The organism is Vreelandella arctica (assembly GCF_037070215.1).
Taxonomy (GTDB): domain Bacteria; phylum Pseudomonadota; class Gammaproteobacteria; order Pseudomonadales; family Halomonadaceae; genus Vreelandella; species Vreelandella arctica.
Genome location: NZ_JBANSN010000033.1, coordinates 1 through 43,782, shown reverse-complemented (window position 1 = coordinate 43,782; position 43,782 = coordinate 1). Strand labels below are relative to the sequence as shown.

The window sequence follows — 43,782 nt, the reverse complement described above, 5'->3', positions numbered from 1 at the left end:
CGGCGTGGCTGGTGAGGGTGCGGCGACTGGCGCGGAACTTTATGTTGGGCATGGCACTGTCTGGGTGAATGGCGATAATGGCTATATTGCCATGCAGGTCAGTGGGTTAGAAGTGCTTCCGAGGGCCGGTCTCACGGATTCAGGTATTCCTTACTGGATTTAAGCGGCTCCCAAAAAACTCAGAGCTGATACGAATTGGTTCTTTTAGCATTAGGGTAAAAAAGCTATTCCAAAAAGATATATATGTATCGCTTAAATTTTCTGGACATCCAGAAAGCTTTGTCTCTATTAATTTACTTCCAATGTTGGTGGAAGGGAGCTTTTATAACGATGCCAGACGTATTGGCACTCATTTCAATAATAACAAAGAGTTCTACATTAGCGATAATATCGAAAATATTGTTTATGCAGATAGAAAGTGGTTAAAGGTAATCAATGGAGATGAAACTATTATTATCTCCAAAATGGAGCTTGCTCGTGTTCTTTATTTTCATAATAAACATCTTGTAAGGGCAGCATTTAGACCTAATGGTTTACTCAGTATTGCTCGAATAGAAGAAACAGACGAGACTACCATTATTAATGTTGACTGGGTTGCTAAATATCCCGTTTCTCAACTTGAGAGCAAAAACAAAAGAGCACACTTTTCCTGGCTGTTGCTCGACGAAGACGTGAAAAGAAGCTTTGGGTCTATATATGAAGCCTGGATAAGTAAAAACACCCTTCAATGGATGTTTGATTTTTCACCACCAAATATGAAAAATTGGAAATTAAAAGTTCTAGGGGAAATTGAACATGTTCCTAACTTAGGGCAGGTTTTTGTTGTAAGGGAAGCAGTGGGTGTTCAGAATCCTAAAAAATTCCATGATAAAGAAATTAAAGTTTTTCATCCGGATTTTAAAAACAAGAGTAGCAAGGGTTTGCATGACAATTTTTTAAGGCAGTTTTCTGAGCGTATGGATAATAACCCGGAAATGGCTTTAAATATCCCACCTTCAAAAACAAAAAGAGCATATACTATTAATGATAATACTTTTAGTTTTAGCTTAAACCCTGGTGTTTCGATTAGTAAAAGTACCGATAAGACGTCTAAGAAACCATCGGCTAAGCCAGCTGAAGATGCTGAGGTCATTAATGATAAAGTGAGTGCCGGCAACAGCCTTGATCACGGTGATGCTCGTGAGCTAGAAAATAATACCAACGTTAATGACTTTCAAGGAAAGCCCGAGCCGGATGAGAAGAGTAAACTTGTTGAGATAAAGCCGACAGAAAAGTTTTTCATCTTTGAAGAAGTTATTAAAGACCTTAAGAAAAAATATTCTTACACAGTAGAAACTATGAAATGTTACAATTTAAATAACTCTTCAAACAATGAAAAAAAATTAGATACAATAAATGATGAACCTATCAGATGCCATATAGCAGTGGTGAAATATAAAGGTATTTATTTTACTATTGTAGATGTCGACACTGAAATAATAATTAAAAAACACTTTTTAAGTAATTTGTTAATTTCTTTTAGTGGAGACAGTGATGCCAGTTTGACGGATATATTAGAAGGTTGCTTCAAAAATGGTGTCAAGTGGGATAAGGCTATAATTAAACAGCATGCGGCTACATTTAGACTGAATCGACATCCAAATAAATATTATGGCGGTGACCCTGTTCCAGCAAAAGTTTACCACGCTTCCTGGGTAGCTAGTCTCGACCGTCGAATTCAGGATATGATGCCGCAGTTACAGACCTATGAAGATCAAGTTCAACAGGGTGAACAGACTGAGCTTTGATTAGGCCATCTTCTTATTGGAGATGGCGAGGAAGTGTAGTGTTGAGAGCTGTTGCAACATGATATGCGGATCCATTTATGGGCATAGTTAATAAAATTATCAAACTTTATTATCTTCTATTTTCACGTCTATGTCCTGGTGGGCTTAAAAAAATATCAAACTTTACGGCCAGGCTGATCAATTTTTGAGCGAAATTAGCCCTTTTTTTATCAAACTTTATTCGCTTCCGACACTTAGTTAAACTAATAAAAACGCTTTACAAGATGCGGCAATACGCCGCATCTTATGCGCAACCGTTGCGTTGCAGCATGTCGTTAGGGTGCTTATTATCGTGGCGGTCTTTCCCCCCTCCTGATTGGATAATATCGCCATGAAACCACCAAACGTCCTCGCAACTCGGCATTATGCTAGCCGGGTCGCTTGGTTGTTGCTCGCCTGCTCGCTTTTTATCTTTCCTTCTCTCTCTTATGCCGCCGCTGGGCCTCTTGATCTTACCCTTACGCTAACCGGTATCTCTTCTGTCGTGATCTTCGTGCTCGCCTATGCGTTGGTGATGAGTGAAGAGTTACTGCATATGCGCAAGTCCAAGCCGGTACTGGTCGCGGCTGGCCTTATTTGGGCGCTGGTCGCCTGGGTTTACGTACAAGCGGGGATGCCGGAAGAGGCAGAAGCCGCTTTCCGTGAAACGCTGCTTGAATACGCTGAGCTGCTGCTGTTCCTGCTGGTGGCGATGACTTATATCAACGCTATGGAAGAGCGCCGCGTGTTTGACGCGCTACGTTCCTGGCTGGTGCGCAAAGGTTTCAGCTATCGCAGCCTGTTCTGGATTACCGGGGTCATGGCATTCGGTATTTCGGCGATCGCCAACAATATGACTACCGCCATGCTGATGTGCGCTGTAGTTCTTAAAGTAGCCGAAGGCGATAAGAAGTTTATCGGCCTTTGCTGCGTCAACGTGGTGGTCGCTTCCAATGCGGGCGGCGCCTTCAGCCCGTTTGGCGATATCACTACGCTGATGGTATGGCAGGCGGGCCAAGTGCCGTTTGCCGGCTTCTTTGCGCTGCTGGTTCCGGCGATCATTAATTTCATGGTGCCTGCGGTGATCATGAATTTCTTCATCGTCAATCGTCAGCCTGCCTCGCTGAAAGAGAACGTGTGGCTTAAGCGCGGCGCACGGCGGATTATCGTGTTGTTTTTGATCACCGTGGCAATCTCGGTGCTGTGCCATTCGATCCTCTACTTACCGCCTGCGATGGGCATGATGTTTGGTTTAGGCCTTCTGCAGTTCTTCGGTTATTACCTGCGCCGCAGCCTGCCGCGCTCGCTTGAACGCAAGCGGGAGCGTTACTCGCGCCGGGGCGATTGGAAGAAGCTGGAACAGCTGGGTAGTGTGGTGCCGTTTGATATTTTCAGCCGTATTGCGCGTTCCGAGTGGGACACGCTGCTGTTCTTCTACGGGGTGGTGATGTGCGTGGGTGGCCTAGGCTTTATGGGTTACCTCAGCCTGCTTTCCGAAACGCTTTACGGTAGTTGGAACCCGGTGTGGGCTAACGTGGTGCTGGGGCTTATTTCGGCCGTTGTGGATAACATTCCGGTCATGTTCGCGGTGCTTTCCATGGCCCCGGATATGTCTGAGGGCAACTGGTTGTTGATTACGCTAACCGCTGGCGTGGGCGGCAGCTTGCTTTCGATGGGCTCTGCTGCGGGCGTTGCTTTGATGGGTCAGGCACGCGGTATTTATACCTTTGCCGTTCACCTACGCTGGGTGCCAGCCATTTTGTTAGGCTATGTTGCCAGCATCGCGGCGCATTTATGGATTAACGCCGCGTTGTTTTAAGCGCTATATAGCAAACTAAAACGCCCCGCATTGTTTATTCAATGCGGGGCGTTTCGTTAGCGGGCGTCAATAATGTCGTTAAACGCCAATCCTTATAAGTCGTGGCCCGTAATGACATGGCAAATGTCGGCAAAGCTTTTGGCCATTGGCACCGGGTTGATATCTTTACCCACCGCGCTCTGTATATCGCTTGCGGAGATAATGCCGCGAATTCTGAGTTCTTGGCTATCGTTGTACTCAGTGATCAAGAGATGTTGGTCGGTAAAGCTTTCCATCGATAGCACAAGGTCTTCAATCGTCAGTGACCCCAGCTGAGAAATAGGCATGGCGCTTAGCTTGTGCCACGGGGTCATAATCATTTCAGCGGTGACTTCTTCGCGGCTGAGGTTACGCTGTTGCATCGCAATATTAATACGGCGTGTACCAATCACCTCTTTGGAAGTAATAACGCCAATACAGTGTGCCTGCTGATCCATGACGAACAGCAACCGCACGCCGCCGTGACGCATCTTAAGGTGAGCGTCGTCTATCGGCGTATCGGCTTTAACGGATTGAGGCACTACCTGAGAAAAATCGGTAAGCACGGTCATCGCTGGGCTGGTGGGTGATAAACGCTTCGCCGCTGGCATGGCCAGTAGGGGAGCCGAGCTTAATTGGGTTAAGGGTTTAGGTGAAAAGGTTACTTGGTTCATCGGGGGGCCTTCTTGTGGAGTAAAAGTGAGCCGTGGCTATCTGGCTCACCGTGTTACACCACAGTTGCACGCAATTCTTACCACAACCTTAAGAGATGCATAAAACTCAGCTTAGGAAGCAAAGAAAATATTACGTCTCTTGTGGGCGCTGTAGAGCAATACGTACGCGCAACCCCCCGCTGGGCGCATCCTCAAGCTGAAGGGTACCGCCATGTCGTTTGACTAGCCGTTCGACGATAGAAAGGCCTAACCCAGACCCTGCGCTGGGACCTGCACGTTGAAAACGCTCCACCACTTTTTTGCGTTCATTGATCGGTATGCCGGGGCCCTCATCATCCACCATTAATTGAAAACCTCGTGGCGTTGCCGCCAGCGTGATAGTGATCGTACTTTGAATAGGCGAATGCTGAATCGCATTACCCACCAGGTTCTGTACCAGGGTTTCAATCGCGCCCGGCTCTTCCAAGGTTAACCACTCCGCCTGCTCATCGGCATTGAGCAGCAGCTGCTGTTCGCGTTCTGCGGCCAGCGGCGAAAGCTTGGCCAGGGTCTCCCGCGCTTCACTGAGTAGGTTGGCCGGGCGATATTCAGGCTGCGACTCCTCCTCGGGCTCCAGGCGCGCCAACGTCAATAGCTGGGTAACCAGGCGCGTGGCTCGGGCAACCCCACCGCGCAGGTGGTTGAGCGCTTCCTGGCGATCTTCGAGGTTATCCGCAGCCAGGGCATTTTGGGCGTGCAAATCAAGTACCGCCAAAGGGGTGCGCAGCTCGTGAGCGGCATCGGCAATAAAACGTTTCTCGCGCACGCGCATGAGCCGAAGGCGTTCCAAAAGTCGGTTCAGCGCCCCCGAGATGGTGTCTAACTCCTGGGGCAGCGGGCTAAGCGTTAAGGACTGCAAATTATGCGGATCGCGATTGCGTATCTGCTCCGCCATACGCGATAGCGGCGCCAGCCCCCAGCCAATCGACCACCATAGCAGCGCGGTAAGTAGTGGCAGGCCAATCAGGTCGGGCAACAGCGTTCTAAGCGCCACCGCCCTGATCAGTTCGCCGCGCACGTCTTCGCGCTCGCTGACCACCACACGGCTTGCGGAGTCCGGCACATCCAGTACATACACCCGCCAATCGTGCTCGCCCACGGTTAGCGTTGAGTAGCCGATGGGCTGTTGGGCAAGGGGCGCTTCAGGGGCCGTGGCGGAGCGCAGCAGCAGTTGCTCATTTTCCCACAGCTGAAAGGCCAGTTTGCTTTCGTAGCGGTGGCCCGCAAAGCGCTTGTCGGACTGACGGGCGCGCTGCAAGGCGCTTTCCAGACTGTTTAGTAGCACATTGCGGTCAGCATCCGGCAGTGGTGCCTGTAACAACCCTTCCAGCAAGCGTGCATTCTGCGCCAGGCTGGCATCGTAAAGTTCTTCTATTTCATGGGCGGCATAACGGTAGCTGACAAAGCCGATTACCAGCATGCTTAGGCCAAATACCAGTAGCGCCAGTCCTAGGGTGCGTTGGCGAATAGACGTCATACGTCATCCTTTGGCTTATCCATCACATAGCCAATGCCGCGCACCGTGCGAATGACGTCGGTAAACAGCTTGCGGCGTAAATGGTGGATATGCACCTCAATGGCGTTACTCTCAACATCCTCGTCCCAGCCGTAGACCAGGCGGGTCAAGGTATCGCGGGTAAACACCCGGCCAGGGTGGCTCATAAACTCTTGCAGCAGCGTCAACTCACGCCTCGATAGGCTGACGTCTTGGCCTTGATAACTGACGTTCAAGGTGTGCGGATCCAGGCGGATGCCTCGACAGTTCAATATGCTGCTGATCTGGCCCTGGCTGCGGCGCAGCAAGGCGCGGAGTCGGGCTTTCAGCTCCGCCACTTCGAAAGGTTTCGTTAAATAGTCATCGGCGCCTGCATCCAGCCCCGCGATGCGGTCGTCTACTGCATCGCGGGCTGTCAGGACCAAAATAGGAACTTGGCTACCGTGGCGCCTGACAGCGTTCAGCACCGCCATTCCATCCATACGCGGCAGGCCCAAATCCAGTATCACCGCGTCAAACGGTTCTCCCTCTGTTAGCGCATTCAGCGCGGTAGCTCCGTCGCTAAGGTGATCCACCGTGTAGTGCTCGGGTTTTAACGCTAAACGGATACCCGAGGCTAAACTGGGGTCGTCCTCAACCAGCAAAATGCGCATAGGGATCCTTATTATTCGAGTTCTGACATTAACTGGCGAATGTCGTCACGGCGGCCATTATCCGCCAATTCACGCCCCGCCCGGGGTGGCGCTACTAGTGCATTTTCCAATGCCTGACGCGCTTCTGTATCACGACCCTGCTCATGTAAATAGTCGCCCCAGAAATAGAGACTGTCGATCCCTTCGGGGTTAATCGCAAGGGCTCTTTGCAAATGCCATTCGGCTTTTTGTTCATCGCCAAAGCCGAGTGGCCAGCCGGGAACCTGATAATAGAGCGCACCCAGGCTGGTATAGGCCGAACCATCCAGCGCCAGCGGGTTCAGTTCCAGCGCGGTTTCAAGCTCCTTTTTAGCCTGTTTTACCAGCCCCAACGCGCCCAGCCCACCACTGGCACTTGCTTCTGTCGAGCGGATAATACCGGCCCAGATATGCAGTTCGGCGGCGTCCGGGTAGCGTTTGACGAGCTGTTCAGCCTGGTCGCCCAAGCGGCTGAAGGCTGCCGCCTGTTCACCCGGCGGCAGCGTATAGTTAATTTCCGCCCAACGCTGCTGTAGTTCGGTAAGCGATGCGGCGACAGTCGCGCTGTCGACCTCGCTGGCAAACCCCTGAAGGCTTATCAAGCCAATGGCGCTAGCCAGTAGCGTGGTACGCAGCGTTTTGAAAGCTAGCATAATCATGAGGAAGACTCCTTGGTGGCAACGAACCGGCGAATGACGGGCAGTTGGCGTAACAGGGCCCGGTCAACAGCGCCTGGCCATAGCATATTCAAGCGGGTAAAGAAGCGTTCTGGCAGGCCAATTTGTAGTTCCTCACGCTGCTGTTCCACGGCATTGATAATGGCCAGGGCAACGGCGTCAGGAGAGTCGATGGTATTGCCCAGCGCCTCATTGAGTGCCTCGGTTTGTGGCGAGTTCATCGCGGTGCGGGTGGCCCGTGGGGCGATATACATCACCCGCACACGGGTATCGGCCAGCTCTCGGCGCAGCGCTTGGCTAAAACCGCGCAGGGCGAATTTGGTGGCGCAGTAAGTGACTTGGCCTGGGTAGCCCAGCCGCCCGAGCGTCGAACCAATGGTGATAATCGTCGCTCGGGGGCCAGCCATTAGCTGGGGAAGCAGCGCGCGGGTCAGTTGCAGGGTGGCGGTCAGATTAATCGCCACCAGCTGTTCGATATCGCTGTCACTGGCAGTATCAAAAAATCCCTGCTGATTACTGCCAGCGGCATTAATCAACATATTGCAGCTTGCCTCTTGCGCAGCGCTGACTAAGCGGCTGCGATCACTCGCGTTGGTTAGATCAGCGCTAACGGCGGTGATGTGCTTGGGAAAACGGTCGACTAACGAAGCCAGCGCGTTTTGTTGGCGACCACTTACCAGTAGGTGCGCGCCCCGCTGCGCCAGCGCTTCGGCCAGGGCCATACCAATACCGCCGCTGGCGCCGGTGATTAAAATTCGCTGGCCCGGCCATCCGCCGGGCAGCCTGTTTTTTCTAGGCCAAGCCAGGCTAGGCAAGCGCATGACTAAGTTCCTCCACCGCGCGACCACCCTGACAGCGGGCTTCGATGCCTCTAAACATCGCCCCGTACAGGCGGTAGAACATATTGGCGCTATCAATCACCACGGCCAGATCGTCGGCACCTAGCTGATTGATCTGCTCTTCAAAAAAGGCCAAGTGACCAATATCCAGGCTGCCGTGGGAGGTGAGATAGCGCACGGCATTGTTGGGAAGCGAAAGGCTATCCTGTAAGCGTTCGGCGGCCTGGGTGGCAAGCGCGGTACTGGTACCTTCCAGCACCTGCACCATGCCGAAAAACGCCACCGGGTTGCCGTGTTCTACAGCGTCACGAATCCAGGCCACCATTAACCGAGTGGCGGGGTCTGGCAGGGCGGCAGCGGCGGCATCTGCATCCCCGCCCGCGGCGCGGATATCGTCCAGAATCCATTTTTCATGACCGTGCTCCTCTTCGATGTACTCCACCAGCGCCGTGCGTAACCAGTCGAGCCGGTCGGGCAGACGTGCGCCGCAGGCCATCATTAGTGGCACGGTGAAACGAACGTGATGATACGCCTGACCTAAAAAGGCGAGATACTCCTCTAGGGAAACATTGCCCGCCAGAGCGCGGGTCACGATGGGGGTGGTCAGCAACCAGTGACGAGCGTCTTGGGTAGCGTCTTGCAGCTGTTGGTAAGCGGTCATGGTGTTACTCCTTTGGGTGTATCGGTCACGACGGCCCTTAGCCAGTGGCCATAGGCGGCTAGCAGGGTGTCGCGGCGTAGGCGGCCGTTGGCCGTGAGTTGTTGGTTGTGGGGCGTAAAGGGGGCGGCGCGCTGCCACTCATGCACCTGGGCGTAATCGGGTAGCGTGCGATTGACTGCTTTGAGGGCAGCGTCTATTTGGGCATTGGTGGTATGGAGCGTAGCGGGCACGATCAGCGCGCGGTTAGCGGTCAGGGCCTCGCCATACACCATGGCTTGGGCAATGGCAGGCTGTGTGCAGAGCTCGCCCTCTACCCATTGCGGGTTGACGTTACGGCCATAGGCGGTAATAAAGACTTCCCGCTGGCGGCCATTGAGCACGATGGTGTCATCCTGCCATTGACCGGTATCCCCCGTGGCGTACCAGTCGCCGCAAGGCGCTTCGCCGATATAACCCAGCATCAAGGCGCCGCGAATATGCAGCTGGCCTTCGCGATCAATGCGGATCTGGGCGTGGCGCAGTGGGCTACCAACGCCGCAGCTTGGTTCTCCTGGGCGATTAAGACAGACCACCGAGGTGCCTTCGGATAAACCATAGCCTTCATAGACCGGCCATCCGCCACGCCGGGCCTGAGAGAGCAGTGTGTTGGCAACCTGCGCGCCGCCCACCGCCACAAAGCGCAGGCTATCGGGCGCCGTTGTGGACTCGCTGACCAACGCTTGAAGCAGTTGAGGCACCAAAATCATGCTGTTGGGTTGGTAGCGCTCAATGGCATCAAGGGCGAGCTGAGCGTTAAAACCGCTAGCCCCCTGCCAACCTAACGTGGCCATCCCCGGTAAAATGCTGCAGGCACCCAGCCATAGCGGTAAATAAAGCCCACCGATATTTTCGAGCAGCGTGGAGAGGGGCAACATGGCTAAGTGGCAGCGTATATCAAGCGGTGCCACAACTTCCGCCAGGCTTTCGGTAACGGTCAGCAGCGCCGCATTATCCAAACACACGCCCTTGGGGGTGCCGCTGGTGCCCGAGGTAAAGGTGATGCGCGTGGTGCCTGCGTGTAACGCAGGGAAATGATCAACCCGGCGCTGGGCAATGGCTGCGTCGTGGGTGGCTTGAAAACCGGAGGGCTCCCCGCCATGCCCAATCCAGCTATCCAGGCCCGCTTGCTGAACCACGTGGCGGCGCTGCTGTTCGCTGAAAAAACCGGGAATAGGCACGGCCACACACGCTTCGGCCATCAGGGCTAAATCCCATAGCGCCCACTCCAGCCCGTTATCCAGCGCTAGCGCAACACGTCGTGCGTTAACATCGCGTAAGCGCTGGCGTCGTTGGGCGACGTGGTGAATGACATCTGCATACGACAAAGTCTGTTCACCATCGCTAAGTGCGGTACGCTGTGGGGTTTGCTGGGCATGGTGGGCAAGCCGCGCCATTAGCGCATTAGGCAAGGCGAGCATGCAGTACCTCTTCACTATCTGTTTCTGTGGAGGCTGACTGAGCCTGGAGCGTGTGCATGGCGCTGCGAAGATCACCGGCCATCACCCAGGGGCGATGCTGGTAATAGCGCCCCCAGAGATGCGACTCTTCGCCTAGTCGATTAGGGTCGGCAGGGGTAATCGGTTGTGGTTCAAGCCCTAGGCGGCGCAGGCCGTTGGCGACTTCAGGCGTGGCCGTAAATAGCAGCCAAGCGATGCCTTCCGCCGCCAGTTGATGAGCGAGGTAGATAAACAGCTGCCGCTGTAAGCCAGGGCGCAGGCTGGCCAGATTGCCAATTTCGGCAATATCTCGACGGGCAAGTGACTGCTGAAACCCATGGTTAATAACCTGTTCGGCCTTGCCATCCAGGTAGCGCTCCAGAAAGAGTGGCCCGCTGCTGGCAAGGCGCAGCCCTACCGCCGCTTGCGGTTGCCCCGCCTGCCACAGCCCAAACAGGCGGGGCAGAAAATGCTGGATATAAGCACTGTGTTGCTGGGCGAAGCGTTGCTGAATCAGTTGCTGAAGCATCGCTTTTTCCTGCCAATTGAGGGCTTCGTGCCAATCCAGTGTTGCCAGCGCAGTGGGGAGTGAACGTAGGCGAGCCATCGGGTGATCTCCATCGTGTTTTCCGACACTCTGGGCGGGTTTACTTAACGAAAACTTAAGCAGGGATAAATATTTATCTCTGTGTTGACCGAGCAATGGAGAGGTAACGCATAGATGACCTCCTCGCAGGTAACGCCCCTTGAGACCGTGCAGTGTCCTCCCTCGCTACGTCGCGAGGCGCTGCTGCAGTTGGCGGCCGCTCATGATCCTGAGCAGCAAACCGCTCTGAGCGGGGCGGTAAAGACAACGTACGATCAGCCAGACGAACAGTGGGGCGGGTTATGGATAAGCCTTGACGCGGGACAGCTAAGGGGCGCTATCTGGGTGCAACCCTTGCCGATGAACATGGCCCAGCTGTGGTTACCCAAGGCCGAAGGCGCACATGCCCGCGCGCTGCTACATGCCGCCTATAGGTGGGTAAATAATCAGCCTATTCGCCTCTGCCATCTGACGCTTTCACCCCAGGCCGCTGAAACAGAAGCGCTGTTGCTAGAGCATGGCATGCAGCGCTTGGCCAACCTGGCGCATTTAACCGGTAGCAGTCACCGCCGTTTAGTAATGAAGGAAGCAAGGCCATTGTCACTGCAGCCATTTGGCGAGTTTTCGCAAACGCAACAGCTGGCCCTGTTGGCCGCCGTGGGGCACGATTCGCTGGATAGTCGCCCCTTGCGCGACGTACTCTCGGTGCAAGAGTTGTTGACCGGGTTCCATCAACAGGATCCCCAGGCGCCACAGCACTGGTACACCGTCAATTATCAAGATGCCGTGGCTGGTGTTTTGCTGCTGGCGCCACGCCCGTCGTTAGGCCGTTGGGAGCTTATGTTGATGGGGCTAGCGCCTGAATGGCGTGGGATTGGCTTGGGCCGCGCGCTATTGAATAGCGCTCTTGAGCTTGCCCAGCAGGCGGGTGTGCAAGAGGTGATGCTAGTGGTGGATGGCGTCAACCTGCCGGCCAAGCGGCTCTATCAAGAGGCTGGTTTTGTGCATTATGCACAGCAGCGTTTATTAGCGTGGAAAGGGGGTGGCGGAAGGAGTGAAGCACCTCAATAAGGCCTAAATAGCAGTCGTTGGTGGCATAGGCGCGCTTAGTAGCATTTTCTTGCGCTTTGCGTTGCCGTTATACTAGCCCCATACGCACGTCTTGGCGTCTCGTCGGTGCATCGTCGATTGTGGCGCTGCCGCGCACAGGGGTTAAGAACAAACGTTTGATGACAATACTCAAGAGGTGGTGAGAGTGAAAGCTAAGCTGATCATGAGCGGGCTGGTGGCCCTCGGCTTCATGGCGGGCACATCCAGTGTTTATGCCCAAGATGATGCCGCACGTGATGCGATTGCCGAGCGTTTAGCGCCGGTGGGTCAACTCTGTTTGCAAGGTCAAGACTGTGGAACCGCAGCCGCACCTGCAGGCGATAGCGCCAGCAGTGGCGGTGATATCGACGGTGAAGGTATTTACGGCAACGTGTGTAGCGCCTGCCACGAATCCGGCGCTGCGGGTGCACCCATCCGCGGTGATGAAGAGGCTTGGGCTGAACGTACCGAACAAGGTTTCGCCACGCTGTTAGATCACGCGATTAACGGTATTGGTGCCATGCCAGCGAAAGGCGGCAACGCTAGCCTCTCCGACGAAGAAGTCGAAGCAGCGGTTGCCTATATGGTTGAACCGGTAATGGAAGTACCAGAATTAGGCGGTGGTGATGACGCTGCTTCTGAAGAGGCAGCAACAGACGAGGGAGCGGCTGAAGAGACCGCCGCTGCTGAAGGTGATGCTGCGGCTGAAGAAGAGATGGCTGCTAACGACGACGCGGCGAGTGAAGAAGACGCTGCCGCATCCGAAGAAGCCAGTGGCGGTAGCGATTTAGACGGTGAAGCCCTCTACGCAAGCTCTGGCTGTGTGGCGTGCCACGATAATGGCGTTGCGGGTGCTCCCACCAAAGGCGACTCCGAAGCTTGGGCGGCGCGTTTAGAGAAAGGGGCTGATGAGCTTTACGCCAGCGCCATTAACGGCATTGGCGCTATGCCAGCCAAAGGCGGCAATCCCAACCTATCGGATGAAGAAGTGATGGCCGTTGTCGATTACTTAATGGCGGAAGCCCAGTAACGTTAAGCAGTAACGACAAACAGCAGCTTTATTCAGCTTGGTAACTTTATCCACAGGGCGTTTTAGTCACCGCCCTGTGGATTACTTTTATCTGCCTATCTTATCAATCACCCCAGCAGCGAGCGCAGCCCGGCAATGGCATCTTTACCCCGGGCCTGTTTTTTCTCTGGGTCTTCTTTATCTGCTCGGCCTTCCCACTCCAGGTCCTCGGCGGGCAGCTCTTCTAAAAAGCGGCTCGGCTGGCAGTCCATGAGTTCACCGTAGGCTTTACGCTGGCGGGCAAGCGTCAACGTCAGCGTACGCCGCGCCCGGGTAATACCCACATAGGCCAAACGACGCTCTTCCTCCACGGTGCCTACTTCAATGGCGTTGCGGTGGGGCAGCAGGTCTTCCTCTAGCCCCATCAAATAGACATGCGGGAACTCCAGCCCTTTGGAGGCGTGCATGGTAAGTAGCTGCACTCTATCCGAGTCATCCTCTTCCGCCTGCTGCTCCAGAATATCGCGCAGTACCAAGCGTGAAATAGCCGCTTGAACGCCGTCGGTTTCGGTATCGGTGGAATCGGTATTCTCTTCCGGGTCCCGGTTAAGCGACTTCTCTAGCTGGTCGATCAAAATCCACACGTTGGCCATGCGGCGCTCGGCCACGGTGGGCGCGCTGGCGTTTTGGTACAGCCAGGCTTCGTAATCCATATCCCGCAGCATGTCACGAATCGCGGCAATGGCATCGCCTTGATCCATGCGCTTACGCACGCCATCAATAAAGTGGGTAAAGCGGCTTAAGCGCTCTGTCGCTCGGGTCGGCAGTACTTGCTCCAACCCAAGCTCGTGGCAGGCGGCAAACAGCGATATCGAGCGCTCAGTGGCATAGTTGGCGAGTTTCTCTACCGTACCAGGGCCCACTTCACGGCGCGGTACGTTCACAATGCGCAAAAAGGCGTTGTCGTCCGCGGGGTTAATTAGCAGGCGCAGGTAAGCCATGGTGTCTTTGATCTCATTACGCGAGAAGAACGACGTACCACCGGAGAGCTTGTAAGGAATTTGGTAGTGCTGCAGCTTAAGCTCTAATAATCGTGCCTGGAAATTACCGCGATAAAGCACCGCAAAGTCCCGCCACTCGGCTTTTTCTTTAATGCGCCGGGTGAGCATTTCGCTGGCGACCCGCTCAGACTCCGCCTCTTCATGGCGATTCACGATCACCCGAATGGGCGCGCCGTCGCCCATATCAGACCACAGCGTCTTCTCATAAACGTGGGGGTTATTGGCGATCAGCGTATTGGCGGCGCGCAGTATCGTGGCGGTAGAGCGGTAGTTCTGCTCCAGCTTGATGACTTTCAGGCGCGGGAAATCCTCACCCAGGGTAATCAAGTTTTCAGGCCGTGCACCGCGCCAGGCGTAAATCGACTGATCATCGTCACCCACCACGGTAAAGGTGGAGCGCTCGGCCATGAGCAGTTTCACCAGCAGGTACTGGGAGACGTTGGTGTCCTGATACTCATCCACCAACATGTAGTGGATTTTGCGCCGCCAGCGCTCCAGCGCTTCAGGATCACGTTGCAGTAGTACCACCGGCAGCAGAATCAGGTCGTCAAAATCCACCGCGTTGTAAGCTTTCAGGTGGCGTACATAGGCTTCATACACCCGGGCGGCAAAGTGCTCATCGTCGTCGGCAGCAAACGAGAGGGCATCGCTGGGCAGTACCAAGTCGTTCTTCCAAGTGGAAATTTTGCTCTGCACGGCGTTGATCTGCTCGGCGTCCACTTGGGCATCTTTGTTCATCAAATCGCGTAGCAGCGCCTTGGCATCTTCCGGGTCAAACAACGAAAAACCGGGCTTGTAGCCGAGGGTTTTAAGCTCGCCGCGGATAATATTCAGCCCCAGGGTGTGAAAGGTGGAGACCGTGAGCCCATGGCCCTCTTTGCCGTGCAACATCTGGCCGACGCGCTCTTTCATCTCCCGGGCGGCTTTATTGGTGAAGGTCACCGCCGCGATTTTGCGCGCACTCATCCCGCACTCTTGCACCAAATAGGCAATTTTAGTGGTGATAACGCTGGTTTTACCGGACCCTGCGCCCGCCAACACCAAACAGGGGCCATCGATGTAGCGCACGGCTTCCTGCTGGCGCGGGTTGAGCCCTTTAATGCGACTTAGAATGCTCTTGGGCGTGGCAGGCGTCATGGCGTCGGTCATCCTCTACGAGAGTTGCTAGTCGGTTTCAAGTACGGTTTCAAGTACAATCAGCCGCTTGGCGAAGGCATAATAAACAGGCAGGTGGAGATGTTTGAAGTAGCGCTTTTTGAACCGCGCATGGCGCCCAATACGGGCAATATCATGCGCTTGGTTGCCAACAATGGCTGCCGGTTACACCTGATTGAGCCGCTTGGCTTCGACCTGGAAGAGAAAAAGCTGCGTCGCGCCGGGCTGGATTACCGTGATCTCGACAACGTCACTCGCCATGCGGATTTTAACGCCTTTCAGCAGGCCATGCAGGGGCGGCGCATCTGGGCGATTACCACCAAAGGCACGCGCACCTACAGCGATGCCGACTTTGCCCCGGGCGATGTGCTGCTATTTGGTTCTGAAACCGCTGGGCTTTCGGCCCAGGTACACGAAGCGCTAACCGCTGAGCACAAACTGCGCCTGCCTATGCAGCCCAACAACCGTAGCCTGAACCTCTCCAACGCCGTGGCTATTGTGAGCTACGAAGCGTGGCGCCAGCAAGGTTTCACTGGCGCGCTACCGGTCTAATCAGCGCGTAATCCCATAGCGGTCACGATAGGCCCTGATCGCTTCGGCGTAGGCGAGCATTTCGCCTCCAGCATGCTCTTCCAAGTAAGTGAGCACTTGCTCAAGAGTAACGATGCTGACCACCGGCATACCGTATTGAGCCTGTACTTCCTGAATCGCACTCTGTTCGCCCTGGCCGCGTTCCTGACGATCAAGCGCAATGATCACTCCAGCGGCGTGGGCATCGCTCTGCTCAATCAACGTCATCACTTCGCGAATCGCGGTGCCCGCGGTAATCACGTCATCAATAATTAAAATATCGCCGGAAAGCTCGGCACCCACGATATTGCCACCTTCACCGTGGGTTTTAGCCTCTTTGCGGTTGAAGGCGTAGGGCATATCAATATCATGATGGTCGGCCAGTGCCGCCGCTGTAACCGCTGCCAGCGGAATGCCCTTGTAAGCGGGGCCAAACAGCACATCGGCATTGATGCCGCTATCGACAATTGCTTGAGCGTAAAAACGCCCCAGCTTGGCCAACGCGCGCCCGGTCTGAAAAAGCCCGGCGTTAAAAAAGTAAGGACTGACACGGCCAGATTTAAGCGTAAACTCGCCAAACTTAAGCACGCCTTGCTCAATGGCAAAGGCAATGAAATCGCGCTGGTAGGGTTGTAGAGTGGTAGCCACGGCGTTCCTCACTAGGCGGTAGGTTTAAATCGGCACGAAAGCAACAATAAAAGTAGGGTAAATGGCAAGTTTTAGTCGCTGCCTTTACCCAAACGTCTAAACGTCGGGTATCATACAGCAGCGACGCAAAAGGGACGATTTATGAAAATTGCCAGCATCAATGTCAATGGTATTCGTGATGCCGTCGATCGTGGCTTCCTGGACTGGCTGGCTCAGCAGGATGTCGACGTAGTCTGCGTGCAGAACATCAAGGCAAAAAGTTTTGAACTGGGTGACCACATTCTGTATCCGGAAGGCTATGAAGGCTACTTCCTGGATGCCGAAGAGGATGGTTTCTCCGGTGTGGCACTCTATTGCCGCAAAATCCCCAAGGCGATTATGTATGGCCTAGGGTTTCCTCAGTGTGATCATGAAGGACGTTTTCTGCAGGCGGATTATGAACGCTTCAGTATTGTCTCTTTCCTGATGCCTGATGGAAGTGACCAAAAAGCCAAACAGGCGTTTATGGAGCAGTACCAGGAGTACCTGACGAAGATGTCTCGCAAACGTCGCGAATACATCCTCTGCGGCACTTGGCATGTTGCCCACAAAACCGTCGACTTGGCTAACTGGTCGGACAATCAACTGACCTCAGGCTTCCGCCCGGAAGAGCGCGCCTGGATGGATCAGGTGCTTGGCCCCACTGGGTTTATCGACACCTTCCGCGAAATTAACCGCGATGCAGGCGAGTACACCTGGTGGCCGAAGCTTGACCAAGACGTGCCCCGTGAACGCCAGGAAGGCTGGCGGATCGACTATCAATTAGTCGGCCCCAACTTCCGTCGCCACGTGGTCGACGCGTGGATTGATTACGATGCGACCTTCTCCGAGTTCGCACCGCTGATCATTGAGTACGACCTAGCGCTCTAAGCGCTAGGCAACGAACTTTTCCCGCGTCGCAGTCAGTAGGTAATAAGTGGTAATAAGCAACAAGCCGACCCTTGGGTCGGCTTGTTGCATTGTGGCGGGCGTTAATTTTTAGCCACGAATACCCAGCGCTTCGCGCTGATGGTCGCGCAGCGCATCGCCTGCCTTCTCGGCCAAATCAAGCATGCCGTTTAGCTCGGCGCGGTTGAATGCACCTGCTTCGGCGGTGCCCTGCACTTCGATTAACTCGCCGGTTTCGGTCATCACCACGTTTAGATCGGTATCGGCTTTGCTGTCTTCCGGGTAATCCAGATCCAGCACCGGCACGCCTTTATAAATACCCACGGAAATAGCACTGACCAACTGCTTGAAAGGGTCGGCTTTGATCTTTTTCTCGCGCTGTAGATAACGGATCGCATCGATCAGCGCCACGCAGCCACCGGTAATCGCTGCGGTGCGGGTACCGCCATCGGCCTGGATCACATCGCAATCCACGGTAATGGTGAACTCACCCAGCTTCTTTAAATTGACCGCGGCACGCAGGCTGCGGCCAATCAAACGCTGAATTTCCAGCGTGCGGCCGCCTTGCTTGCCGCGGGTCGCTTCACGGCCACTACGGGTGTGGGTCGCGCGGGGTAGCATGCCGTACTCAGCGGTGACCCAGCCCTGATTTTTGCCGCGCAGCCAGCGCGGCACACCGGCTTCTACGCTGGCATTACACAGCACTTTGGTATCGCCAAACTCCACCAGCACAGAGCCTTCCGCATGACGGGTGTAATCGCGGGTCAGGCGAATATCACGGAGCTGGTCGGCTTCGCGACCGCTGGGACGCACAACATCAGGACGCTTAGCGCTGCTCACAAATAGTACCTCTCAATAAACGCGTAACTAGTAAAAGCCCTCCATTGTACACGTCTGGGAGTGCGCTGATGGGCTAACGTCCAGCTCGCGCAATGAAGTCTATTGGTGACGTTAGTCGAGACGCCCTTCGTAAAGCTTTTTGAAAGCGGCATAGCGCGTCGTGTGCAGTGTTTGCATTGCTAATTCGGGTTCTAATATTTGCTCGCCTGGGGCGAGGCCATTGGCAACGCTGAGTACCTCACCATTGGCCTTGGCAGCCAAGGCCGCTACGGCTGCCCCAAGCAGTACGGGTTCAGGTGCATCGGATAGGATAACGCGGCATCCGGTACCGTCGGCATAGAGCTTGCGTAGCAGCGCCGAGCGGCCATGACCACCGCTTAAGTGCAGCGTATCAATGGCGTAACCATGTGCGTTAAGTCGCTCGATAATCGCACGTGTGCCGTACACCAGCGCGGTGGCGGCCGCCCAGTAGACCTTAATAAAGCTCTCTCGTGGCGTATCTAGCGTGAGCCCGGTGATCACGCCGCGAATTTCCGGGTCTGCTAGCGGTGAGCGGTTACCGATGAAATCGGGGCAGACGTGGGTATGCGGTGCAGGGTCGCCGTTTTCCAGTCGTTCAAGCAGCACCTCAGAGAGCTTGCCGTGAACATCGTCGCCAAATTCGCTGCCCGCGGCGAACATCGCCACTAAGTGATCCAGCAGCGCCCCGGTAATACTCTGCCCGCCTTCGTTGGCAACAAAACCGTCGCATAGCGCACCTGGATAGGGGCCCCAAACGCCGGGTACTTCTTGCCGAAGGGGTTGTGCCCCGATATGGCAGGTAGAAGTGCCGCCAATCACCGCAAGGCGTTTCTCGGGAGCATCAGCCAGACTTCTGCCTAGCGTGCCAAGTGCACCCGCATAGGCATCAATCATGCCCACGGCAAAGGTACACCGAGTCGTCAGTCCCAAGTCATCGGCGGCTTCTTCGGTCAACTGCCCAAGCGCTACGCCTATCGGAAGGGCTTGGTCGGGCAGGCGGGCGCGCTCGAGCACATCCTGCATACCGATTTGACCTAGAAAATCGTGATCCCAGCCATGCCCAGGCCGAGGATCAAACGTCCACTTGCAGGCGAGCATGCAGACCGAACGCTCAAAGGAACCCGTGCATTTAAAGCCCAGCCAGTCGCCAAGATCACCCGCATAGCCAATCTGGGCATAAAGCTCTGGGCGGTGACGCTTTAGCCACATCAGTTTGGGCATCTGCATCTCGGGCGACATGACACCACCCAAGTTGGCCATTGGTGCCGCATCGGTGGCTGTGCACTCAGCGGCTTCTGCGGTGGCACGGTGATCCATCCAGACAATGATATTCCATGCTTCATCACCGGGTGATAGCTTAAGCGGCTGATCTTGCTGATTTAACAGAACGAGCGAGCAGGTGGCGCTTACCGACATGCTGGTGATGGATTCGGGAGCTACACCGGCAGCCTGCCGGGCTCGCTGGGTCGCGCTGCATACCGCGCGCCAGATATCCGTGGAGCTTTGCTCCACGTGATGCTCGGCAGGACGATGCATCGCAATCGGGGTTTTCGCTTCGGCCAGCATTACGCCATCTAGCGTGAAAATGCCCGCCCGAGCGCTGCCAGTGCCGATATCAATGCCTAGAACATGTTCTTGATGACTCATGGAAAACCTTACTCAAGACTGTTTAATAAACGGCATACGCAGTGCCATTACAATAATTAGAAAAGCACCCCACACGGCGGTGGCCAGATGCTGGCTGGCGCCCATCAGGTTCATACCTGAGGCGATTACCTGCAGGCTCATCAAGCCCAGCACCAAAGGGAGTACGCGTCCAAAGCCGCCAAAGGGATTCGCCCCGGCCAGAAAACAGGCCAGCACGGTAATCAGCAGGTAACTCTCGCCGTGGCCGACACGTACGGAGTTAAAGCGAGCGAGCATCACCATACCTGCGAGGCCGGCGAGCAGACCGGAAATCGTGTAGACGGTAATCAGCACGCGCTTAACATTAATGCCCGAGTACTCAGTCGCGCGGGGATTGGAGCCGAGCATATAGATCGAGAACCCTGTACGGGTAAAGTGCATCACGTACATCAGCCCAGCAGCGGCGGCGAGAAAGATCAGCATGGGAATTGGCACGCCTAGAAAGCTTCCGCTACCGATAGTTTGAAATACCTCAGGCATACCTGAAATGCCGCCACCGCGGGTTAAAAACTCGCCCATACCCTGGAGAAAAATCATTGCACCTAGCGACACCAGAATGGGATGGGCGCCCACATAGGCAACGATGAAGCCAATGAGAAAGCCAGCGGCAGCACCCACCACAAGTCCAGCCATAATCGCCATCGGCACGCTGAGAATCCCCATGCCTGCCAGTAACCCCTGTACCAGCCAGGCGGTGGTGAGCCCAGCAATATTAGCGGTAAAGGTAACCGAGAGGTTGAGTCCGCCGGAAATAATCGGTACCAGCATTGCCAGTGACAGAAGTCCAAGCTCTGGCAACTGCATCGACATTGAGCTGAAATTTGTCGCGGAGAGGAATCCCGGGGCCAGCAGTGAGAAAAACGCGATGCTGATGATCAAAAGGGCCGTCATGGCCATCACTTCGATGCTATCACCACTCAGGCGTACGCCAGCACTGGATGGCATGTTTAGCGGCTTGTTCATACGTTTTGCGCCCTGGTTGAACGGGGCAACAGGTTGCCCAAATTACTGGTCGTGATCGCGATTAAAATAATCAACCCAACAATCATGCGGAAAGCGTAGGGCGTGACGCCCAGCAGGTTAAGGCCGTTTTGCACCACGGCGAGTAGCAGCACGCCCAGCACCGCACCCAGCACCGAGCCTCGCCCGCCGCCCAGCGTTGCGCCGCCCAGCACTACCGCAGCCAAAATGGGCAGTTCCTGGCCGATCAAGGCGTTAGGCACTACCTCTTGCACGGTATGCGCCTGCATAAGACCTGCCACGCCTGCACATAGCCCTAGCCAGCCGTAAGCGAAGGCGTGAATTTTCCACACATTCACGCCTGAACGGCGCGCGGCCTCGGAGCTCGAGCCAAAGCCATAAACCGCACGTCCGAAGCCTGTGCGAGCCAGAATGAACCAGGTGAGCATGACCATGACCGCCATGACGGCGACGGGAAAGTAGAGCGTGGCCGAACCGCGCTCGGCGGGTAGGTCTAGCAGAGGAATTGAGTAGTAGAGCCAGTCGGGAATATCGTAGATCGATACCCCGCCCGTGAAGTACATCAAGAGCCCGAAAAACAGGTTAAAGGTGCCGATGGTGACGATAATCGAGACAATACGAAAACGGTGAATCAGCAGCGCATTAAACAGCCCCAGCAGGGTGCCCACGAGCATTGAGAGGATGATGCCCAGCGGCCAGCTGCCGCCGCCCATCGTTTCGATGAGCAGTGTCATTACGACATACTGCACCACCGACGCCACCACCGCGAAGGAGATATCAATGCCCCCCGCGATGAGTACGACCACCAGCCCGACGGCAAATATGATATTGACCGACTGATTGTTAAGCAGGTCAAACAGGTTCTGAAGGCTTAAGAAACTGTCGGTGGTCAGCGCCAGCACTACCGAGAGCGCCAGAATAATGCTCAGCAGCACCCCTTCGGTGCCGAGTCGTGTGCGCGATAAAAGATTACGCATTGATGATCGCCTCCAGCGCTTCTTCCGTTGTTTCAGAGGGGACCACCTCGGTAACGATGCGCCCTTCGCGCAGAACCAGCGCGCGGTCAGTATTCATCCAGATTTCCCCCGCTTCGTCGGAGATCAAAATAATCGCTACGCCCTGGTCGGCAAGACCGCGGATGATGTCGAAAATACCCGCTTTAGCCCCCACATCGACGCCAATCGTTGGGCAGTCGAGAATGAGAACGTCAGGTTCGGTCGCCAGCCACTTGGCAAGCGCAATGCGCTGTTGGTTGCCACCAGAGAGCGATGAGACCGGCAGTTCGGCATCACTTACCTTGGTTTTAAGCCGCTCTATCCAGCGGGCGGTAAGCGCCTTAATGCGCAGGGGAGAGAGGAAAAAACGCGGTTTCTCAAGCGTCGGTAGCACCGTCACGGCGGTATTCATATTGATCGACTGATTTTGCACCAGGCCAAGATGGAGCCGGTCTTCCGAGAGGTAGGCGATCTTATGGCGCACCGCATCACGGTTAGAGCGTAGCTTGAGCGGCTGACCATCCTTATGAATCTCGCCCGATGTGGGCTTTGTCATACCAAAAATGGTGTGGGCAATTTCGGTACGCCCAGCGCCCAGCAAGCCGGTTAAACCAAGAATTTCCCCGCGATGTAAGGTAAAAGAGATATCTTCAAACTCGCCTGCACGACTCAGGTGCTTAAGCTCCAGTACCGGTTCACCCTGATGGGTTTTAGCCCGTGGGGTGAGCTCAAGCTCAAGGCCTGTCATCAGCGTGGAGAGTCGCGCTTGGGTCATTCCTTCGGTGGGAAAGGTACCCACCAATTGGCCGTTACGTAGCACGGTTACCCGCTGGCACACCTCCAGTACTTCTGACAAGCGGTGGCTGACCAGCACAATAGAAATGCCCTTTTCTGCCAGCGAGCGTGTAATGGCCAGCAGCGACTGCACCTCTTTGAAGGTGAGTGAAGCGGTGGGCTCATCCATAAAGATAATGCTGGCCCCTGCGCGCAACACCCGGCAAATCGCGACCAACTGACGATGGGCAATTGAAAGGTCTTCAACGCGAGCCGTGGGATCCAGTTTCAAACCAAATTGCTGAATAATCTCGCGCGATTGCTGCAGCGCTTTTTTATACGAAATCGGCCGCCATGGCTTTGCAACGTAGTCATCAAAGACGATATTTTCCGCAACAGTGAGGTGCGGAAAGAGCGCCAAATCCTGCCATATGACATGGATGCCTCGGCTGCGCGCCTCTAGCGGGCTAATGGTGGAGAGGGTTTCATTACCAAACGTAAACTCAATACCTGGCTCGGGCTTGTAAACGCCATTGATAATTTTAATGAGGGTACTTTTACCGCAGCCGTTTTCGCCCGCCAGGCACATGACTTCTCCGCGGCGAAGTTCGAATTCGACATCATCCAGCACCCGGCTTTGTCCGAATACCTTGCTAACATGACGCGCTCGAATCGCGATCTCGCTCATCGGCGGCTCCTCTCTAGACATGACGACTCACTTAACATAACTGCCGCGCTCATTGAGCGCGGCAGCATTTACACCAAACGAATAAGCGCGATCTTAAAGGCCGAGCTCTGCCAACTCATCCACGGTATCTTTATTGAGCTCCAGTGGCTGCGAGGCATAGATTGTGTGGCCGTCTAGAGTGATGTCGCCCAGCACTGGCAACTCAGCCCCATCGGTAATCTCTTCGCCGCTATAGAGCATCTCCCCGAGGGCGACGAACGCTTTACCTGCTTCCAGTGGGCTCCATTGGAAACCACCTGTGATAACCCCTTCATGTACCAAACGACGCCCCTGACCCGGTGAGAAAAGCCCCATGACGGCGACATCGCCCTCTAAGCCACGCTCTTTAACCGCACGAGCGGCACCGATGGTGCCTTGGCTGCCAAATGACATAATGCCCGCCAGGTCTTCATGAGCGCGCAGCAGGTCAAGTGTGGTATTACGGCTATCGTCGACGCTCTCAGCCACACCGAAACGTTCAGCCGCTTGGCTCAAGCCTGCGCAGTTTTCATCCAGCCAGTTCACGGCAGCATCTGCCCAGGCATTGTGTGCGGGCACGCTCAGTCCGCCCACATAAACAGCATAGGAGCCCTCGCATCCAGTAGTCTCAGCCAGCAGTTTGGCGTGCTCTTCGCCGAGCTGCTGCGCTGAAATCATTTCAAAGTCGTAATCGATATTCACTGACTCAGGGCTTTCGTGCGTCAGCACAATAATGCCCTGCTCACGCGCGCGCTCAAGCACCGGCTCCAGTACTTCACGGTCGTTGGGCACCACGCCGATGACATCAACACCGCGGCTGATCAGATCTTCAATCGCGCGTACCTGCAGGGCCGGGTCTGCGCTGGTGGGGCCCACCATATAGGCCTCGACACCCAGCTCTTCACCCATCTGCTCAATGCCCATCTCCATGGCATTGAACCAGGGGATGCCACCCACCTTCGCGACCACGGCGATAGTAGGAGACTCCTGAGCCATTGCGCTGGTGCTGCCGATAATGCCTGTTAGCGTAGCCGCGGTAAGAAGTGCTTTGTATTTCATTGTGATTTCCTGCTTGCTGTTGGCTAACCCAGTCAGTGGAATAGCGTGCATTGAAGCGCTTTAATAGTGCTGCTGTACGTTGCGCCATGGTCAAATGAAATGACGCAGACGCTTTGGAGCCTCACAATGCATAGGAATTTAATGCACAGAAACTTTACACAGTGCTGGATACGTTGAGTGGTACCTAAGCGATGCGTCATCGCTATCGTTATTGTCATTTAACCGAGCGTGCACAATCGGTTGTGCAATATGTAGGATTGATCTATTCCTTCATCACGTCAATGCTACTTTTATCTAATCGCAAGGAGCTGCCCCGTGGTTAGCGACTCTTCAGCCAAGCGGCTGACTATTTACGACTTAGCGAGGTTGGCAGAAACGTCGCCTAGTACCGTCAGTGCCGTGCTCAACGGCACTTGGCAGCGCCGTCGCATCAGCAAAAAACTGGCTAGCAAAATTCTTTCCCTCGCCCAAGCGGAAGGCTATTCAGCCAACATGCAGGCCCGTGCGCTGCGCCGGGAGCGTTCGGGGATTATTGGCATGATTCTGCCGCTCTACGACAATCGCTATTTCAGCTCGATTGCCCAACATTTCGAAGCCCAGGCGAGGCGCCGTGGGCTGTTTGCGATTGTCGCTTGTACCAACCGAGACCCGACCCAAGAGCGCGAGGCGGCGCGCATGATGCTCGCCTACCGGGTCGAATGTTTAGTCAGTACCGGGGCCACTGATCCCGACACGATTTCAGCGATGTGCGATGAGAGCGGAGTGGCGAGTATTAACCTGGATTTGCCCGGCGGTAAGGCCCCCTCGATTATTTCCAATAACCGAGAGGGCGCGCAAAAGCTGACCCACGCCATTCTCGATCAGCTAGCCAGCCAAGCGCCAAGTGACAACGCCATCCTGTTTATTGGTGGCCGTGCGGAGGATCACAATACCCGCGAGCGGATTGCTGGATTCACCCAGGCTCGCGCTGAACGCGGGCTTTCCACCTCGGAGGCAGACATCATTCCCTGCGACTATGCCGCCGATAAGGCCCAGGTCGCGCTAGAGGCGTATATACGCCACCGCGCTACGCTTCCCAGCGCGATGTTCGTCAACTCAACGATTTCGCTTGAGGGAATCGTGCGCTGGCTACAGCGGGGCGGCTATCAGCTTGACGATGTGATTGTTGGCTGCTTTGACTGGGACCCGCTGGCCGCTGCGTTTCACCCTCACCTGATCATGGCACGACAAAACGTGGGCGAGATGATCGACCGCGTCTTCGAGGTGATGGATACGCCATCGCCGGATGCCAGTCTGCTTATTGAGGTGCAGCCAGACATCATGGGTGTTTGATTTCCGTACTTTGGCTCAGTATTCAACGTATCGAATAAATAGACGCGTCAATTCAAACAAGAGTGTTAGCGAATGCTCTACACTTCTGACACGCTAATCTCTCTACAGGTTTTTCCATGACGCACAGCATGACCGCCTTCGCCCGCACCGAGCAGGCCGCCCCCTTTGGCACCTTGCAGGTCGAAATTCGCTCGGTGAATCAGCGCTACTTAGAGCCACATTTTCGCCTACATGAAAGCCTACGGGATTTAGAATCGGTGCTGCGCGAAGCACTGCGTACTCGCCTGGCCCGTGGCAAAGTGGAGTGCAGCGTGCGGTTCGAGAGTTCTGAAACTGCTCAAGCGCCGGCGGTGAACGTCCAGCGGTTAAAAGAGATTGCCGACGCCCTAGCCGCCATTCAGCAGCAGGTGCCCAGCGCCGTGCCGCCCACCACGCTCGCGCTTCTCAATCAGCCCGGCGTAATGGAAACCCAGCACCTGGATCAAGACTCCATCAAAGCCGCCGCCAAAGCGCTATTTGACCAAGCGCTGGATGAGCTAATTGACGCCCGCGCCCGTGAAGGCGACAAGCTGGCCGAAATGATTACCACCCGCCTGGCGGCGGCAAGTGAGCAGGTAGCCACAGTGCGCAGCCTGTTACCGCAGATTCTGGAGCGCCAACGCGCCCAGCTGTTGGAACGCCTGGAAGTCGCCAAAACCGAACTCGACCCCCAACGCCTGGAAGCCGAGCTGGTGCTGGTGGCCCAAAAAGCCGATGTGGATGAAGAGCTAGACCGCTTAACGGCGCATATCGAAGAAGTGAGCCACCAGCTCGCCCAAAAAGGCCCCAAAGGCCGCCGCCTGGATTTCCTGATGCAGGAGCTCAACCGGGAAGCTAATACGCTCTCATCAAAATCCGTGGTGGCAGAGACGACCCGCTGCGCGGTGGAGTTAAAGGTGCTGATTGAGCAGATGCGGGAGCAGATTCAGAATATTGAGTGAGGCTGCCTATAACATTGGCCATTACTGGTTGTGACAGTTGAGTGGGAGACCATGCTATTGCGTTGGCATGGGCATTTTACACTGCGGCAGAATGCAGTAATGAGCCTCGCTCAATTCGAGAGACGTTGTATCCTGAGTGGGGAAGGCTTGATAGCAACTGAATACTGTAGGCAGCTTATAAAGTCTACAGCGCTGCTAGTGACACGCCACCGATAGAGAACCCTTCTATGCCCACCCTACGCCACCTCACCTTAACGCTACTGCTCTCTGTGCTGTGTACATTACCACTCAGCGCCCAGGCAAACGACGCCACCTGGCAAGCACTCGAAGAGGGTGGCTTGGTGATTCTAATGCGCCATTCCCTGGCCCCTGGCATTGGCGACCCGCCGGGATTTGAGCGTGGCCGTTGCGAAACTCAGCGCAATCTTTCTGCGGCTGGGCGTGCTCAGGCTGAAGCTGCTGGCCGCGCGTTTCGTGAGCGGGATATTCCCATTGCGGCGGTGTACTCATCAAGCTGGTGCCGGGCGCTGGATACCGCTGAGTTGATGGCGCTGGGACCTATAACATCTACCCCTTGGTTGGATTCGTTCTTTCGCGGGCGCGGCGATCAGGCGTCAATTACTCAAACCGCCCAAGAGCAGATTGCCGCATGGCGGGGGCCGGGTAATTTGCTGCTGGTCACCCATCAGGTGAATATCACTGCGCTGATTGGCGGCGGCGTTAGCTCGGGTGAGATGATCGTGGTGCGTCCAACGGGTGATTCGTTTCAGGTAGTGGGGCGGTTAAGCATTAATAGCCAATAAATTCGCTTCTTATCCACAGGAGCCGTTATAAAGTACAAAAGCGATAAGTGTAGGAGACCTGAATGAAAGCCGTTGTTTTTGAGCAATTTTCCGCCCCACCACAGATCCAGGAACTGCCTGATCCTACCCCTGAGCCGCACGGCGTTGTGGTGAACGTCATGGCGACCGGCGTTTGCCGCAGCGATTGGCATGGTTGGGTGGGGCATGACACCGATATCCAGCTTCCCCATGTGCCGGGGCATGAGCTTTCCGGTGTGATTGAAGTCGTGGGCAAAGACGTAAAAAAGTGGCGCATTGGTGACCGTGTCACGGTTCCATTCGTGGGTGGGTGTGGTACTTGCCCTGAGTGCCACTCCGGCAATCATCAGGTGTGCGATAGCCAGTTTCAGCCCGGTTTTACCCATTGGGGCTCATTTGCCGAGTATGTGAGTATTCACTACGCTGATGTGAATTTGGTCGCGCTGCCAGAAACACTGGATTTTGCAACGGCGGCTAGCTTGGGTTGCCGTTTCGTCACTTCGTTTCGGGCAGTGGTGGATCAGGGCAAAACAGCGGCAGGCCAGTGGGTGGCCGTCCACGGCTGTGGTGGTGTAGGTCTATCGGCGGTGATGATTGCCAATGCGATTGGCGCTAACGTTGTCGCCGTCGATATTTCGGAAGAGGCGCTTAATCTGGCCCGTCAATTGGGCGCCACTGCCACGGTGAATGCCGCCAAGGTAGCCAATATGGTGGAAGCGGTTGCGGAGATAACCCGGGGAGGCGCTCACGTATCGCTGGATGCGCTGGGGCATCCAACGACCTGCTTTAACTCCATCAGCAATTTGCGTAAACGTGGCAAGCATGTGCAGGTCGGGCTGATGTTGGCTGAGAACAGCACACCGGCCATTCCCATGAGTAAAGTCATTGCCCACGAGCTTGAAATACTGGGCAGTCATGGCATGCAGGCGCATCGCTATGACGCCATGCTGGCGATGATACAGTCAGGAAAGCTGGCGCCTGAAAAGCTGATCGGCAAACGGATCACCCTTGAGCAGTCGATTGATGCGCTGATGAACATGGATAAGTTCGAAGGGGCGGGCGTAACAGTAGTGACCGAGTTTTGAGGAAAACGCTGAGACGTTTAATAACAATTTCCTTCAATGAAACGGGGCAAATTATTCGCTCCTCATCGGCGCGTTGAGGTTTTACGCTGGGCGTATTGATAAGGAGTCACTTATGCCATTAGACACTACTCAGTCAGCGCGTCGCGTTATCGCCCAACATTCGGCCCAGCGTGACGATATTGGTGATCTGATTACTCGGCGGCCGCTACCGGGGCCACAGCTTGAACAGCTCGATCCGTTTCTGTTTCTTAACCATCATGGCCCGCAGACCTATCCGGCCAATAACCGTGGGCTGCCGTTCGGCCCGCATCCGCATCGTGGGTTTGAAACAGTCACTTTTATTTTAGAGGGCTCACTGGCCCATGCGGATAGCGCTAAGCATCAAAGCGTGATCAACGCGGGCGGTGTGCAGTGGATGACCGCGGGTAGCGGCATCGTGCATGCGGAAATTTCGCCGCCTGAGTTTTTACGTGAGGGTGGCCCGCTGGAAATTCTGCAGCTATGGGTTAACCTGCCATCCCGCTTGAAAATGAGGGAGCCGCGCTATGTGGGGCTGCAACAGGCGGACATACCTGCCATTGCGCTGCCCGGCGGCGGTGAGCTGAACCTGATTGCAGGTGAGTGGCAGGGGCACGCTGGCCCTATCGAGACGCTCACCGGCGTGTTTATGTCGACGCTGAAATTGCCTGCCGGCGCCCATGAACAGCTGCCCGTTGCCCCTGGGCGGCAGGTGTTTCTTTACGTTGTGAATGGTGATGTCGAAGTGGGCGGTGAGCCGGTTCAGCCTCACCATCTGATCGAAGTAGACCGCGATGGCGATAGCGTTGTTATCGAAGCCAGCAGCGATGCGCGTCTGCTGTTTGGCCATGGCGAAGTGATTGATGAGCCGGTCTACTCCCACGGGCCGTTTGTGATGAATACCCGCGAAGAGATCGTTCAGGCGGTCGACGATTACCAGAACGGCAAATTTGGCGGCCTGGATGCTTAGGCTCTGTCTGAAAAGTCGGCGAGCGAAGGCCAGACAAGGCAAAAATCGGTGAAAAGACGGAGTTTACGTTGTGTAAATGAGTACTTTGAGACGATTTTTAACGCCGTATGGTCGAGCGCAGCCAGTTTTCAGGCTGAGCCTACTGTTTAAAGCGGCTCGCCGCGATAGTAGTGCCACAGAAACAGCGAACCCACGCTACGCCAGGGTGCCCAGTGTTCGACGAGCTGGCGTGCCTGTTTGGGCGTGGGTTTGTCGTCCATGCCTTTAAGGCGGCCTAGCGCTACCCGCAGGGCCAGGTCGTCGGCGGGAAAGACATCCGGGCGTTTGAGCGAGAACATCAGGTAGATCTCGGCGCTCCAGCGGCCAAAGCCACGCAGCTGAGTGATCGCAGTAATCACTTCCTCATCGCTCAGATGCTCAAGCCCATCGGCGCTAAAGGTGCCCGCCAGTTCCGCTTCCGCGAGGCCTTTGGCGTACTCGATCTTGCGCCAGGAGAGCCCGGCATCGCGCAGTGCTTGGCTTTCTACTTCCATGACCGCTTTGGCGTGCAGCTCGGGCAGCAGTGTATTGACGCGGCCCATGATGGCGCGGGCTGCTTCGGTGGATAGCTGTTGGCTGACGATCGTACTGAAAAACGTTGCAAAGCCTTGGTCGCGCTGGCGTGGGCCAGGAGGCCCGACCAATGGGTAGGCGCGGGCAATATCTGGGTCGGCCTGAGCTAATGCTTGCATGGCTTGTTCAATGGTTTCGGGCGTCATCATTGCCTCACGCGTTTAGTAAAAGCCTCACACTAGCAAAGCGAGCGTAGAAGTGGGAAACCGCGGCGCTTATCTTCTTTGCCCGCTAACTTTTTGAGCGCCGTGTGTTTCTACTTTCGTCTAATCCTGCGATCATTTAACGCTAACCGAGATGCCACCAGTGCGATATCCCAAGGAGATAAGCATGCAGGATACGACAGCATCGTCGTCTCAAGGGCTGGCGCGTAACCCGCGCTTGGCCGAATTTGTGTTGGCGCTGGGTGGCTTTGGAATCGGCACCAGCGAGTTCGTCATTATGGGCTTGATGAACCGCGTGGCGGGCGATTTAGCCGTGACCGTGCCCCAGGTGGGCTATGCAATCAGTAGCTACGCACTGGGTGTGGTGGTCGGCGCGCCGCTGATTTCGGCGCTGGCTGCACGGGCGCCCCGGCGGCTTCTGTTGATTGTACTGATGCTGGTATTTGCAGTAGGCAATATCGCCAGTGCCATGGCGCCAGGCTTTTGGTCATTTGTAGGCCTGCGTTTTCTGGCTGGCTTACCGCATGGGGCTTATTTTGGCATTGCAGCGCTGGTGGCGGCGGGGGCGGTGCCGGTCGACCAGCGGGCGCGGGCTATCTCGCGGGTGATGATGGGCTTAACGGTGGCGATTTTGATTGGGGCGCCGTTGGGCACCTGGACAGGAAATCTATTTGGCTGGCAAATTGCGTTTGTGGGGGTCGGGGGCATTGCGCTGCTCACCGCCCTGTTAATCAGGTTTTATGTGCCGATTCAGCCAGTTGATTCGTTTGCGAGCCCTCTGCGTGAACTCTCCGCATTATTAAAACAGCGTGTATTAGTCGCGTTAGCCCTCGCCTGCATTGGCTGCGGCGGTATGTTTGCCATCTTTAGTTATGTGATGCCGACGTTAACCCAGCAGGCGGGCATGAGCGAATCGCTGGGGCCGTTGGTGCTGGTCATTTTTGGCTTGGGTTCCATTGCCGGTAATTTAATCGGCGGGCGTATGGCAGATAAAAACCTGATGCGTGCGATCCCGATCATTCTGCTGTGGTGTGGGGTGGTTCAGGGGTTGTTTTACTTCGCGGCGAATAATGTTTGGACGGGACTACTGTTTGTTGGCCTGGTGGGTACCAGCATGGCGCTGGCACCTTCGTTGCAAACCCGCTTAATGGATGTGGCTGAAGATGCCCAAACCATGGCGGCCTCACTCAATCATGCGGCCTTTAATGGCGCTAATGCTTTAGGTGCGTGGCTGGCGGGGTTGGCGATCAGCGCTGGTTTTAGCTGGTCAAGCACCGGCTTAGTCGGTGCTGGATTAGCGTTCTGCGGGTTGGTCATTTTTGCGGGTGGGCGCTGGCTGGAACAACGCACCTATGGCGCCGTGGCCCAGCGTGTCTAGCGTTGGCTAATTATGCATAAACTTTGCATAGTTATCGAACAGTGATAATTAATATGGCAAAGACGGCGAATCCTCTCTAAGGTGTAAAAGCAGCAACCCATAAGGAGATGAGTATGCATACTCAGGTATTTAAAACGACACGCATAGTAACCCTAGGCGCAGTGGTAGCGTTGACTATCGGCTTGGCAGGCTGCGGTACCTCTACCGGCGAGCGGGCTGCTAGTGGTGCTGGCGTAGGCGCGGCCGTGGGGGCTGGTGCGGCGGCAGCTACAGGCGGTAGCATGACGCAAGGGGCTGTCATTGGCGGTGGTATTGGCGCCGCTACCGGTGCAGCCACGGATGAAGATGACATCAACCTCGAATAAGTAATGGTTGATCTCTTAGCGACACAGTCTAAATCCGCGCATGCCCATGTGAAAGTGATCGGCATGCGCGGCGTTGTAGTCAGGCCCTAATACGTTGCCGAAGGTTTCGCAGGCACCGTCTCGTGCGGCGCGTAAAAACTCCCCCGTTGCACCTTCATCATCCCAGTGGTTGATCAGCGAAATACGCTGACCATTCTCAAACTGAAACCCCACCACATCCAGCGCTTCGGCGGTGGCGTGTTCGCTGCGCCTGCCCGTTTCACGGCCATAAACATTACGGCAGGCAAAGCTACCCACATGGTTAACCTGACTCACCCGGCTGCCTATAATTTCCTCGGCGGCAGGCTGTAACGCGTGGCGTTCATACATCACCCATGCCAGCGCCATGGGGCAGGACGCCACGAAGCTCCGATTAAAAGCGACATCGCTTGACTGCATACGCACGATATTGGAAAGCGGGCAGCTTGCTGTGGGGGTGTAATCGGCCAGTGGTGTGTAGCGCAGCTCGCCTTCGGGCACCGTGTCTAATGCTGCTAAACACCCGGCGCGGTCATCCGCTAAGCGGTTAAGCTTGAGTTGCGTGACGGGTGTGAGGGGATCGTCGATATGTAGCGGAGCCCAGGGCGCCCAGTGGCGGGGAATCTCAATAATGCCTTTTTGCAGGGCTACACCCAGTGCAATCAGGCCTAAAATAAATAGCGTACTGCGCATGCTTACCTCCCTGTATGTCGCTGCCAACGCTACAGTCGCAGCGATGGGTGTGCGATACTGCGCAGCCTTACTGCTCTGCTGCAGTCGCTTTACTGTTCTTTGCTACTTATTTTCGCTACTTATTTTGCCAACTGAGGGGAACGCGCTTCATGTCCCAAGGTACGCTTTTTATCGTTTCTGCTCCGTCGGGTGCTGGCAAGACTAGCTTGGTGCGCGAGCTAATTGAAAGTCTGGATGGGATTCAGGTGTCGGTCTCGCATACCACACGTGCCAAGCGCGAGGGTGAAGTGGATGGCGTGAATTATCATTTCACCGACGTGGCTGAGTTTGAAGCGATGATCGCGCACGGCGAGTTCTTTGAGTATGCCAACGTCTTTGATAATTACTACGGTACTTCGCGGAAGGCGGTCGAGGTATTACTGGCAGCTGGGCAGGACGTTATTCTGGAGATTGACTGGCAGGGCGCCCAGCAAGTGCGTGAGCAAATGCCTGATGCGGTGTCGATTTTTATACTTCCCCCTTCACGCGAAGAGTTAGAGCGGCGCCTTGCTAGCCGCGGCACCGATGAGCATGCGGTGATTGCCCGGCGTATGCGCGATGCAATAAGCGAAATGTCCCATTACCACGAATATGATTACTTGGTAGTGAATGATGACTTCACGACGGCGCTGCAAGAGTTACAATCATTAGTCATCAGCCGACGTTTAAGCCGCCCGGTAATGTGTGAGCGCCATGCGCCACTGTTAGCTGCACTCTTGTCACAGGCGCCTACGGTCGAGTAATCTATCAGGTTCTACTACTTTCTATTGCGTTGCACTATTTTTGTCGCACCATTTTTTTCACTGGGTCGGCGCCGTTCTCTACGGTGTCGGCCCGGTTCCGTCATAACAGGAAGGCTCCCATGGCTCGCGTAACCGTTGAAGATTGTCTTGAAAATGTTGAAAACCGTTTCAAGCTGGTGATGATTTCCACCCAGCGCGCTCGTCAGCTGGCGCGTGGCTCCCGCGATGCGCTGCTGCCATGGGAAAATGACAAGCCCACGGTCATGGCGCTGCGTGAAATTGCCGCAGGCCTGGTGGATCACACGGTACTGGACGAGCCAGTTGAAGCCGCTGTGCGTCCGCGCCCAGCCATGGCGCCTACTCATATCGACGACTAACGTTGCAACGAACCGATAGAGGCGCGGTAGATGTTCACCATTGATGACCTGGCCGATCGACTCGGCGGCTATTTACCCCCGGATGAAATCCAGCAGGTCAAACGTGCCTTTTATTATGCTGAGCAGGCCCACGACGGCCAGCGGCGGCGTTCCGGCGAGCCTTACGTTACCCACCCGCTGGCGGTAGCGAATATTCTTGCCAATATGCACATGGACCATCAAAGCCTGATGGCCGCCATGCTGCATGACGTTATCGAAGATACCGGCGTTTCCAAAAAGGCCCTGGAGGCTCAGTTTGGCAAACCGGTAGCAGAACTGGTCGATGGGGTATCCAAACTTACCCAAATCACCTTTGAAGACAAAGCCGTCGCCCAGGCGGAAAATTTCCAGAAGATGGTGCTGGCGATGTCGCGGGATATCCGCGTTATCATCGTTAAGCTGGCCGACCGGCTGCATAACATGCGCACCCTGGGCGCCTTGCGCCCTGATAAAAAGCGCCGCATTGCCCGCGAAACCCTGGAAATTTATGCCCGCATTGCCGGGCGGTTGGGCATCAACACGATTCGTGTTGAGCTTGAGGATCTCTCTTTTCAAGCGATTCACCCGATGCGCGCCGAACGCATTAAGCGTGCGGTGGCTAAAGCGCGTGGGCATCGGCGCAGCGCGATGCGTGAAATCCAGTCATCGCTGCAAAAAAGCCTGGATGAAGATGGCCTGAACGGCACAGTGATTGGCCGGCAAAAACATCTACTGTCGATCTACAAGAAGATGCGCGACCAGCGTAAGCCCTTCGCCGAAATTATGGATGTGTTTGGATTTCGCATCATTACCGAAGATGTGGCCAGCTGTTACCGAATTTTAGGCGTGGTGCATAACCTCTATAAGCCGGTACCGGGGCGCTTTAAAGACTATATTGCGATTCCCAAAGCGAACGGCTACCAGAGCCTGCATACCACCTTGTTTGGTTCTCGCGGTATGCCTATTGAGGTACAGATACGTACCCGTGAGATGGAAGCGATGGCCAATAACGGTATTGCCGCTCACTGGCTTTACAAGGCAGGGCAAACGTCGCACCCGATTGCCGAAGGCAGCCACGCTCGTGCTCGCGCCTGGGTGAAAGGTTTGCTGGAGATGCAGCGCCACGCTGGCGATTCGCTAGAGTTTATCGAACACGTTAAAAACGACCTGTTCCCTGATGATATCTACGTGTTTACCCCCAAAGGCGACATCATGGAGCTGCCGCAAGGCGCGACCGTGATCGACTTCGCTTATACCGTACACACGGATATTGGCAATAACTGTATTGCTTGCCGGATTGACCGTCACTTGGCACCGCTCTCGACACGCTTAGAGAGCGGCCAGACGTTGGAAATTATTACCGCCCCTGGTGCGCGCCCGAACCTTGCCTGGCTTAGCTTTGTGACCACCGCCAAGGCGCGCTCGGCTATCCGCCATGCGCTGAAATACCAGCAGCAGACCGAAGCTGTCATGCTGGGTCGGCGCTTGCTCAATAAAGCCCTGGCGCCGTTTGATACCAGCCTGGAAGAGCTGGATGAAAGCGCCATTAAACGCGCCTTTAAAGAGTTGGATGTCTCTTCAGAAGAGTCTCTATTGGAATCGCTGGGGCTAGGCAATCGTATGACGCACGTGGTGGCTCGGCGCCTAGTGGATGCCGCCCACGGTGATGATACTTATGAGCATCCCGCGGGAATTGAAGGCAGCAAAGCCGTGGTGATCAGCGGTAGTGAAGGCATGGTGACTAACTTTGCGCGCTGCTGCCACCCGCTACCGGGCGACCCTGTGGTGGGCCACCTTTCTACCGGCAAAGGCTTGGTCGTTCACCGCGCCGAATGTAAAAACGTTGCGGATAAAAACGACCCCGATAAGCTCTTCGCGCTGGAATGGTCGGACACGATTGATGAAGACTTCCCGGTGGCACTGCGTATTGAAATTGAGAGCCGCCGAGGGCTGGTGGCAGAACTGGCCGGACTGGTCACCGATGCCGATGCCAATATCGAGCGTATCGGCATTGAAGAGCGCGATGCCCGGCTTTCCACCGTTAATTTGACGCTGTCAGTGAAAGGACGCGTGCATCTGGCACGCATTATTAAACGCATCCGAAATCTACCCAACGTTAGCAAAATTACCCGACTCGCCAACTAATACGCCTATAACAGCATGCTGATGGTATATCGGTAGTGTTTACTATTGGCTGAGTGGGCAGGGCACTAATTAGAACGACTTATTACCCACTGAAGGAGCGAGACATCGCATGAGCAATAAGGCTGTTATCAACACCAGCAAAGCACCCGCTGCTATTGGCCCGTACTCCCAGGCTATTAAAGCGGGGAACACGGTGTATCTCTCGGGCCAGATTCCGCTAGACCCTACCACCATGACGATTGTCTCTGAGGATTTTGAAGCTCAGGCACGTCAGGTCTTCACCAACCTGCAAGCAGTGTGTGAAGAAGCGGCAGGTTCGCTGAGCGATATCGTTAAGCTGAATCTCTATTTGGTCGACTTGGATAACTTTGCGATTGTTAACCAAGTCATGGAAGAGTTCTTCACCGCGCCTTTCCCCGCCCGAGCCGCTGTTGGCGTGAAAGCGCTGCCCAAAGGCAGTCAGGTGGAAGCGGAAGCGGTGATGGTGATTGGCGATTAACCTAATCGGTTAGACCTGGTTCACCTCTAGGAAGCCGCCCTCTTTGAGCACCTGTGAATAGCCTTCGCGGTAGCTGGGGAAGCGGAACTGATAACCAGTGCTCAAGATGCGCTGGTTATCGCAACGCTTGCTGGTCCGACGGCGCAAAGGGGACTGCATGGTCTCGGTGGCCTCTACTTTAAGCTGAGTCGCCAACCACGTCATCACGTTATGCATGGTGACCGGCTCGCAGTCGCTGCCCAGGTAGATATCGGCCAGCGTTTCACCGCTCTCTTGATAGCGAATCAGGTGGGCGATAATGCCGGTGCAGTCGTCGCGGTGAATGCGATTAGAATAGATCACTGGGGTGATTGCCGCCACGCGGCCTTCAGCGACCTGATGAATCAGCCGGTCACGACCTGGGCCGTAAATGCCTGAGAAGCGAATGACTGTGCCAGGGAGCGAATGATTGATCAGCGCCTGTTCGGCTTCGCACATCAATGTGCCAGAGAAGCTGCTGGGGTCAGTGGGGCTCTCTTCATTGACTACTTCGCCTTCCTGCTGGCCATGTACGCTGGTTGAAGAGACGAAAAACACCCGGCGTGGTGGCGTCTTGTGCTGCTCCATCACACTCAGAACGCGCTTTAACCCTTCTGGGTAGGCGGTTTGATAGGCACTTTCTTCGAAACGGTCAGCGCTGACGGTATAAACCACATAGTCGGCGTGAGGAAGACTTTTGGCATCGGCATCTTCGAGGTCGTTTAAATCCAGCTTCAGCGGTTTAATGCCGGTGCCTTTTAAGGCCTCGACGTTGCGCCGCATCCCAATCACTTGGTGCCCTTCCTCAAGCAACTCGCGCCCAAGGTTGATCCCAATATCGCCACAGCCGATAATCAGTACGGTTAGCTTCACCGTGCTCACTCCTCTTGATTAATATTCCCTATTAGATGCAAAGTCTCTACCAACGTTGACATTGAACTGTGTCATTGTCGGGTGAGAAAACCGTCGGCAGAGCTTGCTTGTCCTTTACCATCCCGCTGACTGCTATGATGCTAGGTTTTTCGTACAACACTATTTTCGTACAAACACTGTTTTCGTACATACCCTAGTCACAAGCTGCTACGAGAGGATGCCACTGGCACCGCTATGACTTTAACAGAACTTCGCTACATCGTAACCCTCGCCCAGGAGCGCCATTTTGGACGCGCGGCAGAACGCTGCCACGTTTCACAGCCCACACTCTCCGTGGCGGTGAAAAAGCTGGAGGAGGAGCTTGAAACGCCGCTATTTGAGCGCTCTAAGTCCACCGTACAAGTTACCCCGCTGGGTGAAAAGATCGTTGCTCAGGCGCAGCGTGTGCTGGAACAGAGCACGCTGATTTTCGAGCTGGCCAGTAGCGGCAAAGACCAGTTGGCCAACCCGCTGCGCATTGGCGCGATTTATACGATCGGGCCCTACCTGTTTCCTCATCTGGTCCCTGCGCTGGCAAATGCGGCCCCGCAGATGCCGCTGTATATTGAAGAAGGCATGACTGGCACGCTGCGCGCCAAACTCAGAAGCGGTGAGCTGGATGTCATCATTGTGGCACTGCCGTTTACAGAAACCGATGTAGTGACAAAGGCCATCTACGAGGAAGACTTTGAGGTATTGATGCCCGCCAATCACCCTTGGGTGTCGCGCGAAGCGATCAATAAAGAGGATTTACTCGAAGAGCGCCTGCTATTGCTCGGTGAAGGTCACTGCTTCCGCGATCAGATTCTGGAAGCCTGCCCGGCGATTACCCAAAAGCTCAACAGTCCTAACAACACGCTGATTGCGGAAGGGGGCTCGCTGGAAACCATTCGCCATATGGTCGCTTCCCGGCTGGGGATTACCGTTCTACCGCAGTCGGCGTTGGGCACTAATCAGTATGAAAACGCCCTACTGGTCAGTCGGCCGTTTGTGGCGCCAGCACCGTCGCGCACCGTGGCGATTGCCTGGCGAGCGAGCTTTCCACGCCCTAAAGCCATTGAGGCGCTGATTCAGGCGATCAGCCACTGCCAGCAGCCTACTCAGGCCGTGAAAAGCGCCCCATGAGCGATCTCTCCGCGCCCATCACCGCGCTGAAAGGCGTGGGCGAAGCGTTGTCGCTGAAGCTTGGCCGGCTGGGGATTGAGCGGGTCAGCGATCTACTGTTTCACCTGCCGCTGCGCTATCAGGACCGTACGCGGCTGACGCCGATTGGCCTGCTGCGGGCAGGGCAGGAGGCGGTGATCGAAGGCGAAGTGACCGCCTGCGATGTGGTTAAAGGTCGCCGCCGCAGCCTGTTGGTACGCCTGCGTGATGCCAGCGGCATTCTGAGCCTGCGCTTTTTTCACTTTTCGCCTGCCCAGCAGCAACAGCTACGCCCTGGTGCGACGGTACGCGCCTTCGGTGAAGCGCGGGCCGGGGCAACCGGTTTAGAGATCTATCACCCCGAATACCGCCTCAGTGGTGGCAGTGAAACGCCGGTCGATGAGTATTTCACACCCATTTACCCCACCACGGAAGGCTTGAACCAACCCCGGCTGCGCGCTCTGGCTCAACAGGCGCTTGGGCTTCTCGACAGTGCCCCCGAGGCCTTGCCCGATGTCATTCCCGATACGCTGCTTCAGCGCTTTCAGCTGCCGGGCTTGCACGCCAGCCTGCACCTGTTACATCAGCCACCGCCCGATGTGAACATCGAGCAACTCACCAGCGGCCAGCACCCGGCCACGCGGCGTTTAGCGCTGGAAGAGCTGCTTGCTCACCAGCTTAGCCTGCGCGAGGTTCGCTTGCGTATTCAGGCCGATGGCGCGCCCACGCTGCCCTCTGGGCGCAGCCTGCAGGCGCGCTTTTTGGCCCAATTACCGTTTGCGCTAACCGGCGCCCAGCGCCGCGTGCTGGAAGAGATCAGCCACGATTTAAGCCGCCCGGCGCCAATGCTACGGCTGATTCAGGGTGATGTGGGTTCGGGAAAAACCGTGGTCGCCGCCATGGCCGCGCTGAGCGCTTTGGCGGGCAATTGTCAGGCGGCGATTATGGCGCCGACTGAAATCCTCGCCGAGCAGCACTACCGCTCGTTTAAAGCCTGGTTTGAGCCGCTGGGTATTGAAGTGGCGTGGCTGGCGGGCAAGCTTAAAGGCAAAGCGCGGCTGGATGCCAAGGCAGCGATTGCCGATGGCCGTGCGCGTATGGTGGTGGGCACCCATGCGCTGTTTCAGGACGACGTGCACTTTGAATGCTTGGGGCTGGCGATTATTGATGAGCAGCACCGCTTTGGCGTGCACCAGCGCCTGGCATTGCGCGAGAAAGGCGAAGCGGGCGGGCTTACCCCGCACCAATTGATTATGACTGCTACGCCGATCCCCCGCACTTTGGCCATGAGCGCCTACGCGGATCTGGATGTGTCGGTGATCGACGAGCTGCCTCCCGGCCGTACGCCGGTGAAAACCGTGGTGGTGCCCGATGAGCGCCGCCCCGAAGTGGTTGAGCGCATTCGACTGGCCTGCAGCGAGGGTCGTCAGGCCTATTGGGTCTGTACGCTGATTGATGAGTCCGACGTGCTGCAGTGTCAGGCCGCCGAAGTTACCCGTGATGAGCTAACGGAGGCGCTGCCTGAGTTGGCGGTGGGCTTGGTGCATGGACGGATGAAATCAAGCGAGAAAGCCGAGGTGATGACTGCCTTCAAAGCGGGGGAGCTGGATCTGCTGGTGGCTACCACGGTCATTGAGGTGGGGGTGGATGTGCCCAACGCCAGCCTGATGGTTATCGAAAACCCCGAGCGTCTGGGGCTTTCGCAGCTTCACCAGTTGCGCGGCCGGGTAGGCCGCGGCAGCACGGAAAGCTTCTGTGTGCTGCTCTATCATCCGCCGCTGTCGAAAAGCTCCCGCCAGCGCTTGGCAGTGATGCGCGAAACTACTGACGGCTTCCGCATCGCCGAGAAAGACCTGGAAATCCGCGGCCCCGGCGAAGTACTCGGCACCCGCCAAACCGGCTTGGCACAGATGAAAATTGCCGACCTGGAACGCGATGCCGACCTTCTGGAACGAGTGAGCACCATGGCCCAAACGCTACAGGGCAATCCTGAGATTACCGCCGTGCTGGTACGCCGTTGGTTAGGCGAAGCCGCAGGGCGCTATGGGCAGGTTTAAGCCGCTGTACTGCTGGCGGTGGGCGCTTCGCTTCCCACTAATCGATTTGCCGCCTCGCCTAGCGGGGCGAGCTGCTCTGTAATAAGACGGAGCTGGCTCTGAATAGGGCGATAAAGGGCGACGGCTTTTTCATCCGTAATAGCGGTATTCTGCCCTTCTAATTGGGCTAACAGTTTGGCGGTTTGATCCGTTAGCGCCTCTATCGGCTGGCGTTTATTCAGCTGTTCTGCGATCTGACCCAACAGCTCTCCAATGCGTTTTGCTACCGGTACCAAAGTGGCGTCGTCTTCATCATCTGCCAACTGATGGCGGTGGGCGCCTAGTGCTGAAAGGTGGCTAAGCAGAGTGTTGGAGAGCACCAGAAAGCGCAGGCCATTGTCTGCGTCCAGTTTACGGTAGTGCCCTGGCTCGTGGAGCATATTGGTGAGTAGCGTGGAGAGTGCCGCGTCAGCGTTATGAGCATTGCGCCGGGCTAGGCGATAGGCCAAGTCATCCTGCTTACCTTCCTCGTACTGATGGATAATCTCTTCCAGGTAGCGGCGGTGGTTATTCAGCGCATTGGCGGCCTCGCGGTAAAGCCTGCGCCCCTGCCAGTCGGGCAAAATAAAAAACACCGCTAAGCCCGCGATCAGCGAGCCAATCAAGGTATCAAACAGGCGGGGCAAGATCAGGTCAAAACCATCCCCTACCTGGTTGAAGCTGCACAGCACCAGTAGCGTGATGGAGGCAGTGGCAATCACGTAGTGTTTTTCGCGGTTGGCGAAGAACGACACCCCAGCGGCCACGGCGATCATGCTCTGCACCAGCGGGTGCGGGAAAAGGCTGATCGACGCCCAGCCCACCAACAGCCCCAGGACCGTGCCCATAATCCGCTGTGATAAGAAGCGTCGCGTGGTAGCGAAGTTGGGTCGGCAGACAAACAGGGTGGTGAGCAGAATCCAGAAACCCTGTTCGGGGTCGATCCATTGCAGAATCCCGTAGCCCGTCATTAACGCAATCGAGAGCCGCACGGCGTGACGAAAGGTGGGCGAGCCAAGGGTAAAGTTGAGGCGCACCCGCTTCCATGCTTCCAGCACACTGGACGGTGAGCGGTCATAAAGCGAGCTGTCGCGCCGTTCATCGCTGACACCAGGATTGTGGGCACTGGCGAGCTGGTTTTCCAACGTGGCTAGGTTATCTGCCAGCGCACTTAGTGGATAAAGTAGCGGACGCCACTCGGGCTTACCTCGGTCGCGTAAGTTCTCAATCGAAGCGTGTAAATCGGCCAGCGCCTCTTCACTCTGCTGATGGTCAAACGGCCGGTTGAGTAGCAGCGATTTGGCTAGCTGGCGACAGGAGCGCCCCTGCTGATCCAGCAGCCTTTGGCAGCGAAACAGCACATCATGATGGAAGAACGCTTTGCTGAGCGCGCTGTACGGGTAGTGAGTGGAGCTGGCGCGTTCATGAATGTCCTGAGCGATAAAGTAGATACGCAGGTAGCGGTTAAGCTTGCGGTCTCCGCGCTGGCCTTCAAGCCGTCTAAAAATCATCTCTTTGGCTTGATTCAGGGCATCGACCACTTTGCCGTTCTGGCGTGCCAGTGCTACCCGGCGCGCCTCCACGTCTACGCCCCGCACCGGCTCGAATAGCGCCGACTTCAGAATCAGAAACTCGCCCAGCGCCTTGTACACTCGCGCCATGCTCTGCTTCACCGGTTGGCGCGAAAATAGCGCGCACCATACGATCGAAATTAACCCGTACCAGACCGCCCCCGCCAACAGCAGCAGTTGGCGCGTGGCCACATCTTCATCAACGCCGCCGTGCTGCTCAATATTGATCATCGAGTAAATCGACAGGATTAACGTGCCGGAGGCTATCGTGGCGTAACGCTGCCCGATAGCGCCCAGCATGATCAGGGTAAACGTTGAAATGCCCAGGCCCACCACGAACAGCCACGGCCAGGGAAACAGCCACTGGACAATAAAAGACGCCGAGGTAAAGCACACCAGCGTCACCATCAGGGCTTGAAAGCGACCTTGCCAGCTGTCGTCAGTTTCAGACAATGCACAGGCGATGATGCCCAGAAAGAGGGGAATCACCAGAGCCACATTGCCCATTAAGCCGCTAAACAGCAGCGCACCGCTGAAGGCTATAAACACGCGCAGGCTGTAGGCGAATTTATCCAGCGTCCAAAGGCGCCGCAGCGGCAAAGAAATGGGCATAGGGTCTCTTAGGATGTTGTTTAGACTTTAGTATAAGTTGCTAGTATAGAGGGTGGCCGGGGCGTTTGTCGCTACCGGTTCAATCAACGTTTAGCGACATGCGCTTATTCTGCTGCTTGCCATACCTTAAATTGCTATACGTTGAAATTCAGCTGTCCTACTCACGTACTGGGTTGGTATAAGATATTGCTGTCATTGTTGCTTCGCGCGGCTTGCCTGATGCTGATGGTAGCCACATTTTGATCGGTAGTCGTTGTGATAGGAACATCCATGAATAATCAGCAGCCTGCCGTTTTACGCTCGACGCGTGCATTGTCGTTGGTAAATTTTTCGCTGGCCGATGTGCGCGATGGCCTCGGTCCGTTTTTAGGCATTTACCTTGTGGCGCTGGGATGGTCGCCCGCTGAAATCGGCTTCGTGATGACCATTGCCGGGTTTGCTAGCCTGATAGCGACAACGCCCGCCGGTATGTTAGCAGATGCTACACGCTATAAACGTTTGTTGGTGGTGGGCTGTGCGGTATTGGTAGCCACCGTCAATCTGGTCCTATTGTTCTGGCCACAAACCTGGTTTATTGCGTTTTCACAGATTGCCACGGGTATCGCCGCGGCGGCCATTGGCCCCGCTATGCTCAGCTTAACCCTAGGCTTAGTGGGCCAGACGGGGCTTGCTCATCAGTTGGGGCAAAACCAGGCCTATAACCATGGCGGCAATGCCACCGCTGCCGTGTTAGCAGCCTTGGCAGGCTATTTTTACGGCGTTGAGGCGGTGTTTTATTTGATGGCTTTTATGGCCCCCCCTCTGTCAGCCTAGTTGTCCGGTTGGCGATATCGCCTAAATCTAATCCAGAGGGAGCGGCATGGAGCCCTTGTGCCACGTTATTCTGCAGAGCGTAAAGCAGCCGTCCTGAAGAA

40 protein-coding genes are annotated in these 43,782 nt (G+C 55.7%); 20 read left to right on the top strand and 20 right to left on the bottom strand.

The features are described 5' to 3' along the window. Nucleotides 1-302: 302 nt before the first annotated feature. Complete coding sequence (locus V8L70_RS19610; RefSeq protein ID WP_336270412.1) at nt 303-1,787, top strand: Tn7-like element transposition protein TnsE; 1,485 nt, start codon at nt 303-305, stop codon at nt 1,785-1,787. 370 nt (nt 1,788-2,157) lie between these two features. Next, on the top strand, nt 2,158-3,624 hold the full coding sequence (nhaD, locus tag V8L70_RS19605; RefSeq protein WP_101145489.1) for a sodium:proton antiporter NhaD: 1,467 nt from the start codon (nt 2,158-2,160) through the stop codon (nt 3,622-3,624). A 92-nt stretch (nt 3,625-3,716) separates the two neighbouring features. Here nhaD and V8L70_RS19600 read toward each other — a convergent pair whose 3' ends face one another. The 8 genes from V8L70_RS19600 to V8L70_RS19565 form a co-directional block, all read right to left on the bottom strand. Beyond that, nucleotides 3,717-4,316 (bottom strand): CBS domain-containing protein, encoded by a 600-nt coding sequence (locus V8L70_RS19600; protein ID WP_101145488.1) that lies wholly within the window; start codon nt 4,314-4,316, stop codon nt 3,717-3,719. 130 nt (nt 4,317-4,446) lie between these two features. Then, nucleotides 4,447-5,832 carry an ATP-binding protein gene (locus tag V8L70_RS19595; RefSeq protein WP_101145487.1) on the bottom strand — a complete coding sequence of 462 codons (1,386 nt, stop codon included), beginning with the start codon at nt 5,830-5,832 and terminating at the stop codon, nt 4,447-4,449. Then, nucleotides 5,829-6,503, bottom strand: a complete 675-nt coding sequence (locus V8L70_RS19590) for a response regulator transcription factor (protein ID WP_101145486.1) — start codon at nt 6,501-6,503, stop codon at nt 5,829-5,831. Before V8L70_RS19590 ends, V8L70_RS19595 begins: the two co-directional genes overlap by 4 nt. A gap of 11 nt (nt 6,504-6,514) precedes the next feature. Beyond that, the gene (locus tag V8L70_RS19585) at nt 6,515-7,180 is read right to left on the bottom strand and encodes a tetratricopeptide repeat protein (protein WP_101145485.1); all 666 of its coding nucleotides are present in this window, start codon (nt 7,178-7,180) and stop codon (nt 6,515-6,517) included. Continuing rightward, nucleotides 7,177-8,019, bottom strand: a complete 843-nt coding sequence (locus tag V8L70_RS19580; protein WP_101145484.1) for an SDR family oxidoreductase — start codon at nt 8,017-8,019, stop codon at nt 7,177-7,179. The genes V8L70_RS19585 and V8L70_RS19580 overlap by 4 nt, the downstream gene beginning before the upstream one ends. Next, entirely contained in the window at nt 8,006-8,698 is a 693-nt protein-coding gene (locus V8L70_RS19575; RefSeq protein WP_101145483.1) for an iron-containing redox enzyme family protein, read from the bottom strand. The genes V8L70_RS19580 and V8L70_RS19575 overlap by 14 nt, the downstream gene beginning before the upstream one ends. Continuing rightward, nucleotides 8,695-10,155, bottom strand: a complete 1,461-nt coding sequence (locus V8L70_RS19570; protein ID WP_101145482.1) for an AMP-binding protein — start codon at nt 10,153-10,155, stop codon at nt 8,695-8,697. The genes V8L70_RS19575 and V8L70_RS19570 overlap by 4 nt, the downstream gene beginning before the upstream one ends. Beyond that, complete coding sequence (locus tag V8L70_RS19565) at nt 10,139-10,780, bottom strand: thermostable hemolysin (protein WP_101145481.1); 642 nt, start codon at nt 10,778-10,780, stop codon at nt 10,139-10,141. Before V8L70_RS19565 ends, V8L70_RS19570 begins: the two co-directional genes overlap by 17 nt. Before the next feature lie 114 nt (nt 10,781-10,894). Between V8L70_RS19565 and V8L70_RS19560 the strand changes: the two genes are divergently transcribed. Then, nucleotides 10,895-11,830: a GNAT family N-acetyltransferase gene (locus tag V8L70_RS19560; protein ID WP_101145480.1), complete on the top strand. Its 936-nt coding sequence runs from the start codon at nt 10,895-10,897 to the stop codon at nt 11,828-11,830. A 184-nt stretch (nt 11,831-12,014) separates the two neighbouring features. Beyond that, on the top strand, nt 12,015-12,878 hold the full coding sequence (locus V8L70_RS19555; RefSeq protein ID WP_101145479.1) for a c-type cytochrome: 864 nt from the start codon (nt 12,015-12,017) through the stop codon (nt 12,876-12,878). Nucleotides 12,879-12,985: 107 nt separating this feature from the next. Here the strand turns inward: V8L70_RS19555 and rep are convergent, their stop codons facing one another. Further along, entirely contained in the window at nt 12,986-15,055 is a 2,070-nt protein-coding gene (rep, locus tag V8L70_RS19550) for a DNA helicase Rep (protein WP_101145478.1), read from the bottom strand. A gap of 99 nt (nt 15,056-15,154) precedes the next feature. Here rep and V8L70_RS19545 point away from each other — a divergent pair, with 99 nt between their 5' ends. After that, nucleotides 15,155-15,625 (top strand): tRNA (cytidine(34)-2'-O)-methyltransferase, encoded by a 471-nt coding sequence (locus V8L70_RS19545; RefSeq protein WP_008959051.1) that lies wholly within the window; start codon nt 15,155-15,157, stop codon nt 15,623-15,625. On the opposite strand, the gene pyrE is transcribed toward V8L70_RS19545, so the two are convergent. Then, on the bottom strand, nt 15,626-16,291 hold the full coding sequence (pyrE, locus tag V8L70_RS19540; RefSeq protein ID WP_101145477.1) for an orotate phosphoribosyltransferase: 666 nt from the start codon (nt 16,289-16,291) through the stop codon (nt 15,626-15,628). It abuts the gene before it with no gap. Nucleotides 16,292-16,432: 141 nt separating this feature from the next. Between pyrE and V8L70_RS19535 the strand changes: the two genes are divergently transcribed. Continuing rightward, nucleotides 16,433-17,200: an exodeoxyribonuclease III gene (locus V8L70_RS19535; protein WP_008959049.1), complete on the top strand. Its 768-nt coding sequence runs from the start codon at nt 16,433-16,435 to the stop codon at nt 17,198-17,200. A 108-nt stretch (nt 17,201-17,308) separates the two neighbouring features. Here the strand turns inward: V8L70_RS19535 and rph are convergent, their stop codons facing one another. From rph to V8L70_RS19505, 6 genes are all read right to left on the bottom strand, one after another. Continuing rightward, on the bottom strand, nt 17,309-18,031 hold the full coding sequence (gene rph, locus V8L70_RS19530) for a ribonuclease PH (RefSeq protein WP_008959048.1): 723 nt from the start codon (nt 18,029-18,031) through the stop codon (nt 17,309-17,311). 138 nt (nt 18,032-18,169) lie between these two features. Further along, nucleotides 18,170-19,726, bottom strand: a complete 1,557-nt coding sequence (locus V8L70_RS19525) for an FGGY family pentulose kinase (RefSeq protein ID WP_101145476.1) — start codon at nt 19,724-19,726, stop codon at nt 18,170-18,172. 12 nt (nt 19,727-19,738) lie between these two features. Next, entirely contained in the window at nt 19,739-20,728 is a 990-nt protein-coding gene (locus tag V8L70_RS19520; protein WP_198555993.1) for an ABC transporter permease, read from the bottom strand. Then, complete coding sequence (locus tag V8L70_RS19515; RefSeq protein WP_101145475.1) at nt 20,725-21,723, bottom strand: ABC transporter permease; 999 nt, start codon at nt 21,721-21,723, stop codon at nt 20,725-20,727. Before V8L70_RS19515 ends, V8L70_RS19520 begins: the two co-directional genes overlap by 4 nt. Continuing rightward, nucleotides 21,716-23,203, bottom strand: coding sequence for a sugar ABC transporter ATP-binding protein (locus V8L70_RS19510; RefSeq protein WP_198555992.1), 1,488 nt, complete (start codon nt 23,201-23,203; stop codon nt 21,716-21,718). The genes V8L70_RS19515 and V8L70_RS19510 overlap by 8 nt, the downstream gene beginning before the upstream one ends. 93 nt (nt 23,204-23,296) lie before the next feature. Beyond that, nucleotides 23,297-24,280 carry a substrate-binding domain-containing protein gene (locus V8L70_RS19505; RefSeq protein ID WP_336270397.1) on the bottom strand — a complete coding sequence of 328 codons (984 nt, stop codon included), beginning with the start codon at nt 24,278-24,280 and terminating at the stop codon, nt 23,297-23,299. A gap of 315 nt (nt 24,281-24,595) precedes the next feature. Here V8L70_RS19505 and V8L70_RS19500 point away from each other — a divergent pair, with 315 nt between their 5' ends. The 5 genes from V8L70_RS19500 (at nt 24,596) to V8L70_RS19480 (ending at nt 29,486) form a co-directional block, all read left to right on the top strand. Beyond that, complete coding sequence (locus V8L70_RS19500; RefSeq protein WP_101145473.1) at nt 24,596-25,612, top strand: substrate-binding domain-containing protein; 1,017 nt, start codon at nt 24,596-24,598, stop codon at nt 25,610-25,612. A gap of 116 nt (nt 25,613-25,728) precedes the next feature. Further along, entirely contained in the window at nt 25,729-26,592 is an 864-nt protein-coding gene (locus V8L70_RS19495) for a YicC/YloC family endoribonuclease (protein ID WP_101145472.1), read from the top strand. 227 nt (nt 26,593-26,819) lie between these two features. Next, complete coding sequence (locus V8L70_RS19490) at nt 26,820-27,395, top strand: histidine phosphatase family protein (protein WP_101145471.1); 576 nt, start codon at nt 26,820-26,822, stop codon at nt 27,393-27,395. Between the two features lie 62 nt (nt 27,396-27,457). Then, nucleotides 27,458-28,498, top strand: coding sequence for a zinc-dependent alcohol dehydrogenase family protein (locus V8L70_RS19485; RefSeq protein ID WP_101145470.1), 1,041 nt, complete (start codon nt 27,458-27,460; stop codon nt 28,496-28,498). Nucleotides 28,499-28,610: 112 nt separating this feature from the next. Beyond that, nucleotides 28,611-29,486, top strand: coding sequence for a pirin family protein (locus tag V8L70_RS19480; RefSeq protein WP_101145469.1), 876 nt, complete (start codon nt 28,611-28,613; stop codon nt 29,484-29,486). 146 nt (nt 29,487-29,632) lie between these two features. Here V8L70_RS19480 and V8L70_RS19475 read toward each other — a convergent pair whose 3' ends face one another. Beyond that, the gene (locus V8L70_RS19475; protein ID WP_431313236.1) at nt 29,633-30,244 is read right to left on the bottom strand and encodes a DNA-3-methyladenine glycosylase family protein; all 612 of its coding nucleotides are present in this window, start codon (nt 30,242-30,244) and stop codon (nt 29,633-29,635) included. Nucleotides 30,245-30,428: 184 nt separating this feature from the next. Here V8L70_RS19475 and V8L70_RS19470 point away from each other — a divergent pair, with 184 nt between their 5' ends. After that, nucleotides 30,429-31,640 (top strand): MFS transporter, encoded by a 1,212-nt coding sequence (locus V8L70_RS19470; RefSeq protein WP_336270393.1) that lies wholly within the window; start codon nt 30,429-30,431, stop codon nt 31,638-31,640. 113 nt (nt 31,641-31,753) lie between these two features. Further along, complete coding sequence (locus V8L70_RS19465; RefSeq protein WP_008957112.1) at nt 31,754-32,005, top strand: YMGG-like glycine zipper-containing protein; 252 nt, start codon at nt 31,754-31,756, stop codon at nt 32,003-32,005. Between the two features lie 15 nt (nt 32,006-32,020). On the opposite strand, the gene V8L70_RS19460 is transcribed toward V8L70_RS19465, so the two are convergent. Then, nucleotides 32,021-32,716: an extensin-like domain-containing protein gene (locus V8L70_RS19460; RefSeq protein ID WP_336270392.1), complete on the bottom strand. Its 696-nt coding sequence runs from the start codon at nt 32,714-32,716 to the stop codon at nt 32,021-32,023. Nucleotides 32,717-32,865: 149 nt separating this feature from the next. On the opposite strand from V8L70_RS19460, the gene gmk reads away from it, so the two are divergent. The 4 genes from gmk to V8L70_RS19440 all read left to right on the top strand — a co-directional run bounded on the left by gmk (nt 32,866) and on the right by V8L70_RS19440 (nt 36,537). Beyond that, nucleotides 32,866-33,498, top strand: a complete 633-nt coding sequence (gene gmk / locus V8L70_RS19455) for a guanylate kinase (protein WP_336270390.1) — start codon at nt 32,866-32,868, stop codon at nt 33,496-33,498. Between the two features lie 119 nt (nt 33,499-33,617). Then, nucleotides 33,618-33,875: a DNA-directed RNA polymerase subunit omega gene (gene rpoZ / locus V8L70_RS19450; protein ID WP_007112267.1), complete on the top strand. Its 258-nt coding sequence runs from the start codon at nt 33,618-33,620 to the stop codon at nt 33,873-33,875. A gap of 30 nt (nt 33,876-33,905) precedes the next feature. Further along, nucleotides 33,906-36,038 (top strand): RelA/SpoT family protein, encoded by a 2,133-nt coding sequence (locus tag V8L70_RS19445; protein WP_101145464.1) that lies wholly within the window; start codon nt 33,906-33,908, stop codon nt 36,036-36,038. Nucleotides 36,039-36,147: 109 nt separating this feature from the next. Beyond that, nucleotides 36,148-36,537, top strand: coding sequence for a RidA family protein (locus V8L70_RS19440; RefSeq protein WP_101145463.1), 390 nt, complete (start codon nt 36,148-36,150; stop codon nt 36,535-36,537). A gap of 9 nt (nt 36,538-36,546) precedes the next feature. Here the strand turns inward: V8L70_RS19440 and V8L70_RS19435 are convergent, their stop codons facing one another. Continuing rightward, nucleotides 36,547-37,428, bottom strand: coding sequence for an SDR family oxidoreductase (locus V8L70_RS19435; RefSeq protein ID WP_101145462.1), 882 nt, complete (start codon nt 37,426-37,428; stop codon nt 36,547-36,549). Between the two features lie 234 nt (nt 37,429-37,662). On the opposite strand from V8L70_RS19435, the gene V8L70_RS19430 reads away from it, so the two are divergent. Continuing rightward, nucleotides 37,663-38,592: a hydrogen peroxide-inducible genes activator gene (locus tag V8L70_RS19430; RefSeq protein WP_101145461.1), complete on the top strand. Its 930-nt coding sequence runs from the start codon at nt 37,663-37,665 to the stop codon at nt 38,590-38,592. Further along, a complete protein-coding gene (gene recG / locus V8L70_RS19425; RefSeq protein ID WP_101145460.1) occupies nt 38,589-40,667 on the top strand; it encodes an ATP-dependent DNA helicase RecG in 2,079 nt (692 codons plus the stop codon). The genes V8L70_RS19430 and recG overlap by 4 nt, the downstream gene beginning before the upstream one ends. Here recG and yccS read toward each other — a convergent pair. Then, a complete protein-coding gene (yccS, locus tag V8L70_RS19420; protein WP_101145459.1) occupies nt 40,664-42,868 on the bottom strand; it encodes a YccS family putative transporter in 2,205 nt (734 codons plus the stop codon). The genes recG and yccS overlap by 4 nt on opposite strands. 270 nt (nt 42,869-43,138) lie before the next feature. Here yccS and V8L70_RS19415 point away from each other — a divergent pair, with 270 nt between their 5' ends. Continuing rightward, a complete protein-coding gene (locus V8L70_RS19415; RefSeq protein ID WP_336270381.1) occupies nt 43,139-43,681 on the top strand; it encodes an MFS transporter in 543 nt (180 codons plus the stop codon). Nucleotides 43,682-43,782: the final 101 nt, after the last annotated feature.

What these genes read in the sequence shown, in the direction of transcription:
- V8L70_RS19515 (WP_101145475.1), bottom strand. Translation starts at nt 21,723, where the DNA reads ATGCGTAATCTTTTATCGCGCACACGACTCGGCACCGAAGGGGTGCTG.
- rpoZ (WP_007112267.1), top strand. Translation starts at nt 33,618, where the DNA reads ATGGCTCGCGTAACCGTTGAAGATTGTCTTGAAAATGTTGAAAACCGT.
- V8L70_RS19600 (WP_101145488.1), bottom strand. Translation starts at nt 4,316, where the DNA reads ATGAACCAAGTAACCTTTTCACCTAAACCCTTAACCCAATTAAGCTCG.
- V8L70_RS19575 (WP_101145483.1), bottom strand. Translation starts at nt 8,698, where the DNA reads ATGACCGCTTACCAACAGCTGCAAGACGCTACCCAAGACGCTCGTCAC.
- V8L70_RS19545 (WP_008959051.1), top strand. Translation starts at nt 15,155, where the DNA reads ATGTTTGAAGTAGCGCTTTTTGAACCGCGCATGGCGCCCAATACGGGC.
- V8L70_RS19505 (WP_336270397.1), bottom strand. Translation starts at nt 24,280, where the DNA reads ATGAAATACAAAGCACTTCTTACCGCGGCTACGCTAACAGGCATTATC.
- yccS (WP_101145459.1), bottom strand. Translation starts at nt 42,868, where the DNA reads ATGCCCATTTCTTTGCCGCTGCGGCGCCTTTGGACGCTGGATAAATTC.
- V8L70_RS19415 (WP_336270381.1), top strand. Translation starts at nt 43,139, where the DNA reads ATGAATAATCAGCAGCCTGCCGTTTTACGCTCGACGCGTGCATTGTCG.
- rep (WP_101145478.1), bottom strand. Translation starts at nt 15,055, where the DNA reads ATGACGCCTGCCACGCCCAAGAGCATTCTAAGTCGCATTAAAGGGCTC.
- V8L70_RS19525 (WP_101145476.1), bottom strand. Translation starts at nt 19,726, where the DNA reads ATGAGTCATCAAGAACATGTTCTAGGCATTGATATCGGCACTGGCAGC.
- V8L70_RS19480 (WP_101145469.1), top strand. Translation starts at nt 28,611, where the DNA reads ATGCCATTAGACACTACTCAGTCAGCGCGTCGCGTTATCGCCCAACAT.
- V8L70_RS19560 (WP_101145480.1), top strand. Translation starts at nt 10,895, where the DNA reads ATGACCTCCTCGCAGGTAACGCCCCTTGAGACCGTGCAGTGTCCTCCC.
- V8L70_RS19590 (WP_101145486.1), bottom strand. Translation starts at nt 6,503, where the DNA reads ATGCGCATTTTGCTGGTTGAGGACGACCCCAGTTTAGCCTCGGGTATC.
- V8L70_RS19520 (WP_198555993.1), bottom strand. Translation starts at nt 20,728, where the DNA reads ATGAACAAGCCGCTAAACATGCCATCCAGTGCTGGCGTACGCCTGAGT.
- V8L70_RS19580 (WP_101145484.1), bottom strand. Translation starts at nt 8,019, where the DNA reads ATGCGCTTGCCTAGCCTGGCTTGGCCTAGAAAAAACAGGCTGCCCGGC.
- V8L70_RS19495 (WP_101145472.1), top strand. Translation starts at nt 25,729, where the DNA reads ATGACGCACAGCATGACCGCCTTCGCCCGCACCGAGCAGGCCGCCCCC.
- V8L70_RS19490 (WP_101145471.1), top strand. Translation starts at nt 26,820, where the DNA reads ATGCCCACCCTACGCCACCTCACCTTAACGCTACTGCTCTCTGTGCTG.
- V8L70_RS19460 (WP_336270392.1), bottom strand. Translation starts at nt 32,716, where the DNA reads ATGCGCAGTACGCTATTTATTTTAGGCCTGATTGCACTGGGTGTAGCC.
- gmk (WP_336270390.1), top strand. Translation starts at nt 32,866, where the DNA reads ATGTCCCAAGGTACGCTTTTTATCGTTTCTGCTCCGTCGGGTGCTGGC.
- V8L70_RS19465 (WP_008957112.1), top strand. Translation starts at nt 31,754, where the DNA reads ATGCATACTCAGGTATTTAAAACGACACGCATAGTAACCCTAGGCGCA.
- V8L70_RS19595 (WP_101145487.1), bottom strand. Translation starts at nt 5,832, where the DNA reads ATGACGTCTATTCGCCAACGCACCCTAGGACTGGCGCTACTGGTATTT.
- recG (WP_101145460.1), top strand. Translation starts at nt 38,589, where the DNA reads ATGAGCGATCTCTCCGCGCCCATCACCGCGCTGAAAGGCGTGGGCGAA.
- V8L70_RS19475 (WP_431313236.1), bottom strand. Translation starts at nt 30,244, where the DNA reads ATGACGCCCGAAACCATTGAACAAGCCATGCAAGCATTAGCTCAGGCC.
- V8L70_RS19440 (WP_101145463.1), top strand. Translation starts at nt 36,148, where the DNA reads ATGAGCAATAAGGCTGTTATCAACACCAGCAAAGCACCCGCTGCTATT.
- V8L70_RS19470 (WP_336270393.1), top strand. Translation starts at nt 30,429, where the DNA reads ATGCAGGATACGACAGCATCGTCGTCTCAAGGGCTGGCGCGTAACCCG.
- V8L70_RS19570 (WP_101145482.1), bottom strand. Translation starts at nt 10,155, where the DNA reads ATGCTCGCCTTGCCTAATGCGCTAATGGCGCGGCTTGCCCACCATGCC.
- V8L70_RS19535 (WP_008959049.1), top strand. Translation starts at nt 16,433, where the DNA reads ATGAAAATTGCCAGCATCAATGTCAATGGTATTCGTGATGCCGTCGAT.
- V8L70_RS19430 (WP_101145461.1), top strand. Translation starts at nt 37,663, where the DNA reads ATGACTTTAACAGAACTTCGCTACATCGTAACCCTCGCCCAGGAGCGC.
- V8L70_RS19485 (WP_101145470.1), top strand. Translation starts at nt 27,458, where the DNA reads ATGAAAGCCGTTGTTTTTGAGCAATTTTCCGCCCCACCACAGATCCAG.
- nhaD (WP_101145489.1), top strand. Translation starts at nt 2,158, where the DNA reads ATGAAACCACCAAACGTCCTCGCAACTCGGCATTATGCTAGCCGGGTC.
- V8L70_RS19445 (WP_101145464.1), top strand. Translation starts at nt 33,906, where the DNA reads ATGTTCACCATTGATGACCTGGCCGATCGACTCGGCGGCTATTTACCC.
- V8L70_RS19585 (WP_101145485.1), bottom strand. Translation starts at nt 7,180, where the DNA reads ATGATTATGCTAGCTTTCAAAACGCTGCGTACCACGCTACTGGCTAGC.
- V8L70_RS19510 (WP_198555992.1), bottom strand. Translation starts at nt 23,203, where the DNA reads ATGAGCGAGATCGCGATTCGAGCGCGTCATGTTAGCAAGGTATTCGGA.
- V8L70_RS19565 (WP_101145481.1), bottom strand. Translation starts at nt 10,780, where the DNA reads ATGGCTCGCCTACGTTCACTCCCCACTGCGCTGGCAACACTGGATTGG.
- V8L70_RS19610 (WP_336270412.1), top strand. Translation starts at nt 303, where the DNA reads ATGTTGGTGGAAGGGAGCTTTTATAACGATGCCAGACGTATTGGCACT.